At 64.7% G+C, this 57,671-nt stretch carries 47 protein-coding genes, 3 pseudogenes and 1 riboswitch (1 of these 51 running past the window's edge); of the genes and pseudogenes, 36 read left to right on the forward strand and 14 right to left on the reverse strand.

Features of this window, described 5'->3' with window-relative positions:
• Positions 1-135: 135 nt before the first annotated feature.
• Positions 136-1,163, reverse strand: a pseudogene (locus tag NK214_RS09425) (IS481 family transposase).
• 129 nt (positions 1,164-1,292) lie between these two features.
• Here NK214_RS09425 and NK214_RS09430 point away from each other — a divergent pair.
• Genes NK214_RS09430 through NK214_RS09440 form a run of 3 tightly spaced genes read left to right on the forward strand, consistent with a single transcriptional unit; the run spans position 1,293 to position 5,024 of the window.
• Positions 1,293-2,225, forward strand: coding sequence for a site-specific integrase (locus tag NK214_RS09430; protein ID WP_253314321.1), 933 nt, complete (start codon positions 1,293-1,295; stop codon positions 2,223-2,225).
• A complete protein-coding gene (locus NK214_RS09435) occupies positions 2,222-4,558 on the forward strand; it encodes a hypothetical protein (protein WP_253314322.1) in 2,337 nt (778 codons plus the stop codon). The genes NK214_RS09430 and NK214_RS09435 overlap by 4 nt, the downstream gene beginning before the upstream one ends.
• Positions 4,551-5,024 carry a hypothetical protein gene (locus tag NK214_RS09440; RefSeq protein ID WP_253314323.1) on the forward strand — a complete coding sequence of 158 codons (474 nt, stop codon included), beginning with the start codon at positions 4,551-4,553 and terminating at the stop codon, positions 5,022-5,024. Before NK214_RS09435 ends, NK214_RS09440 begins: the two co-directional genes overlap by 8 nt.
• Positions 5,025-5,780: 756 nt before the next feature.
• Here the strand turns inward: NK214_RS09440 and NK214_RS09445 are convergent.
• From NK214_RS09445 to NK214_RS09455, 3 genes are all read right to left on the reverse strand, one after another.
• The gene (locus NK214_RS09445; RefSeq protein ID WP_253314324.1) at positions 5,781-6,050 is read right to left on the reverse strand and encodes a CopG family ribbon-helix-helix protein; all 270 of its coding nucleotides are present in this window, start codon (positions 6,048-6,050) and stop codon (positions 5,781-5,783) included.
• Positions 6,051-6,420: 370 nt separating this feature from the next.
• Positions 6,421-7,200, reverse strand: a complete 780-nt coding sequence (locus tag NK214_RS09450) for a hypothetical protein (RefSeq protein ID WP_253314325.1) — start codon at positions 7,198-7,200, stop codon at positions 6,421-6,423.
• A gap of 901 nt (positions 7,201-8,101) precedes the next feature.
• Positions 8,102-9,358, reverse strand: a complete 1,257-nt coding sequence (locus NK214_RS09455; RefSeq protein ID WP_253314326.1) for a nucleotidyltransferase — start codon at positions 9,356-9,358, stop codon at positions 8,102-8,104.
• A gap of 139 nt (positions 9,359-9,497) precedes the next feature.
• On the opposite strand from NK214_RS09455, the gene NK214_RS09460 reads away from it, so the two are divergent.
• The gene (locus NK214_RS09460) at positions 9,498-10,436 is read left to right on the forward strand and encodes a WYL domain-containing protein (protein ID WP_253314327.1); all 939 of its coding nucleotides are present in this window, start codon (positions 9,498-9,500) and stop codon (positions 10,434-10,436) included.
• An 88-nt stretch (positions 10,437-10,524) separates the two neighbouring features.
• Here NK214_RS09460 and NK214_RS09465 read toward each other — a convergent pair.
• Positions 10,525-11,192: pseudogene (locus tag NK214_RS09465) on the reverse strand (IS3 family transposase); the annotation flags it as partial.
• A gap of 488 nt (positions 11,193-11,680) precedes the next feature.
• On the opposite strand from NK214_RS09465, the gene NK214_RS09470 reads away from it, so the two are divergent.
• A complete protein-coding gene (locus tag NK214_RS09470) occupies positions 11,681-12,766 on the forward strand; it encodes a hypothetical protein (protein WP_253314328.1) in 1,086 nt (361 codons plus the stop codon).
• Between the two features lie 328 nt (positions 12,767-13,094).
• Here the strand turns inward: NK214_RS09470 and NK214_RS09475 are convergent, their stop codons facing one another.
• A complete protein-coding gene (locus NK214_RS09475; RefSeq protein ID WP_253314329.1) occupies positions 13,095-14,564 on the reverse strand; it encodes a cobyric acid synthase in 1,470 nt (489 codons plus the stop codon).
• A gap of 130 nt (positions 14,565-14,694) precedes the next feature.
• Here NK214_RS09475 and cbiB point away from each other — a divergent pair, with 130 nt between their 5' ends.
• The 20 genes and pseudogenes from cbiB to NK214_RS09575 all read left to right on the forward strand — a co-directional run bounded on the left by cbiB (position 14,695) and on the right by NK214_RS09575 (position 38,444).
• Positions 14,695-15,636 carry an adenosylcobinamide-phosphate synthase CbiB gene (gene cbiB / locus NK214_RS09480; RefSeq protein ID WP_371926202.1) on the forward strand — a complete coding sequence of 314 codons (942 nt, stop codon included), beginning with the start codon at positions 14,695-14,697 and terminating at the stop codon, positions 15,634-15,636.
• On the forward strand, positions 15,629-16,615 hold the full coding sequence (gene cobD / locus NK214_RS09485; protein WP_253314331.1) for a threonine-phosphate decarboxylase CobD: 987 nt from the start codon (positions 15,629-15,631) through the stop codon (positions 16,613-16,615). Before cbiB ends, cobD begins: the two co-directional genes overlap by 8 nt.
• 107 nt (positions 16,616-16,722) lie before the next feature.
• Positions 16,723-16,905: riboswitch (cobalamin riboswitch) on the forward strand.
• A gap of 107 nt (positions 16,906-17,012) precedes the next feature.
• On the forward strand, positions 17,013-18,059 hold the full coding sequence (locus tag NK214_RS09490; RefSeq protein ID WP_235088681.1) for a HoxN/HupN/NixA family nickel/cobalt transporter: 1,047 nt from the start codon (positions 17,013-17,015) through the stop codon (positions 18,057-18,059).
• Positions 18,056-18,385 carry a ferredoxin gene (locus tag NK214_RS09495; protein ID WP_107800024.1) on the forward strand — a complete coding sequence of 110 codons (330 nt, stop codon included), beginning with the start codon at positions 18,056-18,058 and terminating at the stop codon, positions 18,383-18,385. Before NK214_RS09490 ends, NK214_RS09495 begins: the two co-directional genes overlap by 4 nt.
• Positions 18,382-22,503 carry a cobaltochelatase subunit CobN gene (locus NK214_RS09500; RefSeq protein WP_305883552.1) on the forward strand — a complete coding sequence of 1,374 codons (4,122 nt, stop codon included), beginning with the start codon at positions 18,382-18,384 and terminating at the stop codon, positions 22,501-22,503. The genes NK214_RS09495 and NK214_RS09500 overlap by 4 nt, the downstream gene beginning before the upstream one ends.
• 165 nt (positions 22,504-22,668) lie before the next feature.
• Entirely contained in the window at positions 22,669-24,573 is a 1,905-nt protein-coding gene (locus tag NK214_RS09505) for a putative cobaltochelatase (protein ID WP_253314332.1), read from the forward strand.
• 1 nt (position 24,574) lies between these two features.
• Positions 24,575-25,336 carry a uroporphyrinogen-III C-methyltransferase gene (cobA, locus tag NK214_RS09510; RefSeq protein ID WP_253314333.1) on the forward strand — a complete coding sequence of 254 codons (762 nt, stop codon included), beginning with the start codon at positions 24,575-24,577 and terminating at the stop codon, positions 25,334-25,336.
• Positions 25,333-26,034, forward strand: a complete 702-nt coding sequence (locus tag NK214_RS09515) for a cobalt-precorrin-7 (C(5))-methyltransferase (protein WP_253314334.1) — start codon at positions 25,333-25,335, stop codon at positions 26,032-26,034. Before cobA ends, NK214_RS09515 begins: the two co-directional genes overlap by 4 nt.
• Positions 26,031-27,590, forward strand: coding sequence for a precorrin-8X methylmutase (locus NK214_RS09520; RefSeq protein ID WP_253314335.1), 1,560 nt, complete (start codon positions 26,031-26,033; stop codon positions 27,588-27,590). Before NK214_RS09515 ends, NK214_RS09520 begins: the two co-directional genes overlap by 4 nt.
• A gap of 5 nt (positions 27,591-27,595) precedes the next feature.
• Positions 27,596-28,720, forward strand: coding sequence for a cobalt-precorrin-5B (C(1))-methyltransferase CbiD (cbiD, locus tag NK214_RS09525; protein WP_253314336.1), 1,125 nt, complete (start codon positions 27,596-27,598; stop codon positions 28,718-28,720).
• Positions 28,717-29,445: a precorrin-2 C(20)-methyltransferase gene (cobI, locus tag NK214_RS09530; protein ID WP_253314337.1), complete on the forward strand. Its 729-nt coding sequence runs from the start codon at positions 28,717-28,719 to the stop codon at positions 29,443-29,445. The genes cbiD and cobI overlap by 4 nt, the downstream gene beginning before the upstream one ends.
• Positions 29,442-30,245 (forward strand): precorrin-4 C(11)-methyltransferase, encoded by an 804-nt coding sequence (gene cobM / locus NK214_RS09535; RefSeq protein ID WP_253314338.1) that lies wholly within the window; start codon positions 29,442-29,444, stop codon positions 30,243-30,245. The genes cobI and cobM overlap by 4 nt, the downstream gene beginning before the upstream one ends.
• A complete protein-coding gene (locus NK214_RS09540) occupies positions 30,242-30,988 on the forward strand; it encodes a cobalamin biosynthesis protein (protein WP_253314339.1) in 747 nt (248 codons plus the stop codon). The genes cobM and NK214_RS09540 overlap by 4 nt, the downstream gene beginning before the upstream one ends.
• A 105-nt stretch (positions 30,989-31,093) precedes the next feature.
• A complete protein-coding gene (gene cobJ / locus NK214_RS09545; protein ID WP_253314340.1) occupies positions 31,094-32,638 on the forward strand; it encodes a precorrin-3B C(17)-methyltransferase in 1,545 nt (514 codons plus the stop codon).
• The gene (locus NK214_RS09550; protein ID WP_253314341.1) at positions 32,635-33,741 is read left to right on the forward strand and encodes a GTP-binding protein; all 1,107 of its coding nucleotides are present in this window, start codon (positions 32,635-32,637) and stop codon (positions 33,739-33,741) included. Before cobJ ends, NK214_RS09550 begins: the two co-directional genes overlap by 4 nt.
• 3 nt (positions 33,742-33,744) lie before the next feature.
• Positions 33,745-34,278: pseudogene (locus NK214_RS09555) on the forward strand (ABC transporter ATP-binding protein); the annotation flags it as partial.
• A gap of 254 nt (positions 34,279-34,532) precedes the next feature.
• Complete coding sequence (locus NK214_RS09560) at positions 34,533-35,501, forward strand: ABC transporter substrate-binding protein (RefSeq protein ID WP_253314342.1); 969 nt, start codon at positions 34,533-34,535, stop codon at positions 35,499-35,501.
• Complete coding sequence (locus tag NK214_RS09565) at positions 35,498-36,520, forward strand: iron ABC transporter permease (RefSeq protein WP_227108425.1); 1,023 nt, start codon at positions 35,498-35,500, stop codon at positions 36,518-36,520. The genes NK214_RS09560 and NK214_RS09565 overlap by 4 nt, the downstream gene beginning before the upstream one ends.
• Positions 36,521-36,549: 29 nt before the next feature.
• Entirely contained in the window at positions 36,550-37,152 is a 603-nt protein-coding gene (gene cobO / locus NK214_RS09570; RefSeq protein ID WP_227108427.1) for a cob(I)yrinic acid a,c-diamide adenosyltransferase, read from the forward strand.
• Positions 37,152-38,444, forward strand: a complete 1,293-nt coding sequence (locus tag NK214_RS09575) for a cobyrinate a,c-diamide synthase (RefSeq protein ID WP_253314343.1) — start codon at positions 37,152-37,154, stop codon at positions 38,442-38,444. The genes cobO and NK214_RS09575 overlap by 1 nt, the downstream gene beginning before the upstream one ends.
• 49 nt (positions 38,445-38,493) lie before the next feature.
• Here NK214_RS09575 and NK214_RS09580 read toward each other — a convergent pair whose 3' ends face one another.
• The 4 genes from NK214_RS09580 to NK214_RS09595 all read right to left on the reverse strand — a co-directional run bounded on the left by NK214_RS09580 (position 38,494) and on the right by NK214_RS09595 (position 43,089).
• The gene (locus NK214_RS09580; protein WP_253314344.1) at positions 38,494-40,254 is read right to left on the reverse strand and encodes a bifunctional diguanylate cyclase/phosphodiesterase; all 1,761 of its coding nucleotides are present in this window, start codon (positions 40,252-40,254) and stop codon (positions 38,494-38,496) included.
• A 5-nt stretch (positions 40,255-40,259) separates the two neighbouring features.
• Positions 40,260-40,706, reverse strand: a complete 447-nt coding sequence (locus NK214_RS09585) for a response regulator (RefSeq protein ID WP_227108433.1) — start codon at positions 40,704-40,706, stop codon at positions 40,260-40,262.
• A complete protein-coding gene (locus NK214_RS09590; protein WP_227108435.1) occupies positions 40,703-42,175 on the reverse strand; it encodes a PAS domain S-box protein in 1,473 nt (490 codons plus the stop codon). The genes NK214_RS09585 and NK214_RS09590 overlap by 4 nt, the downstream gene beginning before the upstream one ends.
• Positions 42,176-42,279: 104 nt before the next feature.
• Positions 42,280-43,089, reverse strand: coding sequence for an IclR family transcriptional regulator C-terminal domain-containing protein (locus NK214_RS09595; protein WP_107800039.1), 810 nt, complete (start codon positions 43,087-43,089; stop codon positions 42,280-42,282).
• Between the two features lie 170 nt (positions 43,090-43,259).
• Here NK214_RS09595 and NK214_RS09600 point away from each other — a divergent pair, with 170 nt between their 5' ends.
• The 4 genes from NK214_RS09600 to pcaD all read left to right on the forward strand — a co-directional run bounded on the left by NK214_RS09600 (position 43,260) and on the right by pcaD (position 46,659).
• Positions 43,260-43,952 carry a 3-oxoacid CoA-transferase subunit A gene (locus NK214_RS09600; RefSeq protein ID WP_227108439.1) on the forward strand — a complete coding sequence of 231 codons (693 nt, stop codon included), beginning with the start codon at positions 43,260-43,262 and terminating at the stop codon, positions 43,950-43,952.
• Positions 43,945-44,604 carry a 3-oxoacid CoA-transferase subunit B gene (locus tag NK214_RS09605; RefSeq protein WP_253314345.1) on the forward strand — a complete coding sequence of 220 codons (660 nt, stop codon included), beginning with the start codon at positions 43,945-43,947 and terminating at the stop codon, positions 44,602-44,604. Before NK214_RS09600 ends, NK214_RS09605 begins: the two co-directional genes overlap by 8 nt.
• Positions 44,601-45,803 (forward strand): 3-oxoadipyl-CoA thiolase, encoded by a 1,203-nt coding sequence (pcaF, locus tag NK214_RS09610; RefSeq protein ID WP_253314346.1) that lies wholly within the window; start codon positions 44,601-44,603, stop codon positions 45,801-45,803. Before NK214_RS09605 ends, pcaF begins: the two co-directional genes overlap by 4 nt.
• A gap of 73 nt (positions 45,804-45,876) precedes the next feature.
• Positions 45,877-46,659, forward strand: a complete 783-nt coding sequence (gene pcaD, locus NK214_RS09615) for a 3-oxoadipate enol-lactonase (protein ID WP_253314347.1) — start codon at positions 45,877-45,879, stop codon at positions 46,657-46,659.
• Positions 46,660-46,672: 13 nt separating this feature from the next.
• On the opposite strand, the gene NK214_RS09620 is transcribed toward pcaD, so the two are convergent.
• Positions 46,673-47,269, reverse strand: a complete 597-nt coding sequence (locus NK214_RS09620) for a TetR/AcrR family transcriptional regulator (protein ID WP_253314348.1) — start codon at positions 47,267-47,269, stop codon at positions 46,673-46,675.
• Between the two features lie 139 nt (positions 47,270-47,408).
• Between NK214_RS09620 and NK214_RS09625 the strand changes: the two genes are divergently transcribed.
• Positions 47,409-48,605 (forward strand): MFS transporter, encoded by a 1,197-nt coding sequence (locus NK214_RS09625; protein ID WP_253314349.1) that lies wholly within the window; start codon positions 47,409-47,411, stop codon positions 48,603-48,605.
• A 60-nt stretch (positions 48,606-48,665) separates the two neighbouring features.
• Here the strand turns inward: NK214_RS09625 and NK214_RS09630 are convergent, their stop codons facing one another.
• A complete protein-coding gene (locus NK214_RS09630) occupies positions 48,666-49,568 on the reverse strand; it encodes a LysR family transcriptional regulator (protein ID WP_227108446.1) in 903 nt (300 codons plus the stop codon).
• Positions 49,569-49,661: 93 nt separating this feature from the next.
• Here NK214_RS09630 and NK214_RS09635 point away from each other — a divergent pair, with 93 nt between their 5' ends.
• From NK214_RS09635 to antC, 6 genes are all read left to right on the forward strand, one after another.
• The gene (locus NK214_RS09635) at positions 49,662-50,813 is read left to right on the forward strand and encodes a muconate/chloromuconate family cycloisomerase (protein WP_256477411.1); all 1,152 of its coding nucleotides are present in this window, start codon (positions 49,662-49,664) and stop codon (positions 50,811-50,813) included.
• 25 nt (positions 50,814-50,838) lie between these two features.
• Positions 50,839-51,129, forward strand: a complete 291-nt coding sequence (gene catC / locus NK214_RS09640; protein ID WP_253314350.1) for a muconolactone Delta-isomerase — start codon at positions 50,839-50,841, stop codon at positions 51,127-51,129.
• A gap of 78 nt (positions 51,130-51,207) precedes the next feature.
• Entirely contained in the window at positions 51,208-52,119 is a 912-nt protein-coding gene (gene catA, locus NK214_RS09645; protein WP_253314351.1) for a catechol 1,2-dioxygenase, read from the forward strand.
• A gap of 91 nt (positions 52,120-52,210) precedes the next feature.
• Positions 52,211-53,605 (forward strand): anthranilate 1,2-dioxygenase large subunit, encoded by a 1,395-nt coding sequence (antA, locus tag NK214_RS09650; protein WP_231461658.1) that lies wholly within the window; start codon positions 52,211-52,213, stop codon positions 53,603-53,605.
• Positions 53,602-54,093 carry an anthranilate 1,2-dioxygenase small subunit gene (antB, locus tag NK214_RS09655; RefSeq protein ID WP_227108449.1) on the forward strand — a complete coding sequence of 164 codons (492 nt, stop codon included), beginning with the start codon at positions 53,602-53,604 and terminating at the stop codon, positions 54,091-54,093. The genes antA and antB overlap by 4 nt, the downstream gene beginning before the upstream one ends.
• A 16-nt stretch (positions 54,094-54,109) precedes the next feature.
• Entirely contained in the window at positions 54,110-55,132 is a 1,023-nt protein-coding gene (gene antC, locus NK214_RS09660) for an anthranilate 1,2-dioxygenase electron transfer component AntC (protein WP_253314352.1), read from the forward strand.
• A gap of 364 nt (positions 55,133-55,496) precedes the next feature.
• On the opposite strand, the gene NK214_RS09665 is transcribed toward antC, so the two are convergent.
• The gene (locus NK214_RS09665; protein ID WP_253314353.1) at positions 55,497-55,874 is read right to left on the reverse strand and encodes a DUF6277 family protein; all 378 of its coding nucleotides are present in this window, start codon (positions 55,872-55,874) and stop codon (positions 55,497-55,499) included.
• A gap of 84 nt (positions 55,875-55,958) precedes the next feature.
• Positions 55,959-57,671, reverse strand: partial view of a type VI secretion system membrane subunit TssM gene (gene tssM, locus NK214_RS09670; RefSeq protein WP_253314354.1) — the 3' portion only. The gene runs 1,743 nt beyond the window's last position; 1,713 of the gene's 3,456 nt are visible here — the last part of the coding sequence; the start codon falls outside the window, past its right edge; it ends in the stop codon at positions 55,959-55,961.

Below are 57,671 nucleotides of genomic sequence, written 5' to 3' on the forward strand. Positions count from 1 at the left end.
TATGCAGCAAGAGCTGGTCCATGCTGCCTTAACGATGGCCGTAGCTCGACGTCAGCCGAAAGGGGAAGTACTGCTGCTGTAGAAGTTCAGACCCGATCTGACAGTCTCCCGTTTTGACGGCACCAGGCTGTCAGATCAATTCAAGTTGTCTACCTTCTCCCTCCATTCCCGTTTGCCATCAATAAAGGTTTGTACGGGTGTACGACCGCAGCACATCTTGCCTTGGTGGGTGCGCTCCTGATTGTAGCACACCAACCAAGCATCCAGATCGGCCTGTAGCTCATCGAGTTCCAGATAGAGCCTCTTGCGGAATACTCCTGCAATATCGTTTTGTGGAAGCGTTCGCAGATGCCGTTTGTCTGCGGATGCCGCGCACGGGTCTTGGTGTGCTCGATATCATTCACCGCCAAGTACAGCTGGTAATCATGGGTTTCCGGCTTGCCGCAATACTCGGTTCCGCGATCTGTCAGCATACGCAATACCCCCATCTCATGCTCGGCAAAGAACGGCAATACCCGGTCATTGAGCAGATCCGCCGCAGTGATCGGCATTTTGGTGGTGTAGAGCTTGGCAAATGCCACCTTGCTGTAGGTATCGACAAAGGTTAGCAGGTAAATCCGCCCGACACCTTTTATCGTACCCACATAGAAGGTGTCCTGCGAGCCCAGATAGCCGGGATGCGCTGTTTCAATCTCGCCATGCGCGACATCATCTTCTTGTTTGCGCTCCAGTGCCGCGATCTGCGCATCGGTGAGCACGATGGCTTGTTCAGCTACCAGATGTTCCAGAGCGCGTAGCCGCTGCTTGAACGATGCCAAGTCATGTCTCAGCCAGACTGAGCGCACACCGGGAGGGGAAACGTACACGCCGCGCTGGCGTAGTTCGTTGCTGACTCGCACTTGCCCGTGCGCAGGCTGTTCCGTCGCATAGGCAACTACGGCCGCCTCTATAGCGTCGTCTACGCGGTTCTTGGGGTTGGGTTTGCGACGATTGGCGTCAAACAACACCTCGACGCCGTCGTCAGCCACTGCGTTCTGGTAGCGGTAAAAGGTATCTCGGGACAGGCCCATCACCTTGCAGGCCTTGGAGACGTTGCCTAGTTCAGCGGCCAGGTTTAGCAGGCTGACCTTGTGTTTGATGATGTTCTGGTTGAGACTTGTCATGGGGTTACTCCTGCGCTTGCGCGCTGTCTTGATGAAGATTCGCACCTCTATCAAAACGGGTACCCCCACCTCTCGGCAAGGCCTGACTGTCAGATCAGAATCTCTACATTTTAAAGTTCAACGAAAACCATGCAAAATCATGGCTTTGAGCGGGTAAAAAAACGCAACAGCTTCCGCATATACCAAGTTTGCGAAATGTTGATGTGTGCTTACCAATTTGGCATGATACCCCTCCAGATCGCATGGGTAAAACTACGAGACATTCGTATTTGGGAGGATAGTGACATTCTCAACCCTGCCGTACACCTCACGTTTCCGATGCTGAAACAAAAGACCGCATCCAATTCAAAGCCCCTTACAAGAAAGGTGAAACACGAGTGGTCCATCCTGATTTGTGAACTATATTCTCGGCGCTATGCTTATGGCACTACAGGTAAGAGTCGGTTACTTGCGGCGGACTCAGGAGAGGAAGCCGGGCGCCGCATTTCCATCTTGCTCGGGCAGTTAATTCCAGGTGGCGCGACAGCAACAGACCTGCGGCACACAGCGGCCCAACACCTAGTTGATGCCGGAGCCAGTCAGGAAGAACTGGCTGAATTCATGGGGCACTCAGACATCACGACCGGGCTCGTTTATTTTGAAGCTTCAGCCAACCAAGCGGAACGGGCCAACAAGGCGCTAGGTCTGTCGGATATCTATTCCAAAGTAGCCAGGATTGCCCACGACAAGTTCATTAGTACCGATGAACTGGCCGAGCTGAAGGACGACCAGCAGGTAGCCAGCGTCCCACACGGCATTCCGATCGCGGGCATTGGCGGCTGCTCAAACGGTCAGCTCCTCTGCTCTTCGAATCCCATCTTGGCCTGCTATGGCTGCCACAAATTCATGCCGATTGACGAAATTCGTATCCATGAACAGGTGCTTTCCGATTTCCGAGGTATCGTGAAATTCTTTCACGAATCATCGCGAGGAGACAAAGACTCCCCAGCGTATTTGCAGCTCCAGCGAACTATCTCATCGGTGCAGGCGGTTATCGACGAGTTGCTAGAGGAGATCCAATGAACGGGCATTACTCGTCATTCATTGAACTCGGCCGCCAGCTGGCTAAGGATCGGGGTATTCAATGGGACATGCCAACAGATGCAAAGGGTGCGGTCGCACCCGAATTCCTTTGGAATCTGAACAAGCTGGTCGATAACGACCACCCGCCTTACATGTATCTGCGTAATTTTGGATGCGACGCAAGGGTACTCAAGGCGCTCAATGAACACCGGGCAAATTTAGGTACGACAGAGCTGGAGCCCTTCGTGCTGTCTGCAGCATGGCAGAACCTGATTAAAGCAGCGACGACTATTCAGCTCTTTTCCAAACGGAACACCGTTTCCCACGTTGCACAAAATGTCATTCGTCCTTTGCGTGTTATTGCAACCTGCTCACAAAACAAAGCCCCATGGGCTCTAGTCAATGATGACGTACGACTCGCTGTTCAAATCAGTAAAGAAGCTCAAGCTTCCGGCAAGCTAGGCGACCTGGTTGCTGGCATCGTAAAAACGGTTCTAGATGTCTACCACCTCACCGAGGCAGGGCCACTCTACCCTGCCCTGGCTGACCAAAGAATCAAGGTCGGGCAAACAAAGAAAGCACGCTTTCTTAAGTCCGAGGATGAGCTCCGTCACGATCTAGAAGATCGAAAGCGTTCAGAGCGTTTGCCGGAGCGTCGAGCATTCTGGGAGCTTATTAGAATTGTCATGACCGAGCAGCCAAAGAGCTTTATCGATGAGCTTCACTTTATCGGCATCAAAACGTTGATTACCACCGGGTTTCGCGTCGGTGAAGCTAGCTTGTTGCCACTGGATTGGGAGCGGCGTCGAGAATATTACGACAGAACTGGCCAGCCTGCAGGGAGTCAAGGAGGTATCTCCAGCTCGCTGATGATCCGTCACTTTGCAGAGAAACAACAAGCGGCGGAAGGTGACAGCCATATCTTGGTTGAGGCTACGCAGTACGTTCCGCAGATGTTTGAAGAGTTGTTGGTCGAGTCGCTCAATCGCGCGGCCGAGCTCACCTCGCCTTTGCGCGAAACTTTGCGCTTGCAGGTAGAAACTGGCCGGTTGTTGCCCTGGTTTCGAAGCGATGAAGTGGTCCCGGTAATCCGGTTGTATCCATATCTAACAGGGAATCCGTTCTGGCTCGAACTCGACAAAGAGCTTCGCACTGAGTGGACGAATCGATACAAAGGCGGGTTCAACAGTGCTGTGCTGCATGAGCTACAGCTGTTCCAAGAGCAAAAATACCGTGATCTTCCAGGAAATTTGAGCAACGCCACCTATGTGTTTTTTAACCGGCTTGGTCTTATCACGGAAACGAATGATCATACCATTGTCTATCGGCGAGCAGACGGTTCGGCTATTCCAGTCGATGCCCGGATGCGCTGGAGCGAGAACTGCCTGCATGTCGGAGAGCTAGAGGCCTATATTCGAGCCCGCACGCCGAGCAAGGTTTCCGATATGGCCCCCTTTAATATGGAGAATGGCGTGCTGCAACCTTGGGAGCTATTGCTTCTGAATCCTAAGCGCTCCTTGGCCGAAGAACGCAACGGCAGCATCTGCGACGTCACCCGTTACATGTCGATCAATGTCCCGGATAGTAATCTGATTGGTGATGCCCTGGGCGTGCGTACCTCTTCCGACTCGCTGTTCACCAAATATGGCGAAACAGAGCAAGATCGGGGTTTGACGATGACCCCACACATGCTGCGCCACTTACAGAACGCCGAGCTTTTCCGCCTCGGTGTCGCAGATACCATCATCTCCAAGCGCTTCAACCGGCGTAGCGTTGCCCAAAGTTACGAGTACGACCACCGGAGCCTGGCAGAAGAGTTGGAGCAGGTTGAAATCCCTGAGGGCATTGAGTTCGCCTTAGGCGAGAAAGCGACCACCGTTGCTAAAATGATCAGCTTGGGGAAAGCTCACGGGCCGATTGTAGATTCTTTCAAGCGGATTCAGGCAGCCGAGGGAGATGCTGCAGCATTCGAATATCTCAAAGCTGAAGCTGATGGGTTCCATGCCACGCCATATGGACATTGCCTAAATAGCTTCACCGTCGATCCGTGTCCTAAGCATTTGGAGTGCTTTTCTGGTTGTCGCCACCTTTCTGCCACTAACTTGCCTGAGCAACGAGCTGCATTGATTCGGCTAGAGGGAAAACTGTCATCTGCGCTGGAGCTTGCTCAGGCCCGCCCATCAAAGAGCATCGGCAGGAAAAATCAGATTGCCCATGCGACCGATCGCTTGCAAGGGGTAAGGAAAATTCTCTCCGCCCAGAGTGGCGAACATCCCTTCCCGGATGGGCCCGATCTTTCAAAAACCAATAAGTCAGGGGTGATGGATGCCTAAAGAAAATACCGTACCAGCATTTGAGGATGCCGAGATGAAGCAGATCTTGGAAGACCTGTTGGCGAACGATGAGCCCATTACTACCCGAGCTATCGCCCGCCTCCACTCCAAGGTAAATGCAGCATCTTCGATTACCAGGCACCCTGGCCGCTCCAAGTTGCTAGCGCACTACCAGGAACGTCAGGAGCAGTATCGGAGCTGGAGTGGCAAAACATCCACGCAATCTAAGGCCGTTACCTCTGCTGCATTGGCTGACAAAGACATGCGAATCGCCGAGCTTGAACAACAAGTAGCTCTTTTAACGGCATCACATGTCGCAATGATTCGTGCGATTGGGGAGCTGGGCGGGTTTAGTAAATGGGCTCAATTCTTTGCTAATTATCGCGAATCCCGAATTGAACAGGAACGGCTAGGCGCTCTTCCTCTCGCCAAGGTGACTCACCTTACTCCGCCGACAAGGAATTAGGTTGATGGCCTAGCATCTGGTCGAACCTACTCGATCAATCAGCTTCTTGTCCATGAGTTGGTTTAGTCTAACCCCTCTTGTGATCGAAACCAGATAGCTTTATTGTTCCCTCCAACAACGCCACCTGTTCAAACGGAGATACGCTTCGGCCTATCAATGTACTGGTGGCTTTTCTATTTCCGCGATTCTTCCCTCAGCACTTGCAATCCACTCCATTATGCCGAAAGTATGTTTCTGTGGCTGCTCCATTCGAACATGCTCTTGCTGTTATCGACACCTTGAAATTTCTCGAACGGCTTGTCCGCCAGCAGCCACCAATCACAACCGAGGATCCCCAAGCACAAGCAGCAACACTGTTACGGCCCTCCCCCTCGGCATGGAATATTCGAATAGCGGTAGAAGACAAAGCCCAGCTTGACATACAAGTACTTTTCCAAGAAGGGTTTCCTGAAAAATTTTAAAGGTGATAGGAGCTCGCTTTTCTGCATATCGGTGGGCTCTCAGTGACAGTCAATACGTATTGACTGCACCCTACCAAGTACAACTGCGGAGTGTGTATCTTGGAGCCGGCCATGTGTTGCAGGCACTTATAGCACCTGACCACTGTGCCGGCCAAAACTGGCCGTATTTCCTATGAAGGCTTGTCCCGTCGCTACAGTTCATAAGTATTGATGGACTAGCTCCCCGAAACATAGGAGTCGCCTTTCGCAGCTCGAATTCGATCGAGGAACACCTTGCTTGTCCACTTCAGTTGCATCAACGTGGCACCGGCAACGGGTTGTCGGTACCAAGGCTATCCGCCCAAGCTTGTACTGCCTGGTGGTCGATTACATTGCCAGCCTCTACCTCAGCCAAGGCTTCGCGGGTTAGTTGGTTGCGGACCTCTTCCTGGGCAATCCATGCCGACAGCGCTTGCTTGATGATCCAGCCACACGATCTCTCCAAACGATCGGCCATTTGGTCCACCTTCTCGGCCAGCGGAAGGGGAATATGGGCGGTAATAACTTTGGTTCCATTTTTAGCCATTTTTAAATTCTCTTTCCTACTGTCCGGGCTGCTCTTGGGCTAGTGGCGCAGGTACGATCAGCGTACGACCCCTCATAATCTGGTGGCTTCACACTTTCGGCCTGTCGTTCCAGATTTGCGGTGACCTTCCCCAATAATTTAGGTAGCCATCGTGACGGGATTCGCTTGCGGCAACGGGTGATGGCGAAACGACAGCTCCCCCATTTCTGGCGCCGCGGACTACCCTGGCGAGGGAGGTGTGAAGGTCGGGCACCGTCGTGCAGGCATAGTGCCAGCCATAACCGATCACATCACGCAGCAAACGGCTAGCGGCCCCACGCCCGCCTGACAACGAAGCACTACAGAGAAGCTGGGGCGATTAAATGGCCAACTAAGGTGTCAGGGAGACCTTGATATCCTCCCACTCCTGGGATAGCGAGGGGTTGAGACGTTCGAAAATTCTAGTCGATAGCACGATGCTGGCGCTCAATTTTGACGCCTCGTAGGTAGAAAATGCTTCCAAAATTTGGGCATCCAAAACATGTGATGCCGGATTGGATAAGAAAGCTCTATGCAACTCCCGGAAGATATTTTCCGACCGAATGCGCAACCATTCCATGCGCAGCCAGCGGGAGATAACCTGCTCACTGAATACAGCCTGCGCAGCAGCCGATATTAAGCCAAGGTCAGTATCTCTGTTGAAAATGAGAATAAGCCATATGGCAATGTAAACTCCACTCACAAGTCGCACCATCTTCACCATCTCAAGGGCGATTGCCTTCGTGAAATGTGTGTTTTCCAGGACATTAAGCCCCATTTTCCGGATTAGAATGGACTCATTATTGTTGTAGTAGCCAATGGTACGCTCATGAGTAAGGTTGACATTGAGCGCATTGGAAAGAAAATCCTCTCGGCGCTTGTCTTCTGCGCGGGGTGAAAAATAAAGACGGCTAACCTGTCCAACCACAAAAAGGCCTAGGACGAGCAAAACAAAAGCTCCCTGAATTAGATTGTAGCCGTGTGGGAAGCTGGTTTTTTCAACTACAACAACAATGATCGATAGAATCGCGGCCCCGCCAAAAATCCAGCTTCCGAGCACATCCGTACGTTCCAAGGGCCCGAAATATTTTTCCCGGATAGGGTCTAGTCGTTGAGCTTGTGGGTTAGCCATAAGTAGGGAAAGTGCCTCCAAAAACTTGGTACCAGTATTTAATGGTAGTTGGGTGATCGATCTTGTAGCCATAGGTGTGATACCGCGCGGTCCCAGTGAGGTCGCGAGCGGTTACAAAGCGCTTCATCACTTCTTGCCGATCAGATTGACTTAGGAAGTCCCCACTTATTGGTGTATTTCGGTATGCTGCTGGTAGGAAATGCTTCGACAACGTGGAATTTGCTCCCAAGTAGTTCGATAAGGTAGTCCCGTCGGGAGCTGGCAATTGTCCGATGGATCCCACTTAGATTGATCTCGTTAAAAAACTGGTTGAAAGCTGCCTGCACGGTATAGGGCATGTTGAACCCTGATGAATTATTAGGCTTTTTTTCTGTGCTGCTCTATGCGGCTGTAGCGTGGACACGACTGATCAACCTGTCCGAAGTTTGTCTTTCTAGCTCGCGAATCCCTACGGTTCTTTCTTGGTGCGGGGTGGTCGCCGCCGCCATTCCATACACCGGTTGCGAGCCAATCCTCAAAGTACCACAGCCATTGTGTGGTCCAAGCAAGATACGTTTCAGCTAATCGCATCTGCGGTGACCACTCCCGTTTTTTTGGGTTCCATAGGCACAGGTGAATGCCAGATCCCTTCCCTGGATAAATGTGGGGTATCGGCGCATCACCTGCCAATGCGATCAAATCCGGTCTCAGCACATACATTTCCGGCGCGGTTGCTCCTGGCTTTATGCGCAATTCACACTCGTAGGTCCGACTGTATTCGCTTGGCGTCAAATAAAACCTGTAATGCAATCCGCGGCCTGAAAGGAACATCAGACTTGCTCCCCAAAGTTGGAGGTTACGAAGCTCCATCACCCGCTCGGGTAGTGTTGGAATCGAAATGAACGGATGCTTGCACATGGTGTCACCCCCCGAAAAACGTGTGCGGGCGGGCTGCAATACTGATAGGCATGGCTGCCGGCGAGGCGAGCAAGATGGCTCGCCCGGCCTGTCGGCTACTTTCTTGACGGCCTATTTCCATTTGCTGGACTGCGGCGAACCCTTTGGGCCCGAACGCAACTTGAACGGCCTTGAGCAGCAAGTCCATTCCTTGGTGGTTTTCAATCACGTCAAGGATACGTTTGAGATCCTCCAATAAGCGGCGGTGCCACTCGAAGAACGCAGCTTGTCGCGACGAATTGTTCATGCTGGCAGCGAGGTTGTCAGTCGGGGCTGACGGATTGGGCAATTCCCACTCCTCGGATCCACCTGGCAATCTGCGGCGCACGAAGTGCAATGGCATGCGTTCAACAATGTCGAAAAGCAACTCTAGCGGGCTGGCGTGTGGCAAGGGGGCCTCAGCCGTGTAGGCTATCGCAGCCAGAGTCGTTAGAAAGACCGATGTCGGAGCTAGATCCTTTTCCTTTATACTTCCAAAGGCAACATTTCTGTGTAGTTTAAGAAGCTGAACCAGCCGACACAGCAGTCTGCCGAAGACTTCCTGTGCATCAGGCAGTGGAACGACGTCTGCGCGTTTTGCAGAATCAAAGGCCTTCGTGGAAATCTCCGAGAGATGAAAGTTCGGAGAAATCATCGCGGCAAGATCAAAGTGTTTTGCGTACCCACGAGGATTTGTCGAGTTGAAAAGCCGTCGTTCACGGTCGGGGATCAGACCGTGCGTCTCCCCATAAGGACCGTAGAGCAGCGGTGCGTCGATAACAGGGGCAATGTCAGCACACATCCCCCCTGCGTACTCTAGGGTGGCACATCGCTCCCAACGATGTAATCGTAAACCGTGCGCGGAGGCATATCGAGAGAGAGCACTATGTAGATGGTCAAGTAGAAGTGCGGCCCCCCGATCACCTTCGTACTTGCGCCGCGCACTCGGGGCAAGTCGTGCGATCAGGTCAATATCGAAACCTTCGCGGGAGCCGTCTAGTGGCCGAACAATCGTCCCGAGTCGGCGCGAACCATGAGAATGGATCTGGACCAGCTGCCCGCTGAACTCAGGGCATTCAGAAAGAAAGTCACCCGTGCTGTTATAGGAACGCTCAAGTGCCGCCAACTGTGACTCCGTGGGCTCATGCGCCTGCGCAATTGCATCGACTAGGTGAAAGAAGCGCGCAGACGATTGTGTGGAGGCCCTGCGTTGAGGGAGGGGCTTAACTAGTTCGCGGATCATTGCAGTTCCTTACAAAGAGGCCATCTCTACCCATCTAGCCGAGATTCTAATATCACACCAAAGATCATTTTACATGATCATTTTGGTTACGTAAAGCGATATTTTTTCACCTTACCCTGTTTTAGAGTATCATTGCCACATGAATACCTCAGCCATTGTTCGGGACCAAGTCCTCTCCGCCTTGCCTCAAGCCCAGCGAGAACGGCTTGCTTATATCGATTTCAGACTCTATTTCCTCGGCGAACTTCGACGAGCTGACGTTGCGGACCGATTCGGCACAGGACCTGCGGCCGCTACGCGGGACATCGCGCAATATCGCGATATAGCATCGGGAAACCTAGAATTAGACAATTCAGATAAGGTATATCGCCCAACGGAAGAGTTCGTTCCGCTGTTCGACCACGCGCCACAACGAGTACTGACGGCCCTCTCAAGCGGGTTTGGCGAAGGCATTGGCGAAGAGCTGGGCTCCATGGTGCGATGCGAATTTCCCATTGAGCTAACAACACCTCAGATGTCAACCCTTGCCCCCATTACGCGAGCAATTCACCGCGGAAAAGCCTTGCGCACAACATATACGTCCATTGAAAGCGGATGTACTGAACGGGAAATTGTGCCTATCGCGCTTGTGAACAATGGCAGTCGCTGGCACGTTCGAGCTTACGACCGGCGACGCAATGGATTTCGCGATTTCGTCCTTACCCGGATGGAAACTCCCGTCCTCCTCGAGAACAGCCCAATATTAGAAAAAGAAAAGGTTGATCAAGACGTTCAATGGAACCGGATTATTGAACTAGAGCTTGTCCCCCATCCGAGGCACCCACGGCATGAGGTGGTGATGATGGACTACGGCATGCCCGACGGCGTTCTGCGAGTAAAGGTGCGTGCAGCCAACGCTGGGTACTTGTTGCGCCGCTGGACTATCGATTGCTCACCTGACCATCGTTTGGAAGGCATTGAATTTGCACTGTGGCTAAGAGATCCTCTATCGCTCTATGGCGCGAGCAGTGCTCATTTAGCTCCTGGATATGTGGACCCGAAGAACGATGCTAAAATCACGTCAATCACAGCCATGTAGTTTTGAAACACCGCTCCAGTTCTTGGCCAGATTATGGCTCCCAGCTGCAAAGTGCGGCGTTTATCAGGGGGGCGACGTCCCCCCGTTTTCAGTAGCAGGGGGTTTTAGAGTCCGGGCTTATTTTACCTGATTTCTCTACAAGTAATTCGGCATAGGTAGCTGACGTCAAACCACCCAGTGCTTTCTTAGGCCTTTCGTCGTTGTATTCCCTACGCCAGGCTTCTATGACGACCTGGGCATGATGCAAGCTAGTGAACCAGTGTTCGTTCAGGCACTCATCCCGGAAACGCCCGTTAAACGATTCGATGTAAGCGTTCTGATTGGGCTTGCCCGGCTCGATCAGAAAGAGCTGAACCCTACGGGCGTGTGCCCAGGTCACCATTGCCCGGCTGCAGAATTCCTTGCCGTTATCGATCCGGATGGCTTTGGGCAAGCCACGTGTCTTCGCCAGCTGGTCGAGGACGCGGGTCAGATGCAGACCTCCCATCGCACGTTCCGGAACAATGGCGACTGCCTCATACGTGGCATCATCGACTACGGTCAGATTCTTGATGACTCGCCCCTCTGCACAAAGTCCATCGACCAGACCTGATTGGCGGCCAAGGGACGGGCCAGTGGGCGGCGACATGCCAATGGAATCTTCTTGCGCTTGCGCCGGTGAATTTGCAGACCCGCCTCGGTATAGAGCCGGTCTACCCGCTTGTGATTGACCACTATGCCGCTCTGTCGGAGCTTCAAATAGATCATGCCGACGCCGTCAGGCTGACATGGGTTACTAGAAACGACCAATCGCACTTCAAACACCGTCGCCAGTCCTGCCCTACCCCCCATTGGAACTCGCGGGAGTTGTCTATACGTATTGACAATACCTTGCTGCTTGCGACCGCTAACTCTACGAGCGCCGACGAATATTGACTGCGGTACGTATGGTGAGCGTGACCGTACAGTCCCCTTCCAAAGTAGACCGTCGTGCATCGGCCCGCTTCCACATGCCAAGCAATTACATCGGTCGAACACATCATAACAATGCCAAAAGGATATCTAGCGAGCGGGAAGCGATTTCTATACCTTGGAAAAGGAACCGAGAACGATAATCGATTACCTGGCTTCAGAAGCTAAACGGCCAAAATCTATTCACCAGCAGCGTCCCACTAACATCTTCACTCCAAGCCTATGCTACGATCATTTCCCTTGGCTGGCACAAACCCACCTCCCCAGCCTTAAACACAAAAACTGGAATTCATATGTCCGGGGCAATTCTAGACCAGCGCATTCACAACGAATTAAAAGCAGCCGCTTCCGACGGCATCGTATCTGGACGATTACCGGCATCGCAGCAGATCGATCAACAGACCAGGCTATTCCACGAGACCTTCGGGGTTGATATTGAGGGCAACGTCGAATTCGAGATCGATGCTCAACTCGAGCTCCTTCCTGAGTCGCTGCGCTCGCAAGTGCGGACACTGACTGCCGATCAGATCGCGAGCCTCTCAACCCGTGCCGACCACCTGCGCGCGTTTGTGGAACGCTTTGACGACGAGCTACTCTTGCGATATCTGATAGCTCCAGTGGCCAATGGTGAGAAGGGCGCGTTGGTCAAGACCGACGGACGTATCGGCTTGCGTAAGGATCTGGTAATCGACTTCGGGCGGTACGTTCACGACGTTCACGGCCTGGAGAATGGTGAGGTGTACGAGAACGGCAAGAGCCAGGCACTCCTTGGTGCCCTCTACATGCCCAAGAACCAATCACGGCTGCTGGATGGGCTTCGGAAGGCGCTTTCCCCTCTCAAGAAGAATATCGACGCAGAGTTGCCTACGGCGATCTTCTGGGTGATTCCAGACTCCGAGTTGTGGGGCCGCACGAGCCTAGTCCGCGACCTCATCAATGGCATTCGGGCTGCGCTTAAGGATTCGTTGGGCTCATCGCCGGAGATCATTGCCGTTGCGCCTTGTCCTCAAGACGAGCCTCGTGACCGTCTCATCAAGCGCGCACGCCACCTGCTCGATGCGGGATTCAGTCGCGTGATCTTAGGTCCATATCAACCAAAGCACGAATGCTTCGAGGTCTTGCTGATCCCCGGGGTCTTCGGCGCCGCAACGTACCAGTGGGTAGTCCCGAGCGCTGACCGATACAACGTACCTTTGGGATTCCTGACGCAATCCCGCGCCAAGCTGCAGAGAATGGCCGGGTTCACTCAGTCTACCCTTGCCGCATCGCTACACGCAGCAGGCCGCGGTAACGGCAACACTCCCGACGAACGTCGGTTCAGGTTCGAAGATGCCGCCGTGGCTGAGTTCGTGTTCCTCGACCGATATATCGCCCCGTAGGAATACGTAATCAAGACTTCTCGCCAGGGATTTATAAGACAAAGTCATAATTAGTGTCGCGCAACAGACCAGACTTAGTGCTTATGAAGTTCTACCTGGTGGTGTTGCATTATTCAAGTATTAGCGGACAACAATGTGAACCGACTGCCATGCGCAACGAATGAATGCTGCGTACCCGTTAAAATTTAACGAAACACTAAGGAATTACCTGAGTTTGAGCAGGCAATTTAGAATGCAACAGATCCCGCAAGTACCAAGTTTGCGTACATAAGGATAAACCAAGGCACCGCCAGAACCCTCCTGAAACCCACCCCTGGGCTTCAGTGGTTCAATCGCCTTTAGGCAAACCGCTGATGATAGGCCCAAGGTCCAAAAACTGTTCCAGCATGTCCGCCAGCTTGTCGATATTGGTTTCTCGCAGCGCCGGGTAATCCAGCGTCACGGGGTCTTGCAATCCGGCCCAGCGCAGGATGGCCTGGCAGGCGGCCGGCTCGTCGAACACGCCGTGCAGATAAGTGGCCAGGATCTGATCATCTTCCGAGCGCGCGCCGTCCGCGCCGCCGTCCTTGAAATGCAGCGCTGGCTGCTGCAGCGCCGGGCCTGCGCTGACGCCCATGTGGATTTCGTAGCCGGCGGCCTCGGCGTGGTCCAAGGTCAGCCGACCACACATCCGCGTCAGTCGCTTTTCCCGCGCCAGCGTGGTTTCCATGTCCAGCCAGCCCAGTCCGTCGCCGCTACCCGGCTCGCCTTCCAGTCCGTCTGGATCGTGGAGCTTGCGGCCCAGCATCTGCAGGCCGCCGCAAATGCCCAGCACCTTGCCGCCGTAGCGCAGATGGCGGCGTATCGCTTCTTCCCAGCCCTGCGCGCGCAGCCAGGCCAGGTCCGCCAACACGCTCTTGCTGCCGGGCAGCACGATCAGATCGGCCGGCGGGATGGGCGCGCCGGCGCGCACCAGGGTGAATTCCACCTGCGGATGCAGGCGCAGCGGATCGAAATCGGTGTGGTTGCTGATGCGCGGCGCGGCCGGGGCGATGACGCGCAGCTTGTCGCCGGCGCCGCTCGCGCCGCCCGGCTTGTCCAGGCCCATGCTGTCCTCTGCTTCCAGGTGCAAATCGTGCAAATACGGCAGCACGCCCAGCACGGGCTTGCCGGTATGCCGTTCCAGCCAATCGATGCCGCTGTTGAGCAGGCTGGGGTCGCCGCGGAAGCGGTTGATAACGAGGCCGATCACCCTGGCGCGCTCGGATTCCGACAGCAAGGCCAAGGTGCCGGCCAGGTGGGCGAATACGCCGCCGCGCTCGATGTCGGCTACCAGGATCACCGGGCAATCCACCGCCTCGGCGAAGCCCATATTGGCGATGTCGCCGTCGCGCAGATTGATCTCGGCCGGGCTGCCGGCGCCCTCGGCGATGATGCACTGGTATTGAGCCGCCAGCCTGGCGTGGGACGCCAGCACCGCCTTCATCGCCACCGGTTTGTAGTCGTGATAGCCGCGAGCCTCCATATTTCCTATCGCCCGCCCGTGGATGATGACCTGAGAACCGGTATGGCTGTTGGGCTTCAACAGTACCGGGTTCATATCGGTATGCGGCTCCAGCCCGCAGGCCTGCGCTTGCACCGCCTGCGAGCGGCCGATCTCGCCGCCGTCCACCGTCACCGCGCTGTTCAATGCCATGTTCTGCGGCTTGAACGGCGCCACCCTCACGCCACGGCGGGCCAACAGCCGGCACAAGCCGGTGGCCAGCGCGCTCTTGCCGGCATCGGACGTGGCGCCCTGAATCATGATGGTCTTGGCCATGGCCTTCCCCCTGCACATAGATGGCGAACAAGGCTTAGAATGGCGGCTTGATTCATTCCGGCCATCCCGAACCCTAGAAATTTGCGCATTGGATACCTCCAAGCGGCGGTCGGCCATTATATAAGGTTGTGTGTTGAATTCCGCATTGTTTCTACCGTTAGCGCTGTTGCTGGACCGCCTGTTGGGCGAGCCGCGGCGCTGGCATCCATTGGTCGGCTTCGGTCGGCTGACCCGGGCCGTTGAGCGCTTTGCCTACCCCTCCTCGCCCGATGCCGAGCCCCGCTGGCGCATGCGTCTGCGCGGCGCCCTCTCCGTTTCACTCTTGATCCTGCCTCTGACGCTGGCGGCCTGGCTGCTGGCCCGGTTGCCGCTGCTGTCAGCCATTGTCCCGCTTGTTCTGCTCTACCTGGCGGTGGGCGCCAGGAGCTTGGCTCAGCATGCGGAGGTGGTCAGACAGGCGCTGGCCGACGGCGATCTCGCCTTGGCCCGTGAACGGGTGGGCTGGATTGTCAGCCGCGACACGAGCGAGCTGGATGAGGCGGGAATCGCCCGCGCCACCATTGAGTCGGTGCTGGAAAATGGCTGCGACGCGGTCTTTGCCGCGCTGTTCTGGTTTCTGCTGCTGGGCGCGCCCGGGGCGGTGCTGTACCGGCTGTCCAACACGCTGGATGCGATGTGGGGCTATAAGAACGCGCGCTATTTGCATTTTGGCTGGGCCGCCGCCCGCCTTGACGATGTGTTGAACTATGTCCCGGCGCGGCTGACCGCCCTCACCTATCTGATGCTGGGCCACGCGGCAAGCGGTTGGCGTTGCTGGAGAACGCAGGCGCCCACTTGGTACAGCCCCAACGCCGGCCCCGTGATGGCGGCCGGCGCCGGCGCGCTGGGCGTCTCCCTTGGCGGCGGCGCGCGCTACCATGGCCAGTGGAAGGAGCGCCCGCCCTTGGGCTGCGGCCCCGCTCCCACGCATCAGGACATCGGCCGCGCGGTGCGCTTGGTCAGCCGCGGCGCATGGCTGTGGGCTGGTCTTTCCCTATTGTGGGCTGTTTTGATTGGAGTCATGCATGCTTGAACACGGAGGCGGCCTGCTGCGCGCGGCCGCTGAATACGGTATTCCGCCTGGGGATTGGCTGGACCTGTCCACCGGCGTCAATCCCAATGGCTGGCCAGTGCCGCCGCTGTCCGCCGACGGCTGGCTGCGGCTGCCGCAGGACCACGACGGGCTGGAAGCGGCGGCGGCGGAATATTACGGTTGCGAGCAACTGCTGCCGGTAGCCGGTTCTCAACCCGCCATCCAGGTGCTGCCTCGGCTGCGAGCGCCCTGCCGCGTCGGCATGTTGACCTTGTGCTACGCCGAACACCCCTACCAGTGGCAAAGGCGCGGACACAGCGTGGAACGGTTCACGCCGGACGGGCTGGCCGCGAATATTGATCAGCTGGACGTGGTTCAAATCTGCAACCCCAACAACCCCACCGGAGACCGTTTTGAACCGGCTTTGCTGGAAGACTGGCGGCAAAGGCTGGCGGAACGCGGCGGCTGGCTGCTGGTCGACGAAGCGTTTCTGGATGCGTCGCCGCGGGACAGCATGCTCCCCCATATCGGCAAGCCGGGCCTGATCGTGCTGCGCTCGGTCGGCAAATTCTTCGGCCTGGCCGGCGCCCGCGCCGGTTTCGTGTTCGCCCAGGCCGCGCTGCTTCAAGCGCTGGCCGAGGAACTGGGGCCTTGGGCCATGGCGGGTCCGGCGCGCGAAGCGGTGACGCTGGCGCTTGGCGACACCGCGTGGCAGCAATCCATGAGGAGCAAGCTGCTGCGCGATAGCGCGCGGCTGCGGAACTGTCTGGAGCGGCACGAACTCGCCCCGGCCGGCGGCTGCGAACTGTTCCAGTGGGTTCCCGGCGCGGCCAGCCTGCCCTTGCATCGACATCTGGCGGGGCGCGGCATCTTGAGCCGTTATTTCGAGTCCCTGCCCAGCTTGCGCTTTGGCCTGCCTAGCGGCGAACAGGACTGGGCGCGGCTGGAACAGGCCTTGGCGGATTGGCGGCGATTGTAATTAAAATCAAAACGCCAGCTGTTCACAGCCTGGTTTTTGTCACGTATCATCCGACCCCATCATGACGGTGCCCCAAAAACCTGTGTGCGAGCTCGCCAGCCAAGACGCGCGGCAGCTCGTAAACAGGTTCTCAGAGGGTGAAACGGGAACGCGGTGCAAGACCGCGGCTGCCCCCGCAACTGTAAGCGCAGAGTCCACGCCTAACGCCACTGGCCCCTAAACGGGCCGGGAAGGCGGCGCCGGACGGCGACGCGCGAGCCAGGAGACCGGCCGTCATACGTGTCGACGCAAGCAGAAACCGGGCGGGGTGTACCGGGGGATACGCACATGCGCCGCTCATGAACACTCGGCGACCTGTGCCCTCGTTTGCGCGACGGAAATCGTCTCCGAGGGCACCATGCATTCATCCACCGCGCCGTCCGCCGGCCGCCGTCTGGCGCAGCACGCGCCGATACTCGCCGGGCTGATCCTGGCCAATCTGCTGGCCTGGGCCTGGGCTTTCGCCGCCTTCGCCGATCATCCGGCCCAACTCGCCACCGCCCTGCTCGCCTATCTGTTCGGCCTGCGCCACGCGGTGGACGCCGATCACATCGCCGCCATCGACAACACCGTGCGCAAGCTGATGCAGGAAGGCCGCCGACCGTCGGCGGTGGGCCTGTTCTTCTCCGCCGGCCACTCCGCGGTGGTGGTCATCGCCGTCGCCCTGATCGTGTTCGCCGCCAGCGCGCTGCAAAGCCGCGTCGCCGGCTTCAAGGAGATAGGCGGCGTCATCGGCACCAGCGTGTCGGCCTTCTTTCTGCTGACGCTGGCGCTGATCAATCTGTCTTCCTTGCGCGCGGTATGGGGCGCGTTCCGCCGCGCCCGCGCCGGCGAGGCCATTTGCGACGAGCAGCTGAATCTGCTGCTGAACAACCGCGGCCTGATCGCGCGCCTGCTCAAGCCCTTGTTTCGCATGGTGACCAAGAGCTGGCATATGTTGCCCATCGGCTTTTTGTTCGGCCTGGGTTTCGACACCGCCACTGAAATCGGCCTGTTCGCCATCGCCACCTCGCAAAGCGCCAACGGCGTGGCGCTGTGGCACATCATGGTGTTCCCGGCGCTGTTCGCCGCCGGCATGGCGCTGGTGGACACGCTGGACAGCATGATGATGGTGGAAGTCTACGGCTGGGCCTTCGTCAATCCGGTGCGCAAGCTCTGGTACAACCTGACCATCACCTTCGTTTCCGTTCTCGTCGCCGTCGGCATTGGCGGGCTGGAGGGCCTGGGCCTGCTGGCGGACAAGCTGCAGCTCACCGGCGGCTTCTGGGACCTGATCTCAGCGCTCAACGACGATCTGGCTCATTTCGGCTACTTCGTCATCGGCGTGTTCCTGCTGACGTGGCTTGCCTCCGCCGCCATTTATAAATGGAAGCGTTTTGACCAACTGACGCCGGAGGCGCGATGAGAACCCACGACAAACACGTGCTGATGTGCACCGGCCCGCGCTGCACGCCGGACGGCCAGGGTTCGGAAGCGATGTTCCTGCACCTGGGCCGCAGCATAGACGCTTGCGAAGGCCTGCGCGCCAAGCGCACCCGCAGCCACTGCTTCGCCGTGTGCAAGGAAGGCCCGGTGATGGTGGTGTATCCGGACGGGGTCTGGTACCGCAAGGTGAATGAAAGCGATATCGAACGCATCGTCTGCCAGCATCTGAAGGGCGGCGTTCCGGTCGAGGAATTGGTGTTCCATAAAACCGGCGTCGGCGACATCGAAACGGAGGCGCAGGCATGAGCGCCGCACTCGCCTTGTTGAGCCACGCCGGCACCGATCTCGCCGCGCTGTCGCGCGCGCACTGGCCGGAAGACTTCCCCTCCGTGTCCGGCATCTCGCTGCAAGGCATTGCCGACGAGGCCGCGATGCAAGCGCTGCTGGACGGCCAACTGACCCAGGTCCGCGCCATCGTGCTGCGCGTGCTGGGCCGCGCCGACGCGATACCCGGGCTGGAGCGGTTGCTGGCCCACGCGCGCCGGCTGCAGGCCGCGGTCATCGTGCTCAGCGGCACCGGCGAGCCGGACCCGGAGCTGCAAGCGCTGTGCAGCGCGCCGGTATCGCTGCAGCAGGACGTCCACGCCTATCTGCAGGCCGGCGGCAGCGCCAATCTGGGCGAGCTGATGCGCTGCCTGGCGGACAGGCTGCTGCTGACCGGTTTCGGCTATCAGCCGCCGCTGCCGCTGCCCGAGCACGGTGTTTACCACCCGGAACTGAGCGCGCCCTGCTCGCTCGCCGACTGGCTGGAAATCCGCAACCCGGACTGGCCCACCGTCGGCCTGTGCTTCTACCGCGCCCACTGGCTGTCCGGCAACACCCGCTTCATTGATCTATTGGTCGATTGCCTGGCCGAGCGCGGCGTCAACGCGCTGCCGGTGTTCACCTCGTCCTTGCGCACGATTCAAGACGGCGGCCTGCCGGCGGCGCTGGCGCTGCTGGCCGATCCGCGCGCCAAGGTGTCCTTGCTGATCAACACCACCTCGTTCGCGATGGGCGACATCAACAACGACGGCCCCACCCAGCCCGGCTGGGCGGTGGAGGCTTCGGACCGGCTGAACCTGCCGGTGCTGCAGGCCATCACCAGCAGCATGACGCGCGAGCAATGGGAAGCCTCGGACCGCGGCTTCAACCCGCTGGACACCGCGATGAACGTGGCGCTGCCGGAATTCGACGGCCGCATCATCGGCGTGCCGCTGAGCTTCAAGCAGCCGGGCCAGCCCGGCCAGGCCGAACAATACGCGCCGCTGCCGGACCGCGCCCGCCGCCTGGCCGGCATCGCCGCCCGCCTGGCGCGGCTGCGCCATGTGGAAAACGCCGACAAACGCATCGCCTTCATCTTCACCAACTCCAATAGCAAGGCCTCGCAGATAGGCAATGCGGTGGGGCTGGATTCCCCGGCCTCCTTGTACGCGATGCTGCGCGGCATGCAGGGCCGCGGCTACCAGATGGACCCGCTGCCGCCGGACAGCGACGCGCTGATGCACGAGCTGATAGACCGCGGCGCCTACGATCAGGACTACCTGAGCGCCGAGCAGATGCGAAACGCCGCCGCCCGCGTGCCGGCCCAGCGCTACCAGGCCTGGTTCGACGAGCTGCCGGACAGTCTGCGCGACAAAATGCTGCAGCGCTGGGGCCAGCCGCCGGGCGGCGCTTACGTCGACGGCGACGAACTGGTGTTTTCCGGCCTGGATTACGGCAATGTCTTCGTCGCGCTGCAGCCGCCGCGCGGCTACGGCATGGACCCGGACGCCATCTACCACACGCCGGACCTGCCGCCGACCCACCACTACTACGCGCTGTACCGCTGGCTGCGCGACGACTGGCGGGCCGACGCCATCGTCCACGTCGGCAAGCACGGCACGCTGGAATGGCTGCCGGGCAAGGGCGTGGGTCTGTCGCAGAACTGCTTCCCGGATGCGCTCTTGGGCGACATGCCGCTGTTTTACCCCTTCATCGTCAACGATCCGGGCGAAGGCTCGCAGGCCAAGCGCCGCGGCCACGCGGTGATCATCGACCATCTGACGCCGACGATGACCACCGCCGACAGCTACGGCCCGCTGGCGCAGCTGACCCAGTTGGTGGACGAGTACTACCAGGTGGAGCTGCTGGACCCGAACAAGCTGCCGCTGTTGCAGCAACAGATCTGGGACCTGATCAAGGAGGCCAAGCTCGACACCGACCTGGCGGCGATGCTGAAACATGATCACGAGCATGAGCACGACCATGATCACGAGCCTCGCCACGATCATGAGCACCCGCATGGCGGACATCATCACGCGCCCGCCGCCATCCACGGCAAATACCGGCCGCAGGCGGCCAAACCGGCTGCCGCGATGAAACCGGCGGCGGCCGCGGCGGCGAAGTATCGCCCGGCCAAGGCCGCCCACGGCCACGATCATGGGCACCACCATCACGATCATGAACACCATGGCCATCACCACGACCATCATCATCATGATCATCACGGCCACAGCCACAGCCACGACCACCACGATCATGACCACGACTGGGACGACACGCTGAACGAAGACGGCGTGCCCTTGAGCCTGGCCAAGATGGACGGCGTCGACGTCGCCCACCTGATCGAGGACATTGACGGCTATCTGTGCGAGCTGGGCGCGGCGCAGATCCGCGACGGCCTGCACGTGCTGGGCAACGCGCCACAAGACGAGGCCTTGGTCGACATGCTGCTGGCGCTGACCCGGCTGCCCAATCTGGGCATCCCCGGCCTGCCCGCCAGCGTGGCGGCGGCCTGCGGCGGCGACTGGACGCTGTGGCAGCAGGATCAGGGCAAGCGCCTGGCCGACGCGCCAATGGCATTGACCCGGCTGGCCGGCCTGCCCCTGATCACCCGCGCCGACGCCCACGACGCGGTGCTGAAGCTGGCGCGCGGCTTGATCGCCGATCTGGCCGCGCGCGGCTACGACAGCGCCGCCGTGCCGGCAGCCGTCGCCGCCGTGCTGCCCGGCATCGAACCGAACGCCGATCTGGAACGCGTGCTGACCTTCATCTGCGCCGAGCTGTGCCTGAAGCTGGCCCGCACCGCGGAGGAGATAGACAATCTCTTGCGCGGGCTGGAAGGCGGCTACGTGCCGGCCGGCCCCAGCGGCGCGCCCACGCGCGGCATGGCCCACATTCTGCCCACCGGCCGCAATTTCTACTCGGTGGACCCGCGCAGCCTGCCCTCCAACGCCGCCTGGCGCATAGGCGACGGCCTGGCGCGCGAGATGCTGGCCCGCCATCTGAAGGAAACCGGCCAGTACCCGGAGTCGGTGGCCATCAGCGTGTGGGGCACCAGCGCGATGCGCACCCATGGCGACGACATCGCCGAAATCCTGTCCCTGCTCGGCGTCAAGCCGCGCTGGCAACAGGAAAGCCGCCGGGTGCAGGGTCTGGAAGTGATCCCCCTGGCCGAACTGGGCCGGCCGCGCATCGACGTCACCGTGCGCATCAGCGGCTTCTTCCGCGACGCCTTCCCCCACCTGATTGCGCTGATCGACGAGGCGGTGCATACCGTGGCGCGGCTGGACGAGCCGGCGGAGCAGAACTTCCTGCGCAAGCACTATCTGGCTGATCTGAAGAATGAACTGCTGGGCGTCCTGCCCGACGCCGACGCGCAGTCGCTGTACCGCGTGTTCGGCGCCAAACCGGGCAGCTACGGCGCCGGCATCCTGCCGCTGATCAACGAGCAGAACTGGCAGAACGACGCCGACTTCGCCACCGCCTACGTCAACTGGGGCGGCTACGCCTACGGCCGCGAGGCCAACGGCGCCGACGCCCGCGACGCGCTGCGCCACCGGCTGGCCGGCGTGGAAGTGGCGCTGCACAACCAGGACAACCGCGAACACGATATCTTCGACAGCGACGACTACCTGCAATACCACGGCGGCATGATCGCGACGATACGCAGCCTCAGCGGCCGCCAACCGCGCGCCTTCTTCGGCGACAGCCACAATCCGGAAGCGCCGGCGGTGCGCGGGCTGAAGGAGGAAGTGCTGCGCGTGTTCCGTTCGCGGGTGGCCAACCCCAAGTGGATAGCCGGCATCCAGAAGCACGGCTACAAGGGCGCGCTGGAGCTGACCGCCACCGTCGATTATCTATTCGGCTACGACGCCACCGCCCAGGTGGTGGACGACTGGGTCTATGAACAGCTGGCGCAAAGCTACGCGCTGGACCCGGCGATGCAGCAGTTCTTCGCCGACAGCAACCCCTGGGCCTTGAACGCCATCACCGACCGTCTGCTGGAAGCCGCGCAGCGCCAGCTGTGGGCGGAGCCGGACCCGGAGACGCTGGCCGCCCTGCGCCAGCTGCACCTGGATAGCGAGGCGCTGCTGGAAGCGCGCGGAGAGAGCAAAGCATGAACCCCCAAAACAGAATGAGCCAGGGCAACACTTGGAAGGCAGGGAAATGAAAACCGGAAAAATCCCATCGTTTCCCGGAGCATGGGCGCAGAAGCATCCACATCGCCCCGCTGCGCCCAATTCCGTGTCTTTCCGTGTGCTTCCGTGGCAAATAAGGGTTTCAGCATGAGCCCGATTTACCCCTTCGCCGCCGTCGTCGGCCAGCAACAATTGAAGCAGGCGCTGCTGATTTGCGCGGTGGACCCCACGGTCGGCGGCGTGCTGGTGCGTGGCGACAAGGGCAGCGCCAAGAGCACCGCCGCGCGCGGCCTGGCCGCCGTGCTGCCGCCCATCCGCCGCGCCGCCGGCTGCGGCTACAACTGCGAGCCGGACCACCCGCTGCCGCTGTGCCCGGTGTGCTCCGGCGACGCGCGCGCGCTGCATGACGGCCCGGTGCCCTTCATCAACCTGCCGCTGGGCGCCACCGAGGACCGGGTGCTGGGCAGCCTGGACTTCGAAAAAGCGCTGCAAGGCGGCAAGCAGGCCTTCAAGCCCGGCCTGCTGGCCGCAGCCCACCGCGGCATGCTCTACATCGACGAAGTGAATCTGTTGGCCGACCATCTGGTGGACGTGCTGCTGGACGCCGCCGCGATGGGCGTCAACACCGTGGAGCGCGAGGGCCTGGCGGTCAGCCACCCGGCGCGGGTGACGCTGCTGGGCACCATGAACCAGGAAGAAGGCGATTTGCGGCCGCAACTGCTGGACCGCTTCGGCCTGATGGTGGACGTGGCCGCGCCGCGCGAGCCTCTTCAGCGCGCCGAGGTGGTGCGCCGCCGCCTGGCCTTCGAGGCCGATCCGGCCGGCTTCGCCGCGCAGTGGCAGGCCGACAGCGAGGCGCTGCGCGCCAAGATCGCCGCCGCCCGCGCCTTGCTGCCGCAAACCCGGCTCAGCGATAGCCTGTTCCACTTCGTCAGCGAGCTGTGCTGCGAATTCGAAGTCAGCAGCTTGCGCGCCGACATCGTGCTGAACAAGGCCGCCCGCGCGCTGGCGGCGCTGGACGGCCGCGTCGACGCCTCCGCCGAGGATATCCGCGACGCCGCCCGGCTGGTGCTGCCGCATCGCCGCCGCAGCAAGCCGTTCGAACAGAGCGGGCTGGATCAGGACAAGCTGGAACAGATGACGCGGCAAGCGTCGAATCCGCCGCCTCCGCCGGAGCGGAACGGCGCCGACCAGCCGCCGCCGGATGGCGACGGCGAACAGCAAGCGGACACCTCCGGCCATGGCGCCGAGCAAATCTTCGCCGCTGCGCCGGCCGGCGACATTGCCCGCATCCGCGTCCAGGCGCCCTCCTCCGGCGACGCCGCCGGCCGCCGCAGCGACGGCGCCAGCCGTCAGCGCGGCCACTATGTGCGCGCCGAAGCCAACCCGCAGCCGGCCCAGCTGGCTGTGGACGCCACCCTGCGCCACGCGCTGCTGCGCGACCCCAACAACTTCGCGGTCACCCGCGCCGACCTGCACGACAAGGTCCGCGTCGCCAAACAGGGCAATCTGATCCTGCTGGTCGTCGACGCGTCAGGATCGATGGCCGCCCGCCAGCGGATGGAACAGGTCAAGGGCACGGTGCTGAGCCTGCTGGAAGACGCTTACCGCCGCCGCGATCAGGTGGCGCTGATCGCCTTCCGCGGCCAGCAGGCGGAACTGCTGCTGCCGCCGTGCAACCGAGTGGAACAGGCCGAACGGGCGCTGCGCGAGCTGCCCGCCGGCGGCCGCACCCCGCTGGCGCACGCGCTGGCGCTGGCCGCCGACACGCTGTCCCGCCAGCTGGGCGGCCCGGCGCCGCTGCTGGTCATCCTGAGCGACGGCCGCGCCAATGTGGCGCTGGACGGAGACGGCGACCCGTGGCGGCAGGCGCTGGACCTGGCCGGCCAGCTGGCCGGCACGCCGACACTGGTGCTGGACACCGAGCAGGACTTCGTCCGCCTGGGCCGCGCCCGCGAACTGGCCGAGGCGCTGGGCGCCGAATACCTGGCTTGCGACGCCCTGACCGGCGAGCAACTGACATTGACGATTCGACAAAGACTGGGCCGCTGAGATGACGGGCAAGGTTTATCTGATAGGCGCCGGTCCCGGCGACCTGGACATGCTGACGCTGAAGGCCGCGCGTTGCCTGCGGCTGGCCGATGTGGCGCTGGTGGACGATCTGGTGCATCCGGATATTCACACCATGCTGCGGCCGGACGCTGAAATCGTGCCGGTGGGCAAGCGCGGCGGCCGGCCGTCTACGCCGCAGGCCGCCATTGAGCAAAGAATGATGGACGAGGCCCGAGCCGGCAGGACGGTGGCGCGCCTCAAGGGCGGCGACCCCTTCGTCTTCGGCCGCGGCGGCGAGGAAATGCTGACGCTGCAAGCGGCCGGCATCGAGGTGGAGATCGTCAACGGCCTCAGCGCCGGCCTGGCGGTGCCGGCCACGCTGGGCATACCGCTGACCCACCGCCATTTCGTCCACGGCGTCACTTTTGTCTCCGGCCACCCGCATCAGGACGGCGACGAGCCCAACTGGCGGGCGCTGGCGCAAAGCGGCATGACGCTGGTGATCTATATGGGCGTCAAGCGGCTGCCCTTGATCCGCGCCGAACTGCTGCGCCACGGCCTGAAACCCGACACCCCGGCGGCGGCGATAGAAAACGGCACCCTGCCGCAGCAGCGCCAGGTGCTGAGCACCCTGGACGCGCTGGAACAAGACATGAGCGCGGCCGGCATCCACAGCCCGGCGCTGATCGTCATCGGACCGACGGTGGCGTTGGCGTCCTGTAGCCCGTCCGCCGCCAACGAAACAAGGAAGGAATACGCATGATCATCTGCATAGGCGCCGGCCCCGGCGACATCGGCTACCTGCCGCAACGCTCGGCCCAACTGATACGCGAGGCCGACGTGGTGGCCGGCTTCAACGCGGTGGTGGACGTGGTGCGCCCGCTGATCCCGGGCACGGCCGAAGTGATCCAGATGGGCTACCGCGACCAGGTGGCGCAGCTGGACATCGTCGCCGAGCGCCATCGCGCCGGCAAAAACTGCGTGGTGGTGTTCATGGGCGACATCCACTTCAGCGGCTTCCAGTATCTGGAGCGGGTGGAGCGCGCCTGCGGCCACCCGGTGGAAACGATACCCGGCATCTCGTCGGCGCAGATCCTGGCCTCGCGCGGCAAGGTGTGCTTCGACGAAACCAGCTTCATCACCTTCCACCGCCGCGGCGACCTGACCCCGTTCAAGCGCCACCTGGTGCATGTGCTGCAGGACGGCCGCAACGCCATCGTGATCCCCTGCCCCTGGGACGAGGCGCGTTCCTTCATGCCCTGGCACATCGCCGCCTATCTGCTGGAAAACGGCATCCCGGCCGGCCAGCAGGTGGAAGTGTGGGAAAACCTGACCCGCAACGAGGCGGAATGGCGCGGCACGCTGGCCGAGTGCGCGGAGCAGCGCTTCTCCGACATGAGCATCATGCTGATCCGCACGCTCGCGCCGATGGACAGCCAGATCGAGCCGACCCACAAATGAGCCAGCAAGACTACACCATCGTGCTCGCCGGCCACGGCAGCCGCGACCCGGACGGGGTGAACGAATTCATGCAATTGGTGGCCGCGTTGAAGGCGCGCGCCGGCGAGCGCCCGGTGGCTCACGGCTTTCTGGAATTCGCCCGCCCCACCATAGACGAGGCGGTGGACCAGGTGCTGGCCGCCGGTGCCAAAACCGTGGTGATGGTGCCCGGCGTGCTGTTGGCCGCCACCCACGCCAAGAACGACATGCCCAGCGAGCTGCTGGCGCTGCGGCAGGCGCATCCGGGCATTGACTTTCACTTCGGCGCGGCGCTGGATCTGCATCCGCGGCTGTTGGCGCTGTGCCGTCAACGCATCGTCGAGGCCGAGGCGGCGTCGCCGCACACGGTGTCGCGCAACGACGCCTGTCTGGTCGTCGTCGGCCGCGGCACCTCGGACCCGGACGCCAACTCCGAAATCTCCAAGCTCACGCGCATGCTGGAAGAAGGCCTGGGCTTCGCCGCGTCTTTCGTCTGCTATTCCGGCACCGCCAAACCCTTGGTGGCCGACGGCCTGCGCGCCGCCGCCATGCTGGGCTACCGCCGCATCGTGATGCTGCCCTACTTTCTGTTCGACGGCGTGCTGGTCAAGCGCATCTACGGCGCGGCGGCGGACCTGGCGGCGCGCCATCCGGAGATCGAGGTGCTGAGCGCCGGCTATCTGGGCCCGGACGAGCAAGTGGCCGAGGTGTTCCTGGAACGCGCGCAGGAGGGCGTGGAAGGCCGCGCGGCGATGAACTGCGCGCTGTGCAAGTACCGGGTGCAGATCGTCGGCTTCGAACAACAAGTGGGCGAGCCGCAGCGCGGCCACCACGGCAAGGTGCGCGGCCTGCTGGAGCGCGAGCCCAGCTCCAGCCAGCCGCCGGCCTGGAAACGCTACACCCCGCACCCGATAGAAGCGGAAAGCATGCGCATCATCAATGAGGGCCGCGACTGGTCGGCCTTCCCGGCCGAGCAGCGCACCGCGCTGATGCGGCTGGTGCACACCACCGGCGACTTCAACAGCGTGGACGAGCTGTTTTTCTCGCCGGGCGCCTGCGAAACCGGCATGCGCGCGCTGCTGCGCTGCCGCCGCGTGGTCACCGACGTCACCATGGTGGAAACCGGCCTCAAGCGCGAAGTGCTGCGCCAGCTGGAAGTGGAAACCTGGTGCGGCGTGCACGACGAGGAAACCCGGCTCTTGGCCGAAGCCAACGGCATCACCCGCTCCGCCGCCGGCATCCGCCGCGCCTGGCAGAAGTTCGGCAACGACTGCGTGGTGGCGATAGGCGACGCGCCCACCGCCATCCGCGAGGTGGTGCGCCTGGTGCGCGATCACGGCTGGCGGCCGCAGCTGGTGGTGGGCCTGCCGGTGGGCTTCGTCGGCACCCGCGAATGCAAGGACGAGCTGCGCGCGCTGCTGCAAGTGCCGCGCATCACCAATCGCGGCACCCGCGGCGGCTCGCCGTGGGCGGCCACCGTGGTCAACGCGCTGATGATAGACGCGATCGAACACGTGTATCAGCAGCAGGAAGCCTGAGCCCGGTGCGCCAGCCCTACGACCTCGCCGCCCTCGCCCCCAACGGCATGCGCCGCGGCCGCACCACCGGCAGCTGCGCCACCGCCGCCGCCAAGGCGGCGCTGATGCTGCTGCTGGACGGCGTGGACGCCGACGGGGTCTTCATCAGCCTGCCGGACCCGGATTTCTATTTGGCGGTGCCGATACAGCGCGTGGTCTGGCTGGACGAAAACACCGTGCGCGCCGAAGTGCTGAAGTACGCCGGCGACGACCCGGATAACACCGACGGCGCGACGATCTTCGCCGAGGTGAGGATAAACCACAGCGGCGCGCTGCGCTTCCTGGCCGCGGCCGGCGTCGGCATGGTCACCCAGCCCGGCCTGCGCATCCCGCCCGGCGAGCCGGCGATCAACCCGGTGCCGCGGCAGATGATGCGGCTGGCGCTGGCCGAGACGCTGGCCGGCCGGCCCGACCCCGGCTTCGACCTGGCGATAGGCTGCGTCGACGGCGACAAGATCGCCAAGCGCACCTTCAACCCGATGCTGGGCATCGTCGGCGGCATCTCGATACTGGGCACCAGTGGCATCGTCGAGCCGATGTCGCAGGCGGCGTGGATCGCCTCCATCGAGGTCTATGTGCGGGTGGCGCTGGGCGAGTTGCCGGCCGCCATCGCCTTCACCCCCGGCAAGATAGGCCGCGGCTACGCCGCCGATACGCTGGGGCTGGAGAAAAAGCAGGTGGTGCAGATCGCCAACTTCGTCGGCGACTCGCTGGACTTCGCCGAATCGGTGCTGCTCGAACAGGGCCGCATCCTAGACACGCTGTGGGTGCTGGGCCACCCGGGCAAGATCGCCAAGCTGCTGGACGGGGTGTGGAACACCCACTCCGGCAAGAGCGGCATGGCGATGGACGCCGTCGCCGCCGTCGCCACCGAGCTGGGTTATGCGCCCGAGCTGGTGGCCGCCATCAAACAAGCGAATACCGTGGAGAACGTAGTGCAGATCATGAGCAGCCAGCCGGACGCGCGCGGCTACTGGATGGAAATAGAACGCCGCACCGCGGCGCTGATGGCCGCGAAAGTGCCCAGCGCGCGGCAGGTGGCGGTGCGCCTGTTCAGCATGGACGGCACCCCGCTGGGAGAAGCGGCATGAAACTGGGACGATTGATAGGCATAGGCGTCGGCCCCGGACCGGCTGGCTTGATTCCGGTGGCGGCGCTGGCCGCCTTGCGCGAGGCCGACATCGTCTACCTGCCGCGCGCCACCTCCAGCGACACATCAGTCGCCCGGCAATGCCTGGCCGGGCTGGCGCTGGATGAGGGCCGTTTCCGCGAGATCGAGTTCGAAATGAATCCGGACCGCGGCGCGCTGTCCCGCCATTACGGCGCGCTGGCCGAGCGGCTGGCCGCCGAACTGAAAGCCGGCCGGAACGTCGCCTACCTGACCATAGGCGACTCGATGACCTACTCCACTTACGGCTACCTGCTGGCGGCGCTGCGCGAAATGCTGCCGGCGCTGGAAACCCAGACCTTCCCCGGCGTCACCAGCTTCGCCGCCACCGCGTCGGCGCTGTCCTGGCCGCTGGGCGAAGGCAAGGAACGCATCCTGATCCTGCCCTGCCCGGACGAGATGGCCGCGCTGCGGGCCGATATCGACAGCCATGACCTCATCGTGCTGATGAAGATAGGCAAGCGGCTGCCGGACGTGCTGGCGCTGCTGAACGAGATGGGCATCGCCCATCTGTGCGCCTTCGCCCGCCGCATCGGCCTGCCCGGCGAAGTGCTGTGCGCCGACGTCTCGCAACTGAGCGCAGACGCCAGCGGCTACCTCGCCACCATGCTGATCCGCAAGACAGCCAGAGAAAGACGCCATTCATGAAAGTGTATTTCATCGGCGCCGGCCCCGGCGCCGCCGACCTGATCACGCTGCGCGGCAGCCGCCTGTTGGGCGCGGCGCCCATGGTGCTGTACGCCGGCTCGCTGGTGCCGGCGGAGATGCTGAGCCACTGCCGCCCGGACGCGGAAATCCACGACACCGCCGAACTGAACCTGGACCAGCAGGAAGCGCTGTACCGCCGCGCCCAGGCCGAGGACAAGGACGTGGCGCGGCTGCACTCCGGCGATCCGGCGATCTACGGCGCCACCAACGAGCAGATGCGCCGGCTGGAAGCGCTGGGCATCGCCTATGAAGTGGTACCCGGGGTGTCCTCCTTCACCGCCGCCGCCGCCGCATTGGGCAGCGAACTGACCCGGCCCGAGGTGTCCCAGTCCATCATTCTGACCCGCACCAGCGGCCGCGCCAGCGCGGTGCCGGAGACAGAGTCCATCGCCAGCTTCGCCGCCCACCGCGCGACGATGTGCATCTTCCTGTCCGGCCAGCGGCTGAAGCAGACCGTCGCCGATCTGTCGCTGCATTACCCGCCGGATACCCCGGTGGCGCTGGTGCGCCGCGCCAGCTGGCCGGATCAGTCCGTCCACCGCTCCACGCTGGGCCAGATGCTGTCCGAGGTGAAGCAGAAAGACTGGCTGCTGACCACGCTGCTCTTGGTCGGCGCAGCGCTGTCGCGCGAAGGCGGCGTTGAATCCAGCCTGTACGCGGCCGGCTTCACCCACATCTTCCGCGACGGCGACGACCGCCAGACCAAGCGGGCCAGCCTTCAGAAAGAAAAGCAGGCATGAGCCGCGCCGTGTGGCTGGTGCGCGCCGAGGCGCTGCCGCTGGGACAAAAGCTGGCGGCGGCGCTGGACGCCAGGCTGTACCAGCCGTGGCGGCAAGCCGAGACCGGCGCGCGCGAGCAATTCCGCGCCGCCTTCCATGCGCACAGCCACTGGGTGCTGGTGATGGCCAGCGGCATCGCCGTCCGCTACCTGGACGGCCTGCCGCAAAGCAAATACAGCGACCCGGCGGTGGTGGTGATGGACGAAGCCGCCCGTTTCGCCATCCCGCTCTTGTCCGGCCATGAAGGCGGCGCCAATGCGCTGGCTTATGAAGCGGCGCGGCTGACCGGCGCGGTTCCGGCCATCACCACCGCCACCGAAGCAATGAAACCGCTGACGCTGGGCATAGGCTGCCGCCGCGGCAAAAGCGCCGAGGCCATCGAACAAGCGGTTCTGCAGGCCTTGGCCGGCCGGCCGCTGTCCGCCGTGCGCGAAGTGGCGACGATAGACCTGAAGGCCGACGAAGCCGGCCTGCTGGCGTTCTGCGCCCGCCACGCGCTGCCCTTGCGCGTCATCGCCCGCGCCGACGTCGCCGCCCGCGGCTGGACCGGCGCGCCTTCGGATTGGGTGCGGCGGAACGTCGGCGTGGACGGCGTGTGCGAACCCTGCGCGCTGATCGCCAGCCCCAGGGGCGGGCTGATCGTGCCCAAGACCGCGCGCGACGGGGTGACGGTGGCGGTGGTGGAGGATGGGCCGATTGTTTGAGTTCAAAACACAGGATGTGCCTGCTACGCGGGCACGAGCCCATGACAAAAATGACTTTCGGCGGAACGCCTTGGACTTCCGCCCTACGCAACAATGGATGACAGAATGACCGGCAAACTCTACCTCGTCTCGGTCGGCCCCGGCCGCGCCGAACTGATCCCCGATCTCGCCCGCCAGGCGCTGGCGGCGAGCGAGGTGATCGTGTCCTACGATCTCTACCTGACCTGGGTGCAACCGTGGATAACCGGCAAGGACATCCGCACCCTGCCGCTGACCCAGGAGCGCGAGCGCGCCCAGCTGGCGCTGGCGGAAGCCCGCGCCGGCAAAACGGTCGCTCTGCTGTCCAGCGGCGACATCGGCGTCTACGCGATGGCCACGCTGGCTTACGAGGACATGCGCGAGGACGATGGCTTCGACGTGCAGCTGATCCCCGGCATCACCTCGGCCAACTCCTGCGCCTCCCTGCTCGGCGCGCCGCTGTCGCACGACTTCGCCACCCTGAGCCTGTCCGACCTGCTGTGCCCGTGGGAATGGATTGAAACCCGCGCCCGCCACATCGCCCAGGCGGATCTGGCGGTGGTGTTCTACAACGTGCAAAGCCGCCAGCGCCAGGAAGGCGTCTACCGCATCCTGGACATCATGCTGGAGCACAAGAAGCCGGAAACGCTGTGCGGCATCGTCCGCAATGCTTACCGCGAGGACCAGGCGGTGGAAATCGTTACCCTGGCCGAGCTGCGCACCCGCCGCTTCGACATGCTGACCAGCATCGTCATCGGCAACCGCTTCACCCGCCGCAAACGGAACTGGATGTTCACCCCGCGCGGCTACTTCAACTGGGACGACACTCAGGACACGGTGAAGGCCGACGCGCTGCCCGCCGCCGCGGCCTGGGTGTTCTCCGGCACCAGCGACGGCAACGCGCTGTCCCGCGCCATCGCGGAAACCGGCCGCGCGGTGGTGATCAGCAGCGCCAGCGATTACGGCAATGAGCAGGCGCAGCAGGCGGCGCCCGGCGTCGCCACCGTCAGCGGCCGGCTGGGCGTGGAGCGCCGCCGCGAACTGCTGTCCGGCAGCCGGGCCAGCGCCATCGTCGACGCCACCCACCCCTACGCCAGCGAGATGTCGCAGCAACTGATGGCGCTGGCCAAGGAACTGGCCCTGCCCTATCTGCGCTATGAGCGGCCGGCCAGCGCCAGCGCGCATCCGCTCATTCGCTGCGCCGACAGCGATGCGGCCGCCAGGCTGGCGATGGCGCGCGGCCGGCGCGTGTTCCTGGCCACCGGCAGCAAGGAACTGCACCGCTTCGTCGCCGCCGACGCTGGCCGCAAGCATGAATGGTTCGTCCGGCTGGCGCCGGACCCGCAACACCTGCAACGGGCGCTGGAGCTGGGCATCCCGCGTTCACGCGTCTGCGCGATGCAAGGCCCGTTCTCGCAGGCGGCCAACGAGGCGCTGTGGCGCGACTGGGGCATAGATTGCGTGATCAGCAAGGACGGCGGCGCGGCCGGCGGCTTTGACGCCAAGGCGGCCGCCGCGGCCGCGCTGGGCATCCCCTTCATCGTGATCGACCGGCCCCGCTTGGATTATCCGCAGGCCTTCGACGACTTCGCCGGCGTGCTGGCGGCCTTGCCCGCGGGAGAACCCGCATGAGCGCGCCGCGCCTGCCCGTTACCGTGCTGACCGGCTTCCTCGGCGCCGGCAAGACCACGCTATTGAGCAAGCTGCTGGAAAACAATAAGCAGCGCCGGCTGGCCATCCTGGTCAATGAATTCGGCGAAGTGTCGATAGACGGCGGCCTGCTGCGCGGCGGCGACGCCGGCGGCGTGGAAATTCATGATCTCGCCCAGGGCCTGGTGGCTTACGACGACGACGCCGACTTCCTGCCCACCATGCTGGCGCTGTGGCAGCGCCGCCAGCAGATCGACCACGTGCTGATCGAAACCTCGGGCCTGGCGCTGCCCAGCGCGGTGATGGCGCAGCTGCAAAGCGAGGCGCTGGCGCCCTATTTCGTGCTGGATGCCACGCTGGCGGTGGTCGACACCCCCTTGCTGCTGGCCGGGCATTTCGCGCCGGCCGGCGACGGCGGCAAGGCCGACGCGGTGGCGGGTTTGTTCGAGCAACAACTGGGGCACGCCGACATCGTGGTGCTGAACAAGATAGACGCGCTGTCCGCCGACGCGCTGCTGGCGGCGGAAGACGCCGTGCGCCGGCAAGCGCCGTCGATACGCTTCATCGAACTGGCCTACCAGGCCAAGCTGGACACCCGGCTGACGCTGGGCCTGCACCTGCATGAGGCCGCGCCGGCCGCGCACCGCCATTACGGCCCGGTGGCCAGCATGCCGGGGCTGGCGATGCGGCCGCTGGCCAACCAGGCCTTGCTGGACGGTCACAGCCACGGCGGCCAGGCCGCGCACAGCCATGGACTGTCCACCCACAAGCATTTCCACGAGCAAGACCCGGGCTGGCAATCGTTCATGATCCGCAGCAAGGAAGCGCAAGACCCCGACAAGCTGGCCGCGGCGCTGGAGGCCATCGCCGGCGAGGAGCCGCTGCTCAGAATCAAGGGCTTCGCCGCTTGCGTGGAAGGCCCCGGCCGCTTGCTGGCCCAGGGCGTGCGCAGCCGCATCGAACTCAGCCGCGACGAGACGCTGGCCGCGCCGCGCCAGGCGCAGCTGGTCTTCATCGGCTACCACCCCAGCCGCCCGCGGGTGCTGGCGCTGCTGCGCGACATCACCGGCGCGCACTGGAGCTAGCCGATGAGCGCCTTGGAACTATGCGGCCTGGACTGGTCGCCGGACCCCGCCGTGGCGCCCGAGACCCGGCTGCTGCGCGACATCGCGCTGACGGTGCGGCCCGGCGAATTCGTCGGCGTCATCGGTCCCAACGGCAGCGGCAAGACCAGCACCTTGCGCTGCGCCTTCCGCTTCAACAAGCCGCTGGCCGGCGAGGCCAGGCTGGACGGCGCCGACATCTGGTCTCAGTCCGCCGCCGCCTTCGCCCGCCGCGTGGCGGTGGTGCTGCAGGAATTCCCCGAGGACTTCGGCCTGACCGTGCGCGAGGTGGCGGACATGGGCCGCATTCCGCACCAGTCGCTGCTGCGCGGCGGATCGCCGGCCGATCACGCCATCGTCGACGAGGCGCTGGCCCAGGTGGGACTGACGGCGCAGCAATACCAGCCTTTCGCCACCCTGTCCGGCGGCGAAAAGCAGCGCGCGCTGTTGGCGCGGGCGCTGGCGCAGCAGCCCGAGCTGCTGATCCTGGACGAACCCACCAACCACCTGGACCTGCGTCACCAGCTATCGCTGCTGCGCCTGGTGCGCCGGCTGGGCATCGCCGCCGTCGCCACCCTGCACGACCTGAACCTGGCGGCCGCCTTCTGCCACCGCCTGTACGCGCTGAAGGCCGGCCGCATCGTCGCCAGCGGCGCGCCGGAAACCGTCTTGACGCCCCGGCTCCTGGCCGAGGTGTTCGGCGTGCGCGCGCTGGTGGACCGCCACCCGCAGGCCGGCCACCCCCGCATCACTCTGTTGGAAGAAGAAAACCTATGAAACTGAATCCGCCTTCGCTCATCGCCTGCGGCCTGGCCGCGCTGCTGGCCTCCCAGGCCCACGCCAGCGCCTACCCGCTGACCGTGGACAGCTGCAACCGCAAGGTCGTCTTTCAGCGCGCGCCGCAGCGCGCGGTCAGCCACGACATCAATCTGACCGAGATGATGGTGGCGCTGGGCCTGCAAAACCGCATGGTCGGCTATACCGGCATCAGCGCCTGGAACAAGCTGAACGCGCCGTTGAAACAGGCGCTGGGCAAGCTGCCGGAACTGGCCGGCGACTACCCCTCGTCGGAAGCGCTGCTGGCCCGCAACGCCGACTTTTTCTTCGCCGGCTGGAACTACGGCCTGCGCGTGGGCGGCCCGGTGACGCCGGCCTCGCTGGCGCCCTTGGGCATCAATGTCTACGAGCTCAGCGAATCCTGCGCCCATGTGATGAAACGCCCGGCGGCGAGCCTGGACGACGTTTATCGCGACATCCATAATCTGGGCCGCATCTTCGACGTGGAGCCGCGCGCGCAAAAAGTGGTGGCCGAGATGCGGGCCAAGGTGGACGGCGTCGCCGCCCGCGTCGCCAAACGCAAGGCCACGCCGTCGGTCTTCGTCTACGACAGCGGCGAGGATCGCCCCTTCAGCGCCGGCCGGCTGGCGATGCCCGACGCGCTGATCCAGGCCGCCGGCGGCCGCAACATCCTGAACGACGTCAACGCCAGCTGGACCCGCGTCGACTGGGAAACCGTGGTGGCGCGCAATCCGCAAGTGGTCGTGATCATCGACTACGGCAAGGTCACCGCCCAGCAAAAGATCGCCTTCCTGCAGAAACACCCGGCGCTGAACAAGATGGCGGCGGTGCGCGACAAGCGCTTCATCGTGCTGCCCTACGACAGCGCCACGCCCGGCATCGCCAACGCCGACGCCATCAGCGCGCTGGCGCGCGGCCTGCACCCGGAAGTCTTCGCCAAGTGATCCGCGCCATCGCCAACCGTCCGCCGGCCTGGCCCTTGCTGAGCCTCTTGCTGGCCCTGCTGGCGCTGTCGCTGCCGCTGGCCTCCGGCCTGGGCGCCGCGCCGGTTGAATTCGCCGTCAGTTCCAATGTGCTGCTACACCAGCTGGGCCTGCCGGTGGAACCGGCCTGGCAGCCGGGCCAGGATCTGATCATCTGGCAGCTGCGGCTGCCTCGCGTGCTGCTGGGCGGCATGGTCGGCGCCGGCCTGGCCTTGGTGGGCGCCGCCTTGCAGGCCACCACCCGCAACCAGCTGGCCGATCCCCACCTGTTGGGCGTCAGCTCCGGCGCCACGCTGGGCGCGGTGACGGTGCTGCTGTTCAGCGGCAATGTGCTGGGCGGCGCCACCCTGCCGCTGGCCGCCTTCACCGGCGCCTTGCTGGCCACCCTGCTGGTCACCGGCATCGCCGTGCGCCAGCGCCGCTTGCAGGCCGAGCGTCTGCTGCTGGCCGGCGTGGCCGTGTCCTTCCTGCTGATGGCCCTGGCCAATCTGATGCTCTATCTGGGCGACCACCGCTCGGCCTCGGCCGTGCTGTTCTGGATGCTGGGCGGCCTGGGCCAGGCGCGCTGGGAGCTGCTGCCTGCGCCACTGGCCGCGCTGTGCCTGGGGCTCGCCGCCTTGCTGACCGTGGCGCGGCCGCTGAACGCCCTGATGGCCGGCGAGCAGACCGCGGTCACCCTGGGCATACGCGTGACTCGGCTGCGGCTGGCGGTGTTCGCCGCCTCCTCGCTGCTGACCGGCACCATGGTCGCGGTCAGCGGCGCGATAGGCTTTGTCGGCCTGATGATCCCGCATATCGCCCGCCGCTGCGTCGGCGCCGACCACCGCCGCCTGCTGCCGGCCTGCGCGCTATTGGGCGCGCTGTTCCTGATCTGGGTGGACGCCGCCGCGCGCACCCTGATCGCGCCGGAAGACATCCCGGTGGGCGTCGGCACCGCCGCCGTCGGCGGCGCCTTCTTTATCTGGCTGCTGCGCCGCTGACGGCGCCGGCCCCACACAAGGACGACACGATGAAAACCGATCCGGCATCCCACCAGCGCATGACCGAGAAGCGCAAGGCGGGCTTTGAAAAGAAAAAGGCCGCCGCCACCGGCGAAAAAGGCCTGCTCATCGTCAACACCGGCACCGGCAAGGGCAAGAGCAGCGCCGCCTTCGGCATGGGCTTGCGCGCCGTCGGCCACGGCATGCGCCTGGGCGTGGTGCAGTTCATCAAGGGCGCGCTGCATACCGCCGAGCGCGATCTGCTGGGCGGCTTCGACAACTGCGACTTCCACACCATGGGCGAAGGCTATACCTGGAACACTCAGGACCGCGAGGCCGACATCGCCACCGCGCGCAAGGGCTGGGCGCAGGCGCTGGCGATGCTGGAGAGCGAGGACTACGAGATGGTGATCCTCGACGAATTGAACGTGGTGCTGAAGTACGAATACCTGCCGCTGGACGAAGTGCTGGCCGCCTTCGCCGCCCGGCCGGCGATGCAGCACGTGGTGGTCACCGGCCGCCATGCGCCGGAAGCCTTGCTTGAGGCCGCGGACCTGGTCACCGAAATGCGCTTGGTCAAGCACCCCTACCGCGAGCAGGGCATCAAGGCGCAACGCGGGGTGGAGTTCTGATGACGTCCTTGCGCTGCCCGGCGCTGTTCCTGACCGCCCCCGCCTCGCACCAGGGCAAGACCACGCTGACGGCGGCGCTGGCCCGCCATCACCGCAATCAGGGCCGCCGGGTCCGCGTGTTCAAGACCGGGCCGGACTTCCTGGACCCCTATGTGCTGGAGCGTGCCAGCGGCCACACCGTCTATGGCCTGGACTTGTGGATGAACGGGGAGGACGATTGCCGCGCCCGCCTGTACAAGGCCGCCGCCGAGGCCGACCTGATCCTGATCGAGGGCAGCATGGGCTTGTTCGACGGCACGCCCAGCAGCGCCGATCTGGCCGCCCTGCTCGGCGTGCCGCTGGCGGCGGTGATAGACGCCGCCGGCATGGCGCAGAGCTTCGCCGCCGTCGCCCACGGCCTGGCCAGCTTCCGCCCCGGCCTGGCCTTTCACGGTTTTATCGCCAACCATGTCGCCAGCGATCGCCACGCCGAAATGCTGGCCCAGCAGTTGCCGGCCCATCCGCCCTTGCTGGCCGCGCTGCGCCGGGACGAGGCGGCGCGGCTGCCGGAGCGTCATCTGGGCCTGGTGCAGGCGCAGGAGATCGCCGACCTCGACGTGCGTCTCGAACGCATGGCGGGCCAGATCGCCGCCACCGCCTTGGCCGCGCTGCCGCCGGCGGTGGCCTTCCCCCCCGCCGCGCCCGCCGAGCCGCCGAAACTGCTGGCCGGCCGGCGCATCGCCATCGCCCGCGACGCCGCCTTCGCCTTTGTCTACCCGGCCAACCTCGAAACGCTGCTCCAGCTGGGCGCGGAGCTGAGCTTCTTCTCGCCGCTGACCGACACGGCGCTGCCGGACTGCGACGCCGTCTACCTGCCCGGCGGCTATCCGGAACTGCATCTGGACACGCTGGCCGCCAACACCGCGCTGAAAGCGGGACTGCATGGACATATAGCGGCCGGCAAGCCGCTCTACGCCGAGTGCGGCGGCATGCTCTATCTGCTGGACCGGCTGACCAACCGCGCCGGCGACAGCGCGTCTATGCTGGGCCTGCTGCCCGGCCAAGCGGTCCTTCAAGACAGGCTATGCGGGCTGGGACTTCAAAAAATGACCTTCCCCGGTGGCGCGCTGCGCGGCCACACCTTCCACTACACCCGGCTGGACACGGCGCTGGAGCCGATCGCCCGCGCCGCGCGCGCCAGCGGCGCCGGAACCGGGGAGGCCTTGTACCGCAGCGGCAGCCTGTTGGCCAGTTATTTCCACGCCTATTTCCCGTCCAACCCCCGCGCCGCGGCAAGCCTGTTTCTGCCCTGAACCGTTGCCTGAGCCCTTGCCCGCGATCCGAGACGCGGCCGGCTCGCCTTCATGACTTGCCTTGCTCCCAGGTCTCCCACCACGACAAGACCTTGGCGGCCGGCATCGGCTTGGCGATGCTGAAGCCCTGGGCCAGGCAGCAACCCAGTTGCATCAAGACCGGCCAATACTTTTTACGCTCAACGCCTTCGACAATGAAGTCAATGGCGCGGCTTTGGCAGAAGACCGCCATGCACTGAATCAAGGAGGCGTTGAAGGAGCCCGGCTCCAAGTCCTGCGCAAACGCCTTGTCCAGCTTGATCTCGGTGATGGGGCAGCTTTTCAGATAGGTAAAGGAGGTGAAGCCCGCGCCGAAGTCGTCTATCGACAAGGACACGCCCTGAGCGTGCAGTTGTTCTATCATTTCCTTGGCCTTGACCGGGTTGATGACCAGCGCGGTTTCCGTCAACTCCAGCACCAGCAGGCTGGGCGGAACCTTGTAGAGCGCCAGCCGCGCCATCACTTCTTCGACAAACCGATTGTCCTCCAGCATACGCGCGGAAATGTTCACCGCCACCTTGAACGGCTTTTGTCGCTGGCTGATCCAGCATTGTTGCTGGGACAGCACCAGCTCCAGCGTCAGATAAGTGAAGCGGCTCAAGAGATTGCATGACTCCAGCGTGGGCATGAAGTCGTCGGGGTTTACCCGGCCTTGCGCCGGGCTGTTCCATCTGACCAGGGCTTCGAAACCCACCACCTCCTCGGTATCCAGCCTGACCTTGGGCTGATAATGCATTTCCAGCTCGCCTTGCTGGATCGCCCGGGTCAATTGCGTGATCAAGGCCTGGGTGGTTTGCCCCGCCTTGGGCCAGGGCTTGTCGTTTTCTCCCGCGTACAAGGCGACGGCGCCCAGATGGCTCTTGGCCTGATACATCGCGATATCGGCGCGGGACAGCAATTGGGCGGGATCGCAGCCGTGCTGCGGGCACATCGCCACGCCGAAGGACGCGCCTATCGACAAGGCGTGCTCGCCCACCAGAATGGGCGCGTCCAGCGTATGGCCCACTTTTTCCGCCATGGCCAGCGCGCATTCCGCGCTATCCACTTCCAGCAGCAAGGCGGCGAATTCGTCGCCGCCCAGGCGCGCGATGGTGTCCGAGCCGCGCAGCAGGGTGGCGAAACGCGCCCCCACCTCCCGCAGCACCAAATCCCCGGCTTGATGGCCCAGCTTGTCGTTGACCTCCTTGAAGCGGTCCAGGTCTATCATCAGCACGGCGAACGGCAGTTGATTGCGAGCGTGCAAGGCGCACAGCTGATCCAGGCGGTCGAGAAACAGATTGCGGTTGGGCAGATCGGTCAGCGAGTCGTACAGACTGCGGTGTTGCAGCAGTTGTTCGGTTTCGCGCAGCTTGGCCTGTATCGCCGCCACCCGCACGCCGTCGCTGATGGTCTGGCGCAGGCGGTCCTCGGTCAGTTCGAACTTGGGCAGGTATTCGTAGACGCCCAGCTTGATCGCCTCGGCGGCGATGCGTTCATTGCCGGTGCCGGTGACCGCCACGATCAGACAGGATTGGTTGCGTTGCTGGATGGACGGCACCAGTTCGCGGCCGTCGCCGTCGTCCAGCTTGAAGTCCAGAAACACAAAGTCGAACAACTCCCGGCCCAGCAGCTTCAAGGCGCTGGCCTTGGAGTCCGCTTCCAGAATCTGGGAGCACAGGGCGTTTCGGTGCAGCAGGCGGATGATGCGCTCGCGGTCGACGTCGTCGTCGTCCACCACCAGCACGCTGACTTGTGGCGGCGTTTCCAACAGGCATTCGACATCGTCGATCATCTTGATTACCGGGCGGGTAAAACCACGGACTGGGCGTAGGAATGCAGCAGCTCCATCAGTTTCACGAACTGCGGGCCCACGGCGGACTTCATCATATAACCCGCCACGTTTTCCTCGTAGGCGCGCATGCGGTCCGCGTCCCGCGAGGAGGTGGTCAGCACGAAGATCACCGAGTTGCGCAACTGGCTGTCCGCGCGGATGGTTTCCAGGAATTGAAAACCGTCCATGCGCGGCATATTGAGATCCAGCAGGATCAGAAAGGGGCTGGTGATCCGCTTGCTGTCGTGCGCGCCGCGCAGGATTTGCAAGGCCTCCAGGCCATCGCAGGCGGTGACCATCTTGCATTCAAGCCCTTGTCGGCGCACGCCGCGCAAGACGCCCTCAATGGCCACGTCGTCGTCGTCCACCAGCAAAACCGTGATATCGCTCGCTACCGCCACGCTTGCCATCATCCCACCTCCTTGAGCGGAAACCGCGGCCAGCGGATGCGGAAACAGGCGCCGCCCAGCGTGCCGTGTCTATCCAGCACCACCGTGCCGCCATTGCTATTGACCATGCGACGCGTCACCGCCAGCCCCACTCCATGCCCTTCCGCCTGGCTGCTGGCGCGGTGAAACAGCTTGAAAATGCGTTCTTCCGAGCCTGGCGGCACGCCTACGCCGTCGTCTTCCACCGTGAACAGATTGAAGCGCCCGTCCTCCTCCACCGCGATGCGGATCACGCCCTTGCCGCCACCGTGATGCTTGCAGGCGTTGGACAGCACATTGCGGATCGCCAGCGACAGCGGCGTGCGCGCGGCGGGAAACGGCCGGGCCTTGATTTCCACTTCCACTTGAAAGCCCGGGGGGATATCGAGCAGCTCCAGGGTCTCGCGCACCAGCAGGCCGGGATCGACTTCCTCGACGCGTTCGTCCTGGCGCCCGGCCCGCGCGTATTCCAGCAGGTCTTCTATCATGCGTTCGGCGCGGGCGATGCGTTCCTCGGCGCGGACAAAGTTTCTCTCGATGTCCGCGCTCAGCTGGGACGGGTCCAGGTCTTCGCGTATCCAGGAGATCAGGTCGGCAATGCCGCGCAAAGGCGAGCGCAAATCATGGGAGGCCACATAGGTGAACTCCTCCAGCTGGGCGTTGGCCTGCTGCAGCGTCTCCTCAAATTTCTTGCGCAGGGAGATGTCGGTGATCGCGGCCAGCACCAGCCGCTCTCCTTCCGTTTCCAGCGGGGTCAAGCCCACTTCCACCGGGAATTCGCTGCCGTTCTTATGCTGGGCCAGCAGATCGCGCCCCGATCCCATCGCCCGGACTTCCGGCGCCTTGGCGAAGGCGGCCCGCAAAGCCGGGTGGCCCTGCCGCACGCGTTGCGGCAGCAGCACCTCCACCGGCTGGCCGGTCAACTCTCCCGGCGAGTAGCCGAACAGGGCGTCCAGCGCCTGGTTGGTCATTGAGATCTTGCCGTCCGCGCCCGCCATCAGCAGGCCGATGGGCAGCGAGGCCACGACCTTGGCGAAGCGATGCTCCAGCCGGCGCCGCGGCGTGATGTCGCTGACAAAGGCCACCGCGCAGATTTCATCTTCGTGCGGCATGGAGCCGAGGCCGATTTCAATGGGAAACTGGCGGCCATCCGCATGCTGGGCGAACAGCTCGCGGCCGCTGCCCATGGTTCTGGGCGTGGGATGGGAGAAAAACAGCTGGCGAAAATCGAGATGGCGTTCGCGGATATCGGCCGGCAGCAGCATTTCCACCGCCTGGCCCAGCAACTGGGCCTTGCTGTAGCCAAACATATTCTCCAGCGCGCTGTTGACGTAGAGCATGCGGCCGTCGGCCGCCACCACCAGCACGCCCACCGGAGCGGCCTCCACCACGGAGGCCAGCCCGGCATTGCCGGAAGCGCCGGCGGGCGCCCTTTCCGGAAATTTGAACGACATGACAGCCTGCTTTCGCCTATGTCTTATTGCTGTAGGTTTAGCATAGGGTTTTCCGCCGCGCAGTTAATTCTGATGTCCTATCCGCGTCGTTCTCGCCGCGCTGCTCACACCGCCAGCAGTGCCAGTTCCGCCGCGGCCTCGCGCAGCACCGGCAAGATGCGCAGCAGCAAATCCTCGCGGCTGACGCGCGCCGCCTGCACCCCCACATTGATGGCCGCCGCGGCGCGGCCGTCGGCGCCGATGATGGGCACGGCGATGGAGCGCAGGCCGATTTCCAGCTCCTGATCGATGATGGCGTAACCCTGCTCCGCCACCCGCGCCAGTTCCGCCTCCAGCGCCGGCCGCTCAATCAGAGTGTGCGGCGTGTGCCGGACCAGCCGCGCCCGGTCCAGCAAGAGGGCGAGTTCCGCGGCGGGCAGCCGGCTCAGCATCGCCCGGCCCATCGAGGTGCAGACCGCCGGCAGGCGGCTGCCGATATCCAGGTCCACCGTCATGATGCGGCTGGTGAAGGCGCGCGCGATGTAAAGGATGTCGTCGCCGTCCAGAATGGCGATGGAGCTGGATTCGTTGACGCTGCTGCTGACGTGGCGCAGCACCGGCTGGCCGGCGCGCGCCAGCGGCGTGGAGCCCAGATAGGCGTGGCCCAGCGCCAGGATGCGCGGCCGCAAGGCGAAATGCCGGCCGTCCTCGCTGTCCACGAAACCCAGCTTGGCCAGGGTGTACAGGCAGCGCCGCACCGCCGCGCGCGGAATGCCGGTGCGCTGGCTGATCTGCGAGGTGGACAGCAGGCGGCGCTGCGCCGAGAACGCCTGAATCACCGCCAGGCCGCGCGCCAGCGAGGCCATGTAATTGGGATCGCCGCTGAAGTTCTCTTCCACGCCCTCCTCGGCCGCCGCCTCTTGCCACTGTTGCATCTTGTCACCTTTTATCGTCGTTGAGCGATCACCGCACACTATTGCGATTATCGTATTGACCCTGCGGCAGGCCGGCAAGCATGCTGAATGCGCGATTAAAAACATATCGTTCGATAATCGCACAAACTCCTTTCCATTCATGGCTGCATGCAGCCCGCAAAGGACAGTCGATGATAGATAAAACGGTAAGCTCGGCCGCAGCCGCCATTGCCGACATCCACGACGACGCCACGGTGATGATCGGCGGCTTCGGCGTCGCCGGCCAGCCGGCGGAGTTGATAGACGCGCTGATAGACCACGGCGCGCGCAATCTCACCATCGTCAACAACAACGCCGGCAACGGCGAGGCCGGCCTGGCCGCGCTGCTGCGCGCGCGCCGGGTGCGCAAGATCGTCTGCTCGTTTCCGCGCCAGGCGGATTCCCAGGTCTTCGACGCGCTCTACCGCGCCGGCGACATCGAACTGGAACTGGTGCCGCAGGGCAATCTGGCCGCCCGCATCCAGGCCGCCGGCGCCGGCCTGGGCGCCATCTTCACCCCCACCGGCTACGGCACCCTGCTGGCGGAAGGCAAGGAAACCCGCCGCATCGCAGGCCGCGACTATGTGCTGGAATACCCGATCCACGCCGACTTCGCGCTGATCAAGGCCTGGCGCGGCGACCGCTGGGGCAATCTGCAATACCGCAAGGCGGCGCGCAATTTCGGCCCCATCATGGCCGCCGCCGCGCGCCAGACCATCGTCCAGGTGGGGCAGTTGCTGCCGCTGGGCGAAATGGACCCGGAAACCGTGGTGACGCCGGGCATCTTCGTTCACAAGCTGGTCTGCGTCGCCGGCCAGCCCATGCAAGGAGGCCGGCATGCATAAGCGACTGGACCGCGAACAGATGGCGGCGCGGGTGGCCCGCGACATCCCCGAGGGCGCTTACGTCAACCTGGGCATAGGCCTGCCCACCCGGGTGGCCAACTATCTGCCGCCGGAACTGGACATCTTCCTGCACAGCGAGAACGGCCTGCTGGGCATGGGCCCGGCGCCGGAACCCGGCCAGGAGGATCCGGACCTGATCAACGCCGGCAAGGAGCCGGTCACCCTATTGCCCGGCGGCTGTTTCTTCCATCACGGCGACTCCTTCGCCATGATGCGCGGCGGCCATCTGGACATCTGCGTGCTGGGCGCCTTCCAGGTGTCGCGGCGCGGCGATCTGGCCAACTGGCACACCGGCGCGGCGGACGCCATCCCGGCGGTGGGCGGCGCGATGGACCTGGCCATCGGCGCCAAGCGGGTCTTCGTCATGATGGAGCATCTGAACAAGCAGGGAGACTGCAAGCTGGTGGAAGCCTGCAGCTACCCGCTGACCGGCGTCGGCTGCGTGCACCGGGTGTATACCGATCTGGCGGTGATCGACCTCCGCGACGGCGAGCTCTTGGTGCGCGAATGCGTGCCCGGCCTGGATTTCGCAGAACTAGAGCGGCTGACGCCGCTGCCCCTGACCGACGCCCGCCAAGGAGAGACGCCATGAGCCAGGCCTATATCTGCGACGCCATCCGCACCCCCTTCGGCCGCTACGGCGGCGGCCTGTCCGCCCTGCGCGCCGACGATCTGGCCGCCCTGCCGCTGAGCGCGCTGCGACAACGCAACCCGGGCGTGGACTGGGACTTGCTGGACGATGTGCTCTACGGCTGCGCCAACCAGGCCGGCGAGGACAACCGCAACGTGGCGCGCATGGCCGTCTTGCTGGCCGGCCTGCCGCCGTCCACGCCGGCCAGCACCGTCAACCGCCTGTGCGGCTCCAGCCTGGACGCCATCGGCCAGGCCGCGCGCGCGCTCAAGAGCGGCGAGGCCGAACTGATGATAGCCGGCGGCGTGGAAAGCATGAGCCGCGCGCCCTATGTGATGGGCAAGGCGGACAGCGCCTTCGCCCGCAATCTGCGCATCGAGGACAGCACCATGGGCTGGCGCTTCGTCAACCCGCTGCTGCGCGAGCGCTACGGCGTGGACTCGATGCCGGAAACCGCGGAAAACGTGGCCGAGCAATTCCGCATCTCGCGCGCGGATCAGGACGCCTTCGCGCTGCGCAGCCAGCTGCGCGCCGCCGCGGCGCAGGAAGCCGGCCGGCTGGACGACGAGTTGATGGAAGTGACGATTCCGCGGTCCAAGGGCGAGCCGCTGCGTGTTGTCCGCGACGAACATCCGCGCGCCACCTCGCTGGAGGCGCTGGCCCGGCTCAAGGGCGTGGTGCGGCCCGAGGGCAGCGTCACCGCCGGCAACGCCTCCGGCATCAACGACGGCGCGGCCGCCTTGCTGCTGGCCAATGAGGCCGCGCTGCAGCGCCATGGACTGACGCCGCGCGCGCGGGTGCTGGCCATGGCCTGCGCCGGCGTGGAGCCGCGCATCATGGGCTTCGGCCCGGCGCCGGCGATACGCAAGGTCTTGGCCCTGACCGGGTTGCGCCTGGAACAGATGGACGTGATCGAGCTGAACGAGGCCTTCGCCGCCCAGGCGCTGGCGGTGCTGCGCGAACTGGGCCTGCCGGACGATGCCGAACACGTCAATCCCAACGGCGGCGCCATCGCCCTGGGCCATCCGCTGGGCGCCAGCGGCGCGCGGCTGGCGGCCACGGCGCTCTATCAGTTGCAGCGCGGCGGCGGCCGCTACGCCTTGTGCAGCATGTGCATAGGCGTGGGGCAAGGCATCGCGCTGATCATGGAGCGCGTCTGAACGCCGGTTAGGATGTCGCGGCGGGACGCCGCCCGCGGTTTTGAAATCCCAGGTATAGATAAGGAGATTCGCCATGCCCATGCTGAAACTCGGCACGCACGCGCTGCACTACCAAGTGGACGGGCCGGCCGGCGCGCCGGCGCTGCTGCTGTCCAACTCGCTTGGCACCTCGCTGGAAATGTGGCGGCCGCAACTGGCGGCGCTGAGCCGGCGCTACCGCGTGCTGCGCTACGACGCGCGCGGCCACGGCGGCAGCGGCGTCGGAGCCGTTCCGCCCCGGCTGGCCGACCTCGCCGGCGACGCGCTGTCCTTGCTGGACGCGCTGGACATCGAGCGCGCTCATTTCTGCGGCATTTCGATGGGCGGCCTCACCGGCCTGTGGCTGGGCGCCCACGCGCCGGAACGCCTGCAATGCCTGGTGGTCAGCAATAGCGCCGCCAAGATAGGCGCAAGCGAAGCCTGGCGGCAACGCGCCGCCCAGGTGCGCGACAGCGGCCTGGCCGAACTGGCCGCCAGCGCGCATCAGCGCTGGTTCAGCGCCGACTTTTGCGCCCAGGCGCCGGACATCGTCGAGCAGGCGCGCGCCTGGCTGGCGGCCACCGCGCCGGACGGCTACGCCGCCTGCTGCGAGGCGCTGGCCGACGCCGACCTGCGCGCGGACTTGCCGCGCATCGCCGCGCCCGCGCTGCTGATCGCCGGACTGCTCGATCCGGTGACCACAGTGGCGGAGGCGGAAGCCATGGCCGCGGCGATGCCTGACGCCCGCCTGGCGCGGCTGCCCGCCTCCCATCTGTCCAATCTGGAAGCGCCGCTCGCCTTCGAGCGGGCCTTGCTGGACTTTCTGGACGCGGCCTGAGCCGTCCAATTGTTCAGCCGGCCGCGCCTAGCCGCAGGCCCTCCAGCAAGGGCTCCAGCGCGTCCAGCGTCTGGGCCAGCGCCTCCTCCGGCCGCTCGGCGCCTGACGCCCAGCCGGCGCCTTCCACCAGCGCGCCGTTGATCAGCCGCGCCAGCGCCTGCGGGTCGGCGCGGCGGATCAGGCCGGCGTCCATCAAGGCGCGCAAACGCTCGGCGATATTGCTCACGCACTGCCGCTGGCCGGCCTGCGCGTATTCCGCGCCCAGCGCCGCCGGCGCGTCGCGCAACAGAATGCGCTGCGCCTCCGGCTGGGTGGCCGCTTGCAGATACGCGCGGCAGCGGCGCTTGAAGCCCTGCCACGGGTCCGCCGCCTCGCGTTCCGCCAGCGCCAGGCCGGCCTCGATCTCGGCGTCCAATTCTTGGGCCACCGCCAGCAACAGGCCTTTCTTGTCGCCAAAGTGGTGGTAGAGCGCGCCGCGGGTCACGCCGGCCGCGGCGGTCAGCTCATCCATCACCGTGGCCGCATAGCCGTCGGCGCCAAAGCTGCGGCGCGCGGACAGCAACAGCCTGCGCCGGGTTTCCTCCATGGCTTCGCTGCGTGTTTTGCTCATCATCCCGCTCCCCTGTTTCCGCATTGACCGTCGCGCCGCTGTTGACATACGGCGCGTATGTCAATTAGTTTAGCATACGTCGCGTATATTAAAACAGCGGACCAGGCGAGATCGGCGCCGTCCGCCACAAGGAAACCCGATGGCCAACCCCTACCTCAGCCTGTTCTCCCACCCCGGCAGCCTGGCCTTCTCCGCCGCCGCCTGGGTGGCGCGCATGCCCATTTCCATGACCGGCATCGGCATCATCACCATGTTGTCGCAAACCTCCGGCTCCTACTGGCTGGCCGGCGCCGTCGCCGCCACCTTCACCTTTTCGATGGCGCTGCTGGCGCCGCAGGTGTCGCGGGCGGTGGACCGCTACGGCCAGCGCCGGGTCTTGCCCGCGGCCACCGCGCTCAGCGTGGCGGCGATGCTGTCGCTCCTGTTCTGCAGCTGGGCGCAATGGCCGGCCTGGACGCTATTCGTCTCCGCCGCCTTCGCCGGCTGCATGCCCAGCATGTCGGCGATGGCGCGCGCGCGCTGGACCGAGATTTACCGCGGCACGCCGCGCCTGCACACCGCGTTTTCGCTGGAATCGGTGCTGGACGAGGTCTGCTTCATCGTCGGCCCGCCCATCGCCGTGGGCCTGAGCGTGGCGGCGTTTCCGCAGGCCGGCCCGCTGCTGGCCGCCGTCTTGCTGGCCGTCGGCGTCGCCGCCTTCTGCGCGCAAACCGGCACCGAACCGCCGGTGCACCCCGGAACCCAAGAACGGCGCGGCTCCGTCGCCGCCCTGGCCGGCATGCGGGTGCTGATCTTCGCCCTGGTGGCGCTGGGCGCCATCGCCGGCGCCGTGGACGTGATCAGCGTCGCCTTCGCCCAGCAGCAGGGACAGCCGGCGGCGGCCAGCATCGTCTTGTCGGTGTACGCGATAGGCTCTTGCCTGGCCGGCCTGCTGTTCGGCGCGCGCAAGGCCAGCATGCCGCTGGCGCGGCTCTTCGTCTGGGCGGCCGCCGCCACGGCGCTGGCCACCCTGCCCTTGCTGCTGGTCTCCAATCTATGGATGTTGAGCGCCGGCGTCTTGCTGGCCGGCGTGTTCTTCGCGCCCACCATGATCGTGGCGATGGGCTTGGTGGAGGAGATGGCGCCGCCGGCGCAACTGACCGAGGGCCTGACCTGGCTGATCACCGGCCTCGCCAGCGGCGTGGCGCTGGGCGCGGCGGCGACGGGATGGGTGGTGGACCATGTCGGCGTGCGCGCCGGTTTCGGCGTGACCCTGGCCGCCGGCGCGCTGATGGCCGTGATCGCGCTGGCCGGGCAGCGCCGGATAGCCCGCTCTTTGCAAGAGAAAACGGCCTAGGCCGCGGCATCGAACGGCAAGGGCCGCCTCAACCCGCCCTTGCGGCGATGGCGGCCTGCCCTACTCTTCCAGCGCCTCCTCGCGCGGCAGCAGCTCGCGCAATAAGCGCCGGATCAGGGCCAGCTCCTCGGAGCGGTCCCCGCGCCGCGCGCTCATGATCAGCGGCGAGGCCAGGCCTTCGTCCGTCAGCGGCCGGTACACCACGTCGTCGCGGCGCAGCCTCAGCACGCTGGCCGGCACCACGCACACCCCCATGCCGGCGGCCACCAGGCCCAGCGCGGTTTGCAATTCTCTCACTTCCAGCGCGTAAGCCGGCTCCAGCGCGCGCTGGCGGAAGGCGGCCAGCACCTGGTCCGCGTAGCTGGGCCGTGGCTGGCGCGGATAGATCAGCACGGTTTCCTCCGCCGCGTCGCGCAGGCGCAAGGGTCCTTCGCGCCGCGCCAGCGGGTGCTCCAGCGGCAAGGCCAGCCACAAGGGCTCCTCGGCCAGCACTTCGCGCTCCACCGCCGGGTCGTCGAACAAGAGCCGGCCGAAGCCCACATCGATGCGGCCGGCCTTCAGGGCCTCCACCTGCTCCAAGGACGTCATTTCCAGCAAGGACAGCTCGGTGTCGACATGGATGGCGCGGAAGCGGCGTATCACTTCCGGCAAGGGCCGGTACAAGGTGGAGCCGACATACCCTATCACCAGCTGCCGGCGCGCCAGCGCGATCTTGCGCGTCATCGCGCGCATGCCCTGGGCCTGGGCCAGCAGATTGCGCGCCTGGGCGTAGAAGAAGCGGCCGGCCTCGGTCAGTTGCAAGGGCCGCGCGCCGCGGTCCAGCAGCAACAGGCCCAGTTCCTCCTCCAGTTGCTGGATCTGCCGGCTTAGCGGCGGCTGGGCGATGTGCAGCCGTTCCGCCGCGCGGGTGAAGTTGAGCTCTTCGGCGACGGCGACGAAGTAGCGCAGATGGCGCAATTCCATTCAATACCTCACAGGTATGGAAGCAGACGAAAACGGTGTTGGACCCGCGGTTCCACAGGCTTGCATGATATCCGAAACCACGGGAGCGCAATCTTGATACCTGATACCGCGATAGACACGGTGGAGACCATTCTGGTCGATCTGCCCACCATCCGCCCGCACCAGTTGTCGGTGGCCACCCTGCGCGGCCAGACGCTGGCCCTGGTCCGCATCCGCTGCCGAGACGGACAAGAAGGCTGGGGCGAGGCCACCACCATAGGCGGGCTGCAATACGGAGAGGAAAGCCCGGAAAGCGTCAAGACCAATATCGACTGCTACCTGGCGCCGCTGCTGCTGGGCGAGGACGCCCGCGACTTCGGCCGCCTGCTGGGCAAGCTGCGCCGCGGCGCCCGCGGCAACCGCTTCGCCAAGTGCGCGCTGGAAACCGCCTTGCTGGACATCCAGGCGCGGCGGCTGGAGGTGCCGCTGAGCGAGCTGCTGGGCGGCCGGGTGCGCGACAGCCTGCCGGTGGCCTGGACCCTGGCCAGCGGCGACACCGGCCGCGACATCGCCGAGGCCGAGGCCATGCTGGAGCGGCGCCGCCACCGCGCGTTCAAGCTGAAGATAGGCTTGCGCGCGCCGGAAGACGACGTGGCCCACGTGCTGGCGATACGCCGCGCGCTGGACGGCCGCGCCGGCGTGCGCGTCGACGTCAACCAGGCCTGGAGCGAGATGCAGGCCGAGCGCGCCATCGCCCGGCTGCAGGACGGCGGCGTGGAGCTGATCGAACAGCCGGTGCCGCGCGAGCACCCGGCGGCGCTGGCCCGGCTGGCGCGGCGCTTCGAGGTGCCCATCATGGCGGACGAATCCCTGCACGGCCCGGCGGACGCCAATCAGCTGGCGCGCCGGGACGCCGCCGACGTGTTCGCGGTGAAGATAGCGCAGTCCGGCGGCCTGTTCGCCGCGCGCCAGGTGGCCGAGATCGCCGCCGTCAACGGCCTGGGCCTCTACGGCGGCACCATGCTGGAAGGCGGCATCGGCACCATCGCCTCGGCCCAGTTGTTCTCCACCTTCGAACGGCTGGACTGGGGCAGCGAGCTGTTCGGCCCGCTGCTGCTGACCGAGGAATTGCTGAGCGAGCCGCTCTGCTACCGCGATTTCGAACTGCAACTGCCGTCCGGCCCCGGCCTGGGCGTGCGCCCGGACCCGGACAAGCTGGCGGCCCTGCGCCGCGACCGGACCGCGCCGCGCCTGCACGCGGTCTGACACCCGACACCCCAAGGAGACCACCATGCTGTTTCATGTGGAAATGCAAGTCAGCCTGCCGCACGACCTGGACCCGGAACGGGCGGCGGCCTTGAAGCTGGACGAGCGCGAACGCGCGCAAGCGCTGCAACGCAGCGGCCAATGGCGCCATCTATGGAGGCTCAGCGGCCAGTACGCCAACATCAGCGTATTCGACGTCGCCGACGCCGAAGAACTGCACCAACTGCTGTCCAGCCTGCCGCTGTTTCCCTTCATGCGCATCGAGGTCAAGCCCTTGAACCGGCATCCGTCCAGCATCCACGCCGACGACCGCTAGGCGCCCGCTTTAGCGGTCCACTGCGGCGGCGGCAAAACACAAGACCCCCGCCCCGCCCGTCAACAAAGGAGAAACACCATGGAACGCGCCGAAATCGACGCCCTGCTGCAACGCTTCGACCAAACCGCCAGCGAGCAGGCCAATCCGCGCACCCGCGCCATCGTCAACCGCTTGATGCGCGAGCTGTGCTACGCGATCGAGGACTTCGACATCCAGCCGTCGGAGTTCTGGAGCGCGGTGGAGCTGTTGGCCGACGCCGGCCGCAGCGGCGAGCTGGGCCTGATCGTGCCCGGGCTCGGGCTGGAACACCTCCTGGACCTGCGCGCCGACGAGGCCGAACGCAAGGCCGGCCTGCTCGGCGGCACGCCGCGCACCATAGAGGGGCCGCTCTACGTGGCCGGCGCGCCGCTGTGCGAATGCGAGGCGCGGCTGGACGACGGCAAGGACGACGGCGAACCCTTGTTCATGCGCGGCCAGGTGCGGGACGACGCCGGCCGGCCGGTGCCGCACGCGCTGGTGGAGGTATGGCACGCCAACAGCCTGGGCAATTACTCCTACTTCGACAAAACCCAGAGCGATTTCAACCTGCGCCGCAGCATCCGCGCCGACGAGCAAGGCCGCTACCGCTTCCGCAGCATCATGCCCTGTGGCTACAGCGTGCCGCCGGGCGGCGCCACCGACCGTCTGCTGCGGCAGCTGGGCCGTCACGGCCACCGTCCGGCCCACGTGCATTTCTTCGTGTCCGCGCCGGGCTTCCGCAAGCTGACCACCCAGATCAACATCCAGGACGATCCGCATCTGTGGGACGACTTCGCCTTCGGCACGCGCGACGGGCTGGTGCCGGACGTCCAGCGCGTCAGCGCGCCGGAGGAACTGCGCCAGAGCGGCGTGGGCAAGCCTTTCGCCCGCATCGAGTTCAACTTCACCCTGCACCGCGAAGCGGCTCCGGCCCCCTCCACCGAGGTCAGCCGCGCCCGCGCCCAGGCCTGATGGACCAAGGCTGATGGACTGATTGAAACCGCGGCCCGCCGCCCAGCGCGGCGGGCCCGCCGGAACGCAGAACCTGTTCAAGGACATTACGATGAGCACAACCTTCCGCACCACGGCGCAATGGCGCAGCTTCGTCGGCGGCTGCCTGGACTTCCGCCCGGACGACGGCGTCTACCGCATCGCCCGCGACATGTTCACCGACGCTCAGCTGTTCGAGCTGGAGATGGAGCTGATCTTCGAGAAAGTCTGGATCTACGCCTGTCACGAAAGCGAAATCGCCGAGCCCAACGACTTCATCACCCTGCAGGCCGGCCGCCAGCCGCTGATCGTCAGCCGCGACGCCAACGGCGGCCTGCACGCGCTGGTCAACGCCTGCCAGCACCGCGGCGCCACCCTGGTGCGCCAGTGCAAGGGCAATCAATCCACCTTCACCTGCCCCTTCCACGCCTGGTGCTACAAGAACGACGGCCGCCTGCTCAAGGTAAAGGCCCCGGGCGAATACCCGGCGGACTTCGACAAGGCCGGCCGATCGCTGAAACAGGCGCGCGTCGCCAGCTACAAGGGCTTCGTCTTCGTCAGCCTGGACGCGGACGGCGCGGACGCGCTGGAAGACTATCTGGGCGACGCCAAGGTCTTTTTCGACATGATGGTGGCGCAATCCCCCAGCGGCGAGCTGGAAGTGCTGCCCGGCAAATCCAGCTACACCTACGACGGCAACTGGAAGCTGCAAAACGAAAACGGCCTGGACGGCTACCACGTCAGCACCGTGCATTACAACTACGTGGCCACGGTGCAGCACCGCCAGGAAGTCAGCCGCCAACAAGGCGAGGCGCAGGCCGCCACGCTGGACTACAGCAAGCTGGGCGCCGGCGACGCCGCCACCGACGACGGCTGGTTCTCCTTCCCCAACGGCCACAGTCTGTTGTTCAGCGACATGCCCAACCCCGCGGTGCGGCCCGGCTACGCCGGCATCATGCCGCGGCTGGTGGCCGAACACGGCCAGGCCAAGGCGGAATGGATGATGCACCGGCTGCGCAATCTCAACATCTACCCCAGCCTGTTCTTCATGGACCAGATCAGCTCCCAGCTGCGCATCATCCGCCCGCTGGCCTGGAACAAGACCCTGGTGCAAAGCCAATGCCTGGGCGTCAAGGGCGAATCCGCCGCCGACCGCGAAAACCGCATCCGCCAGTTCGAGGACTTCTTCAATGTGTCCGGCATGGGCACGCCGGACGATCTGACCGAGTTCCGCGAGGCCCAGCGCGGCTTCCAGGGGCGGCTGGAGCGCTGGAGCGACATCTCGCGCGGCCACCCGCGCTGGCAGACCGGCGCCACGCCCAATAGCCTGACCCTGGGCATCCGCCCCTGCCTGACCGGGACCGAAATCACCCATGAGGGCCTGTACGTCAACCAGCACAGCGCCTGGCGGCAATGCCTGCTGCAAGGGCTGGAGCGGCGCGCCGCCGCCGAGGAGGCCGAGCAATGAATATCGAACTGCATTATCAGGTGGAGCAGTTCCTCTACCGCCACGCCGAGCGCTGCGACAGCCAGGACTGGGACGCCTACCTGGCCGATTACGCGCCGGACTGCGAATACCACGTGCCGCAATGGGACGCCGAGCATGTGTACACCACCGACCCCAAGCGCGAGATGTCGCTGATCTACTACGCCAGCCGCGCCGGCCTGGAAGACCGGGTATTCCGCATCCGCACCGGCAAATCCGCCGCCTGCAACCCGATGCCGCGCACCTTGCACCAGTTGGCCAATCTCCGCGTGGAACGCGGCGCGGACGGGCTGGTGGAGGCGCGCGTCAACTGGGCCACCTTCTACACCCGCTTTGGCGAGACCCGCTATTTTTACGGCCGCGCCGCGTACACGCTGGCGCGAAACGGCGACGGCTGGCTGATCCGGCGTCAGCATGTGCTCTTGCTGAACGATACCGTCAACGCGGTGTTGGACTTCTACCATCTTTGAATCGGAAAGCGCCGATATGCATCAAGTGGCTTTGAATTTTCTCGATGGCAGAACGCTATTTCTGGAAGCGCGGCCGGGGGAATTGCTGCTGGACGCCGCGCTGCGCCAGGGCATCAAGATCCCGATGGACTGCCGCGAGGGCGTGTGCGCCACCTGCCGCGGCCGCTGCGACCGCGGCGACTACAGCCAGGACTATGTCGACCCCGAGGCGCTGTCCGCGGAGGAGTTGGCGGAACGCAGCGTGCTGTCCTGCCAGACCCGGGTGCTGTCGGACGCGGCCTTTTCCTTCGACTTCGACTCCAGCCTGTGCCGCGGCGCGCCGGCCGCCCGTCTCAGCGCCGTGGTCAGCCGGGTGGAGCCGGTATCGGACAGCTGCGCCGTGCTGTGTCTGGACGCCTCCGCCGCCGAGGGCGCGCTGTCCTTCCTGCCCGGCCAATACGCGCGGCTGCGCGTGCCCGGCGGCGAGCAATGGCGCGCCTACTCCTTCGCCCACGCCCCCGGCGCGGACAAGCAGCTGCGCTTTCTGGTGCGGCTGCTGCCGGACGGCGCGATGAGCAATTATCTGCGCGACGGCTGGCGGGCCGGCGACCGCATCGAGCTGGAGGCGCCGCTGGGCAGCTTCTATCTGCGCCACATCGACAAGCCGGTGCTGATGCTGGCCGGCGGCACCGGCCTGTCCGCCTTTCTCGGCATGCTGGATCAATTGGCGGAACAAGGCGGCTGCGGCCAGCCGGTGACGCTGTATTACGGCGTCAACCGCGAAGGCGATCTGTGCGAGCTGCCGCGCTTGCGCGGCCTGGCCGAACGGCTGCCCGGCTTTGTCTGGCATCCGGTGGTGACGGCGCCGGGAGAGAATTGGAGCGGCAAGCGCGGGCTGATCCCGGATCATCTGGACGCGGACGCGCTGCGCGCGCGGGCCGCCGACATCTATCTCTGCGGCCCGCCGCCGATGGTGGACGCGATGCGCGACTGGCTGCGCCGTCACGGCTGCGAGCGCCTCAAGCTCTATCTGGAGAAGTTCGCCGACAGCGGCGGCTAAGCCGTAGTCCATTGAATCCGCTACGCGGATGATGATTTGCATTGCCGGGGCTGCCCGGCGGGCAGGAAGGGGAATTTGCTCGGCCAAATTCCCCTTCACCCCAAAGGCCGCCCTGCAAACCTGGCCTACGGCTTCCCGCCGGTTCCCGTCAGGCCCGAGGCGCGGCTGAACTCGCGATTTGCTAACGTCAAATCGCTCAAACAGGGCAGCCGCTTAAGACCTCGGGCCTGCCACCCGACGGCAGGCTTGAAGGGACCGGGGCACATCGGACAAGTTGCCTCCTGCGTATCCAACAACGCGCTAGCACAACAAAAGATCGCTGCCGGTTCCCAAGTCCAAACTCGCCCTGATCCAGGGCCCGCCTTTATTTACGCATGAAGGGCGCGAAGAAGGCTTCCGGCATTTCCGTGGGGAAGCCCTTGGCGTCGCTGGGGCGCAGGTCGGACATGTCCGGCTGGAAGTCGTAAGTCTTCTGCCGGCGCTGCTGGTCCTGGTGCACCGCCACCTGCTTATCCACCGCGGACTTGATCGCCGTCATGTGATCCAGCATCTGACGGCCCACGTCCTGCACATTGCCTATCATATTGCTGGCGTTGCTGCCGGAGGCGGTGGACATGCCCGGCACCGAGTTCATGAACGGCTCCGCCATGGAGCCGCCGGCGCTCTGGCCGTACTGGTGGGCGGCGCTGCACGCCTTGAGGATTTCCGCCGGGTTGATCATGTTTTCTGCGGCCTTGGTCATGGTGTTTCCTTTCAGTGGGTCATGGAATGAAGCAAACGGCGGCAATGCTGCCCGGGACCGGCCACGCCGGCCCCGGAGCCGTTGTCAGCCGCCTTGCGGACAACGGAAAGACTGGATCAGCCCGGACCACAGCGGCGACGGCGAGGACAGCGACTGCCACTCGATGCGCACCGAACCCAGGCTGCCCTGGTACAGACGCTCGCGGCGGTCCGCGGTCCCGCCCACGCCGCGGCCGGCGTCGAAGAAGCGGAACAGCGCCCACGGCCCGTCGTATTGCAGGGTGTTGACCCGGCCGTCCACCGACTTCATCTGCAGCCGTATCGCCAGCTTCTGGCTCTGGCCGTTCCAGTCGATGCGCTGCGGCGTGGTGGCGCCGTGGGCGAAGCGCAGGGTCTGGCCGGCCAGATCCAGTTGCACCTCGGCCAATTGCGGGTCCATGTCCAGGAAGCGCAAGACCGTGGGCACGCGCAAGCGTCCGCCGTCGTCCAGCATCGCGTCGCGGATGCGGCTGGCGCTCTCGTAAGCGCCTATCACGTCCGGGCTCAGCAGCGCCTGCTTGCCGCCGTCCACGCTGCGCGCCTTCCACGGCGCGACCGAGGTGTCAACATAGGCGGCCAGATGCTCGCGGAAATACACCGCCATCGCGCCCTGCGGCGCGAACAGCCGCTCAAAGCCCTCCACGCTGGCGTCCGCGCCGGCGCCGCGGCGGAAGGGATAGCGTCCGGTCAGGCCCTGATCGCAGGCGCTGCGGGTGGCGCCGGCCGCCCCCTTGTTGAGCACCGCCTGGGTCTGGCTGGAAGTGGCGGCGCTGCCGTTGTTGATCAGGTCCAGCATGATGCCGCGCACCGGTTCCGGCTGCAGGCCGGCGTCGCCGCGCAGCTTGGTGAACACATCGTATTGCGCCGGCAGCACCTGGCCGGTTTGCAGCGCGCCGTTGACCAGACCCAGCTGGCGGTACAGCGAATCGAACAGCCGCGCCAGCGGATTGCTGCCGCTGTTGTCGTTCTTCTCCAATTGCTTGGCGATCTGGCGCAAGGACTGGAAGTGCTCCTCCACCGCGTGTTCCGGCAGCAAGGTGGTCCGGTAGCGCTCGCCGTTGATCTCGCCCACCAGCGAGCGGCGGCTTTTCTCCAGCCGCGCCTTCTGGCGGTCTATCCAGCTGTCCATGCCACCGTCGTAGTTTCCGGTCAACATGGTTTCGCGTCCGGCGAAGCGCAGCAGATTGGCCAGCGGGGACTGCGAGTTCATCATGGACGCCGCCAGTTGCGCGGCGTCGTCGAGGCCGGTGACGGAGCGCACGCTGACATTGGCCAGAAAGCTTTGCCAGGCGGTGATGTAGTCCTGCAGATACTGGTTGCGGGCGCTATCGGCCAGCTTCTGCACCAGGCTGTCGATTTCAAAGCCGTTGCCGCGCAGCGGCTCGTTGCGCAGCACCCAGCTCTGCTCCTCCAGCATGGCGCGGGCGCTGGTCTCCAGCCGCGGCAGGAAGGCGTCGACATAGCCGGCGCGGGTGTACCAGCCGGAAACGGCGCTGTCGGTGTCCGGCACGTTGTTGCGCATGCGCAAGCTCATCGCGGAGCCGAAGCCGGCCGCGCGCGCCAGCGAGATGTCCTGAATCTGCGCCGGCAGGCCCTGCTCCCGCACATGGTTGAGCACCCGGGTCACCACCGGAATCTGCGAGGCGCGGGCGCGGGCCGTCTGCACCAGATTGGCGTCCTCCGGCGCCGCCGGCAGGCCGGGCAGCGCGATCAGCGCGCGCGCGTCGGCGATCAGCATGCGTCGGTCCTCGTCGTTGTA

Origin of the sequence: Chromobacterium sp. S0633 (assembly GCF_024158805.1) — a bacterium.
Taxonomy (GTDB): Bacteria; Pseudomonadota; Gammaproteobacteria; order Burkholderiales; family Chromobacteriaceae; genus Chromobacterium.

Excerpts from the sequence above, each read along its gene's own strand:
- antC (WP_253314352.1), top strand. The coding sequence starts at position 54,110 with ATGCATCAAGTGGCTTTGAATTTTCTCGATGGCAGAACGCTATTTCTG.
- NK214_RS09560 (WP_253314342.1), top strand. The coding sequence starts at position 34,533 with ATGAAACTGAATCCGCCTTCGCTCATCGCCTGCGGCCTGGCCGCGCTG.
- cobD (WP_253314331.1), top strand. The coding sequence starts at position 15,629 with ATGCTTGAACACGGAGGCGGCCTGCTGCGCGCGGCCGCTGAATACGGT.
- NK214_RS09450 (WP_253314325.1), bottom strand. The coding sequence starts at position 7,200 with ATGGCTAACCCACAAGCTCAACGACTAGACCCTATCCGGGAAAAATAT.
- NK214_RS09435 (WP_253314322.1), top strand. The coding sequence starts at position 2,222 with ATGAACGGGCATTACTCGTCATTCATTGAACTCGGCCGCCAGCTGGCT.
- pcaF (WP_253314346.1), top strand. The coding sequence starts at position 44,601 with ATGAGCCAGGCCTATATCTGCGACGCCATCCGCACCCCCTTCGGCCGC.
- cobJ (WP_253314340.1), top strand. The coding sequence starts at position 31,094 with ATGACCGGCAAACTCTACCTCGTCTCGGTCGGCCCCGGCCGCGCCGAA.
- NK214_RS09440 (WP_253314323.1), top strand. The coding sequence starts at position 4,551 with ATGCCTAAAGAAAATACCGTACCAGCATTTGAGGATGCCGAGATGAAG.
- NK214_RS09520 (WP_253314335.1), top strand. The coding sequence starts at position 26,031 with ATGAGCCAGCAAGACTACACCATCGTGCTCGCCGGCCACGGCAGCCGC.
- NK214_RS09430 (WP_253314321.1), top strand. The coding sequence starts at position 1,293 with ATGCAAAATCATGGCTTTGAGCGGGTAAAAAAACGCAACAGCTTCCGC.
- NK214_RS09460 (WP_253314327.1), top strand. The coding sequence starts at position 9,498 with ATGAATACCTCAGCCATTGTTCGGGACCAAGTCCTCTCCGCCTTGCCT.
- NK214_RS09625 (WP_253314349.1), top strand. The coding sequence starts at position 47,409 with ATGGCCAACCCCTACCTCAGCCTGTTCTCCCACCCCGGCAGCCTGGCC.
- NK214_RS09490 (WP_235088681.1), top strand. The coding sequence starts at position 17,013 with ATGCATTCATCCACCGCGCCGTCCGCCGGCCGCCGTCTGGCGCAGCAC.
- NK214_RS09620 (WP_253314348.1), bottom strand. The coding sequence starts at position 47,269 with ATGAGCAAAACACGCAGCGAAGCCATGGAGGAAACCCGGCGCAGGCTG.
- NK214_RS09505 (WP_253314332.1), top strand. The coding sequence starts at position 22,669 with ATGAGCCCGATTTACCCCTTCGCCGCCGTCGTCGGCCAGCAACAATTG.
- catA (WP_253314351.1), top strand. The coding sequence starts at position 51,208 with ATGGAACGCGCCGAAATCGACGCCCTGCTGCAACGCTTCGACCAAACC.
- cobO (WP_227108427.1), top strand. The coding sequence starts at position 36,550 with ATGAAAACCGATCCGGCATCCCACCAGCGCATGACCGAGAAGCGCAAG.
- cobA (WP_253314333.1), top strand. The coding sequence starts at position 24,575 with ATGACGGGCAAGGTTTATCTGATAGGCGCCGGTCCCGGCGACCTGGAC.
- antB (WP_227108449.1), top strand. The coding sequence starts at position 53,602 with ATGAATATCGAACTGCATTATCAGGTGGAGCAGTTCCTCTACCGCCAC.
- NK214_RS09515 (WP_253314334.1), top strand. The coding sequence starts at position 25,333 with ATGATCATCTGCATAGGCGCCGGCCCCGGCGACATCGGCTACCTGCCG.
- NK214_RS09500 (WP_305883552.1), top strand. The coding sequence starts at position 18,382 with ATGAGCGCCGCACTCGCCTTGTTGAGCCACGCCGGCACCGATCTCGCC.
- cobM (WP_253314338.1), top strand. The coding sequence starts at position 29,442 with ATGAAAGTGTATTTCATCGGCGCCGGCCCCGGCGCCGCCGACCTGATC.
- NK214_RS09455 (WP_253314326.1), bottom strand. The coding sequence starts at position 9,358 with ATGATCCGCGAACTAGTTAAGCCCCTCCCTCAACGCAGGGCCTCCACA.
- NK214_RS09580 (WP_253314344.1), bottom strand. The coding sequence starts at position 40,254 with ATGATCGACGATGTCGAATGCCTGTTGGAAACGCCGCCACAAGTCAGC.
- NK214_RS09605 (WP_253314345.1), top strand. The coding sequence starts at position 43,945 with ATGCATAAGCGACTGGACCGCGAACAGATGGCGGCGCGGGTGGCCCGC.
- NK214_RS09475 (WP_253314329.1), bottom strand. The coding sequence starts at position 14,564 with ATGGCCAAGACCATCATGATTCAGGGCGCCACGTCCGATGCCGGCAAG.
- NK214_RS09585 (WP_227108433.1), bottom strand. The coding sequence starts at position 40,706 with ATGATGGCAAGCGTGGCGGTAGCGAGCGATATCACGGTTTTGCTGGTG.
- NK214_RS09665 (WP_253314353.1), bottom strand. The coding sequence starts at position 55,874 with ATGACCAAGGCCGCAGAAAACATGATCAACCCGGCGGAAATCCTCAAG.
- cobI (WP_253314337.1), top strand. The coding sequence starts at position 28,717 with ATGAAACTGGGACGATTGATAGGCATAGGCGTCGGCCCCGGACCGGCT.
- NK214_RS09595 (WP_107800039.1), bottom strand. The coding sequence starts at position 43,089 with ATGCAACAGTGGCAAGAGGCGGCGGCCGAGGAGGGCGTGGAAGAGAAC.
- NK214_RS09470 (WP_253314328.1), top strand. The coding sequence starts at position 11,681 with ATGTCCGGGGCAATTCTAGACCAGCGCATTCACAACGAATTAAAAGCA.
- NK214_RS09540 (WP_253314339.1), top strand. The coding sequence starts at position 30,242 with ATGAGCCGCGCCGTGTGGCTGGTGCGCGCCGAGGCGCTGCCGCTGGGA.
- NK214_RS09630 (WP_227108446.1), bottom strand. The coding sequence starts at position 49,568 with ATGGAATTGCGCCATCTGCGCTACTTCGTCGCCGTCGCCGAAGAGCTC.
- NK214_RS09550 (WP_253314341.1), top strand. The coding sequence starts at position 32,635 with ATGAGCGCGCCGCGCCTGCCCGTTACCGTGCTGACCGGCTTCCTCGGC.
- NK214_RS09600 (WP_227108439.1), top strand. The coding sequence starts at position 43,260 with ATGATAGATAAAACGGTAAGCTCGGCCGCAGCCGCCATTGCCGACATC.
- NK214_RS09575 (WP_253314343.1), top strand. The coding sequence starts at position 37,152 with ATGACGTCCTTGCGCTGCCCGGCGCTGTTCCTGACCGCCCCCGCCTCG.
- NK214_RS09495 (WP_107800024.1), top strand. The coding sequence starts at position 18,056 with ATGAGAACCCACGACAAACACGTGCTGATGTGCACCGGCCCGCGCTGC.
- catC (WP_253314350.1), top strand. The coding sequence starts at position 50,839 with ATGCTGTTTCATGTGGAAATGCAAGTCAGCCTGCCGCACGACCTGGAC.
- pcaD (WP_253314347.1), top strand. The coding sequence starts at position 45,877 with ATGCCCATGCTGAAACTCGGCACGCACGCGCTGCACTACCAAGTGGAC.
- NK214_RS09590 (WP_227108435.1), bottom strand. The coding sequence starts at position 42,175 with ATGTCGTTCAAATTTCCGGAAAGGGCGCCCGCCGGCGCTTCCGGCAAT.
- antA (WP_231461658.1), top strand. The coding sequence starts at position 52,211 with ATGAGCACAACCTTCCGCACCACGGCGCAATGGCGCAGCTTCGTCGGC.
- NK214_RS09445 (WP_253314324.1), bottom strand. The coding sequence starts at position 6,050 with ATGGCTAAAAATGGAACCAAAGTTATTACCGCCCATATTCCCCTTCCG.